48 protein-coding genes and 1 tRNA gene are annotated in these 51,422 nt (G+C 62.7%); 24 read left to right on the top strand and 25 right to left on the bottom strand.

Annotated elements, in window-relative coordinates; translation table 11 throughout:
* From PQQ96_RS29105 to PQQ96_RS29065, 9 genes are all read right to left on the bottom strand, one after another.
* Positions 1-815 (bottom strand): relaxase/mobilization nuclease domain-containing protein (locus PQQ96_RS29105; protein WP_408299036.1); only part of this gene is annotated, 815 nt, incomplete at its 3' end.
* A 275-nt stretch (positions 816-1,090) separates the two neighbouring features.
* Complete coding sequence (locus PQQ96_RS29100) at positions 1,091-2,143, bottom strand: TrbL/VirB6 family protein (RefSeq protein WP_408299034.1); 1,053 nt, start codon at positions 2,141-2,143, stop codon at positions 1,091-1,093.
* A gap of 13 nt (positions 2,144-2,156) precedes the next feature.
* Entirely contained in the window at positions 2,157-2,291 is a 135-nt protein-coding gene (locus PQQ96_RS29095; RefSeq protein WP_408299032.1) for a hypothetical protein, read from the bottom strand.
* On the bottom strand, positions 2,288-2,596 hold the full coding sequence (locus PQQ96_RS29090; RefSeq protein WP_408299030.1) for a hypothetical protein: 309 nt from the start codon (positions 2,594-2,596) through the stop codon (positions 2,288-2,290). The genes PQQ96_RS29095 and PQQ96_RS29090 overlap by 4 nt, the downstream gene beginning before the upstream one ends.
* A 12-nt stretch (positions 2,597-2,608) precedes the next feature.
* Positions 2,609-3,019, bottom strand: coding sequence for a hypothetical protein (locus tag PQQ96_RS29085; RefSeq protein WP_408299028.1), 411 nt, complete (start codon positions 3,017-3,019; stop codon positions 2,609-2,611).
* A 14-nt stretch (positions 3,020-3,033) separates the two neighbouring features.
* Positions 3,034-3,573: a hypothetical protein gene (locus PQQ96_RS29080; protein WP_408299026.1), complete on the bottom strand. Its 540-nt coding sequence runs from the start codon at positions 3,571-3,573 to the stop codon at positions 3,034-3,036.
* A 14-nt stretch (positions 3,574-3,587) separates the two neighbouring features.
* A complete protein-coding gene (locus PQQ96_RS29075; RefSeq protein ID WP_408299024.1) occupies positions 3,588-4,778 on the bottom strand; it encodes a phage/plasmid replication protein, II/X family in 1,191 nt (396 codons plus the stop codon).
* Positions 4,779-5,381: 603 nt separating this feature from the next.
* Positions 5,382-5,570, bottom strand: a complete 189-nt coding sequence (locus PQQ96_RS29070; RefSeq protein WP_211708612.1) for a hypothetical protein — start codon at positions 5,568-5,570, stop codon at positions 5,382-5,384.
* Between the two features lie 3 nt (positions 5,571-5,573).
* On the bottom strand, positions 5,574-5,816 hold the full coding sequence (locus tag PQQ96_RS29065; RefSeq protein WP_211708613.1) for a hypothetical protein: 243 nt from the start codon (positions 5,814-5,816) through the stop codon (positions 5,574-5,576).
* 91 nt (positions 5,817-5,907) lie between these two features.
* Between PQQ96_RS29065 and PQQ96_RS29060 the strand changes: the two genes are divergently transcribed.
* Positions 5,908-6,534 carry a hypothetical protein gene (locus PQQ96_RS29060; RefSeq protein ID WP_408299022.1) on the top strand — a complete coding sequence of 209 codons (627 nt, stop codon included), beginning with the start codon at positions 5,908-5,910 and terminating at the stop codon, positions 6,532-6,534.
* Positions 6,535-6,625: 91 nt separating this feature from the next.
* Positions 6,626-7,642 (top strand): phage integrase, encoded by a 1,017-nt coding sequence (locus PQQ96_RS29055; RefSeq protein WP_172310640.1) that lies wholly within the window; start codon positions 6,626-6,628, stop codon positions 7,640-7,642.
* A gap of 81 nt (positions 7,643-7,723) precedes the next feature.
* Here PQQ96_RS29055 and PQQ96_RS29050 read toward each other — a convergent pair.
* From PQQ96_RS29050 to pepN, 5 genes are all read right to left on the bottom strand, one after another.
* Positions 7,724-7,799: transfer RNA gene (locus tag PQQ96_RS29050), tRNA-Thr, on the bottom strand.
* Positions 7,800-7,854: 55 nt separating this feature from the next.
* A complete protein-coding gene (locus tag PQQ96_RS29045) occupies positions 7,855-8,871 on the bottom strand; it encodes a class 1 fructose-bisphosphatase (RefSeq protein WP_408299018.1) in 1,017 nt (338 codons plus the stop codon).
* Between the two features lie 121 nt (positions 8,872-8,992).
* Positions 8,993-9,448, bottom strand: a complete 456-nt coding sequence (locus PQQ96_RS29040; protein WP_408299016.1) for a HigA family addiction module antitoxin — start codon at positions 9,446-9,448, stop codon at positions 8,993-8,995.
* A gap of 16 nt (positions 9,449-9,464) precedes the next feature.
* On the bottom strand, positions 9,465-9,746 hold the full coding sequence (locus PQQ96_RS29035; protein ID WP_120303252.1) for a type II toxin-antitoxin system RelE/ParE family toxin: 282 nt from the start codon (positions 9,744-9,746) through the stop codon (positions 9,465-9,467).
* Positions 9,747-9,943: 197 nt separating this feature from the next.
* Entirely contained in the window at positions 9,944-12,640 is a 2,697-nt protein-coding gene (gene pepN / locus PQQ96_RS29030) for an aminopeptidase N (protein WP_408299015.1), read from the bottom strand.
* A 216-nt stretch (positions 12,641-12,856) separates the two neighbouring features.
* Between pepN and PQQ96_RS29025 the strand changes: the two genes are divergently transcribed.
* From PQQ96_RS29025 to PQQ96_RS28935, 19 genes are all read left to right on the top strand, one after another.
* Entirely contained in the window at positions 12,857-13,564 is a 708-nt protein-coding gene (locus tag PQQ96_RS29025; RefSeq protein ID WP_408299013.1) for a DUF4136 domain-containing protein, read from the top strand.
* 784 nt (positions 13,565-14,348) lie between these two features.
* On the top strand, positions 14,349-15,092 hold the full coding sequence (locus PQQ96_RS29020) for a beta-ketoacyl synthase chain length factor (protein WP_408299011.1): 744 nt from the start codon (positions 14,349-14,351) through the stop codon (positions 15,090-15,092).
* Positions 15,076-15,870, top strand: coding sequence for a lysophospholipid acyltransferase family protein (locus tag PQQ96_RS29015; RefSeq protein WP_408299009.1), 795 nt, complete (start codon positions 15,076-15,078; stop codon positions 15,868-15,870). Before PQQ96_RS29020 ends, PQQ96_RS29015 begins: the two co-directional genes overlap by 17 nt.
* Entirely contained in the window at positions 15,845-16,144 is a 300-nt protein-coding gene (locus PQQ96_RS29010; RefSeq protein ID WP_408299007.1) for a phosphopantetheine-binding protein, read from the top strand. Before PQQ96_RS29015 ends, PQQ96_RS29010 begins: the two co-directional genes overlap by 26 nt.
* A gap of 3 nt (positions 16,145-16,147) precedes the next feature.
* A complete protein-coding gene (locus PQQ96_RS29005; RefSeq protein ID WP_408299005.1) occupies positions 16,148-16,399 on the top strand; it encodes an acyl carrier protein in 252 nt (83 codons plus the stop codon).
* Complete coding sequence (locus tag PQQ96_RS29000) at positions 16,399-17,061, top strand: COG4648 family protein (protein WP_408299003.1); 663 nt, start codon at positions 16,399-16,401, stop codon at positions 17,059-17,061. Before PQQ96_RS29005 ends, PQQ96_RS29000 begins: the two co-directional genes overlap by 1 nt.
* Positions 17,058-18,782, top strand: a complete 1,725-nt coding sequence (locus tag PQQ96_RS28995; protein ID WP_408299002.1) for an ApeI family dehydratase — start codon at positions 17,058-17,060, stop codon at positions 18,780-18,782. Before PQQ96_RS29000 ends, PQQ96_RS28995 begins: the two co-directional genes overlap by 4 nt.
* Entirely contained in the window at positions 18,782-20,641 is a 1,860-nt protein-coding gene (locus tag PQQ96_RS28990; RefSeq protein ID WP_408299038.1) for a glycosyltransferase family 2 protein, read from the top strand. The genes PQQ96_RS28995 and PQQ96_RS28990 overlap by 1 nt, the downstream gene beginning before the upstream one ends.
* Positions 20,628-22,235, top strand: a complete 1,608-nt coding sequence (locus tag PQQ96_RS28985; protein WP_408299000.1) for an HAL/PAL/TAL family ammonia-lyase — start codon at positions 20,628-20,630, stop codon at positions 22,233-22,235. Before PQQ96_RS28990 ends, PQQ96_RS28985 begins: the two co-directional genes overlap by 14 nt.
* Positions 22,232-22,663: an acyl-CoA thioesterase gene (locus PQQ96_RS28980; RefSeq protein ID WP_408298998.1), complete on the top strand. Its 432-nt coding sequence runs from the start codon at positions 22,232-22,234 to the stop codon at positions 22,661-22,663. Before PQQ96_RS28985 ends, PQQ96_RS28980 begins: the two co-directional genes overlap by 4 nt.
* Positions 22,651-23,361 carry an outer membrane lipoprotein carrier protein LolA gene (locus tag PQQ96_RS28975; protein WP_408298996.1) on the top strand — a complete coding sequence of 237 codons (711 nt, stop codon included), beginning with the start codon at positions 22,651-22,653 and terminating at the stop codon, positions 23,359-23,361. Before PQQ96_RS28980 ends, PQQ96_RS28975 begins: the two co-directional genes overlap by 13 nt.
* On the top strand, positions 23,361-25,772 hold the full coding sequence (locus PQQ96_RS28970; protein WP_408298994.1) for an MMPL family transporter: 2,412 nt from the start codon (positions 23,361-23,363) through the stop codon (positions 25,770-25,772). Before PQQ96_RS28975 ends, PQQ96_RS28970 begins: the two co-directional genes overlap by 1 nt.
* Entirely contained in the window at positions 25,769-26,953 is a 1,185-nt protein-coding gene (locus PQQ96_RS28965) for a beta-ketoacyl-[acyl-carrier-protein] synthase family protein (RefSeq protein WP_408298992.1), read from the top strand. The genes PQQ96_RS28970 and PQQ96_RS28965 overlap by 4 nt, the downstream gene beginning before the upstream one ends.
* An 8-nt stretch (positions 26,954-26,961) precedes the next feature.
* Positions 26,962-27,447 carry a hotdog family protein gene (locus tag PQQ96_RS28960; protein WP_408298991.1) on the top strand — a complete coding sequence of 162 codons (486 nt, stop codon included), beginning with the start codon at positions 26,962-26,964 and terminating at the stop codon, positions 27,445-27,447.
* On the top strand, positions 27,444-28,169 hold the full coding sequence (locus PQQ96_RS28955; protein WP_172310653.1) for a 3-ketoacyl-ACP reductase FabG2: 726 nt from the start codon (positions 27,444-27,446) through the stop codon (positions 28,167-28,169). Before PQQ96_RS28960 ends, PQQ96_RS28955 begins: the two co-directional genes overlap by 4 nt.
* Positions 28,169-29,395 carry a beta-ketoacyl-ACP synthase gene (locus tag PQQ96_RS28950; RefSeq protein ID WP_408298989.1) on the top strand — a complete coding sequence of 409 codons (1,227 nt, stop codon included), beginning with the start codon at positions 28,169-28,171 and terminating at the stop codon, positions 29,393-29,395. The genes PQQ96_RS28955 and PQQ96_RS28950 overlap by 1 nt, the downstream gene beginning before the upstream one ends.
* Positions 29,392-30,633 carry a beta-ketoacyl-[acyl-carrier-protein] synthase family protein gene (locus PQQ96_RS28945; RefSeq protein WP_408298987.1) on the top strand — a complete coding sequence of 414 codons (1,242 nt, stop codon included), beginning with the start codon at positions 29,392-29,394 and terminating at the stop codon, positions 30,631-30,633. The genes PQQ96_RS28950 and PQQ96_RS28945 overlap by 4 nt, the downstream gene beginning before the upstream one ends.
* A gap of 36 nt (positions 30,634-30,669) precedes the next feature.
* Positions 30,670-31,092, top strand: a complete 423-nt coding sequence (locus PQQ96_RS28940; RefSeq protein WP_408298985.1) for a signal peptidase — start codon at positions 30,670-30,672, stop codon at positions 31,090-31,092.
* A gap of 53 nt (positions 31,093-31,145) precedes the next feature.
* Positions 31,146-31,589 carry an excinuclease ABC subunit A gene (locus tag PQQ96_RS28935; protein ID WP_408298983.1) on the top strand — a complete coding sequence of 148 codons (444 nt, stop codon included), beginning with the start codon at positions 31,146-31,148 and terminating at the stop codon, positions 31,587-31,589.
* Positions 31,590-31,664: 75 nt separating this feature from the next.
* Here the strand turns inward: PQQ96_RS28935 and PQQ96_RS28930 are convergent, their stop codons facing one another.
* The gene (locus tag PQQ96_RS28930) at positions 31,665-32,393 is read right to left on the bottom strand and encodes a class I SAM-dependent methyltransferase (RefSeq protein WP_408298981.1); all 729 of its coding nucleotides are present in this window, start codon (positions 32,391-32,393) and stop codon (positions 31,665-31,667) included.
* Between the two features lie 106 nt (positions 32,394-32,499).
* Here PQQ96_RS28930 and PQQ96_RS28925 point away from each other — a divergent pair, with 106 nt between their 5' ends.
* Positions 32,500-33,753 (top strand): NAD(P)/FAD-dependent oxidoreductase, encoded by a 1,254-nt coding sequence (locus tag PQQ96_RS28925; protein WP_408298979.1) that lies wholly within the window; start codon positions 32,500-32,502, stop codon positions 33,751-33,753.
* Between the two features lie 109 nt (positions 33,754-33,862).
* On the opposite strand, the gene guaD is transcribed toward PQQ96_RS28925, so the two are convergent.
* From guaD to PQQ96_RS28875, 10 genes are all read right to left on the bottom strand, one after another.
* Positions 33,863-35,218, bottom strand: coding sequence for a guanine deaminase (gene guaD, locus PQQ96_RS28920; RefSeq protein WP_408298977.1), 1,356 nt, complete (start codon positions 35,216-35,218; stop codon positions 33,863-33,865).
* 106 nt (positions 35,219-35,324) lie between these two features.
* Positions 35,325-36,377, bottom strand: coding sequence for an adenosine deaminase (locus PQQ96_RS28915; protein ID WP_408298975.1), 1,053 nt, complete (start codon positions 36,375-36,377; stop codon positions 35,325-35,327).
* 88 nt (positions 36,378-36,465) lie between these two features.
* Positions 36,466-37,479, bottom strand: a complete 1,014-nt coding sequence (xdhC, locus tag PQQ96_RS28910; RefSeq protein WP_408298973.1) for a xanthine dehydrogenase accessory protein XdhC — start codon at positions 37,477-37,479, stop codon at positions 36,466-36,468.
* A gap of 138 nt (positions 37,480-37,617) precedes the next feature.
* Entirely contained in the window at positions 37,618-40,077 is a 2,460-nt protein-coding gene (xdhB, locus tag PQQ96_RS28905; protein WP_408298971.1) for a xanthine dehydrogenase molybdopterin binding subunit, read from the bottom strand.
* The gene (gene xdhA, locus PQQ96_RS28900) at positions 40,077-41,624 is read right to left on the bottom strand and encodes a xanthine dehydrogenase small subunit (RefSeq protein WP_408298969.1); all 1,548 of its coding nucleotides are present in this window, start codon (positions 41,622-41,624) and stop codon (positions 40,077-40,079) included. The genes xdhB and xdhA overlap by 1 nt, the downstream gene beginning before the upstream one ends.
* Positions 41,625-42,127: 503 nt before the next feature.
* A complete protein-coding gene (locus PQQ96_RS28895) occupies positions 42,128-42,637 on the bottom strand; it encodes a disulfide bond formation protein B (protein ID WP_408298967.1) in 510 nt (169 codons plus the stop codon).
* A gap of 132 nt (positions 42,638-42,769) precedes the next feature.
* Complete coding sequence (locus tag PQQ96_RS28890) at positions 42,770-44,149, bottom strand: amidase (protein ID WP_408298965.1); 1,380 nt, start codon at positions 44,147-44,149, stop codon at positions 42,770-42,772.
* 97 nt (positions 44,150-44,246) lie between these two features.
* A complete protein-coding gene (locus PQQ96_RS28885; protein ID WP_408298964.1) occupies positions 44,247-44,927 on the bottom strand; it encodes a GntR family transcriptional regulator in 681 nt (226 codons plus the stop codon).
* 214 nt (positions 44,928-45,141) lie between these two features.
* Entirely contained in the window at positions 45,142-46,494 is a 1,353-nt protein-coding gene (locus tag PQQ96_RS28880) for an MFS transporter (protein ID WP_408298962.1), read from the bottom strand.
* A 7-nt stretch (positions 46,495-46,501) separates the two neighbouring features.
* On the bottom strand, positions 46,502-47,191 hold the full coding sequence (locus tag PQQ96_RS28875; protein ID WP_408298961.1) for a DUF2848 domain-containing protein: 690 nt from the start codon (positions 47,189-47,191) through the stop codon (positions 46,502-46,504).
* 209 nt (positions 47,192-47,400) lie between these two features.
* Here PQQ96_RS28875 and PQQ96_RS28870 point away from each other — a divergent pair, with 209 nt between their 5' ends.
* Together PQQ96_RS28870 and PQQ96_RS28865 are read left to right on the top strand one after the other, a co-directional pair.
* A complete protein-coding gene (locus tag PQQ96_RS28870; RefSeq protein WP_408298959.1) occupies positions 47,401-49,158 on the top strand; it encodes a cation:proton antiporter in 1,758 nt (585 codons plus the stop codon).
* Between the two features lie 128 nt (positions 49,159-49,286).
* Positions 49,287-50,798, top strand: coding sequence for a gamma-glutamyl-gamma-aminobutyrate hydrolase family protein (locus PQQ96_RS28865; RefSeq protein WP_408298957.1), 1,512 nt, complete (start codon positions 49,287-49,289; stop codon positions 50,796-50,798).
* Positions 50,799-51,422: the final 624 nt, after the last annotated feature.

Genomic DNA, 51,422 nt, shown 5'->3' with positions numbered 1-51,422 from the left:
CACAGAGACTTCTTTGCGCCGGAACGTTGCGCCGCGAGCCTGTCCGGTTGGTTCCGTTGAGATCGGGAATGTTCGAGATGAACGGCAGGCATTTGCTTCACTAATTGCACGATTTCGATGGCCACCTTCCGGTCGCGCACGTCCTCCGACTCGGCCATAGCCTTCGCTATCGCGCCGTATGCGCGCAGGACCTTTTGCTCGGTCCCTGAACGGTCTCCTGCCTGGATGTGCCTTGCATCCGGAGGCGGAGTGGTCTGCTGACGCTCAGGCGCGGTACCGCGTTTCTTCTGCATGTTCATGACAGGTTGCGGTACCGGGACTCGCGTCACCCCACGCGCCTGGCGTCGCGTGGCATTGGCATCGATACCGTGTTCACGCAGGTGGGCAGCGAACGACTCGCGCCAGTCCTGCAGGTCCGCCTTGCGCGGATTGAGCCTCGTACCGTCGTTTGACCTCGCAACGACGCAAAGGTGTACATGGGGATGTGCCTCATCCGTGTGGCACGCGAATACATAGCGAAAGTTCTCCCCGAACTCGTCAGCGGCAAAGCAACGTACGGAATCGTGAACAGCAATCCTGTCGGTACCCGGTGGCATCGATAGAACGATGTTGAACGCTTCGCGGACTGTACTTTCCTCCGGGATGCCGAAGCCGCCTGATTGAAATTCGTTCTTGAGGTCCCGAATATCGTCTCGACCTGTAAGCACATCGCCGTCCTGATTCTCCAAGGCCACGCGACCGTTACGCGATATGTAGTCGAGATGTGCGCGAATAGCCTTCATCCCCTTGCCGCCACCGCTGATCTTGACGACCACCTCCGGCGCTTTCCGGGTCGTCGCCTCAAGCGCCTGTCGAATCCTTACCACCCCTGACGCCCGAGGCTGAGTGCGGGGTGATGGACGCCGGGGTGGAAGCTTCAGGCCCGTTCCCGATTTACGCGGCCTGACGACGCGTACATCGTCGCCATACAGCTCGTCGCCCCAGGTTCGCAGTACTCCGTTGACGTATATTTTCGGTCGGGTCACGCTTCTTCCATCCCGTCGCGCATACCTGTTGATTCGGCGCAGCGCTGCTGCTGCGATTCGGCCAGTTAATATCTGTTGCTCAGCAGTCGCTCAAGGGTCGCGCGCTGATAGGCCGGAACCGAGTTCGGTCCGCCTCCTGAACCCACTCCGCCGCGACCCGTATTTCCATCGCCCGCTGATCCGTCACTGCCGGTAACCGAACCTCCCTTCGGAGGTTCCGGTTTGTTCCGTCCGTTGCCCTTACCTGCGCCACCCAACATCGCCCCGACGATCACGCTTCCGAGGCCTGCGCCGGAAAGGGCGGCACCACCGGCCAGACCCGCTGCAATGCCGGGTAGTTGGAGAATAAGGATGATCAATGCTCCTGATATCGTGACGAAACCCAACGCATCTTCGATCACATTGGTGGTGGCCGCAGTCGCAAGCAACGCGCTTGCAAATGTTTCGTAGATGGACAGGCTGGCGGCGGACACGACGGCAAGAAAGACAGTGAGTGAAACGTAGTTAGCCACCTTCGATATCCATCCGTCCGCGAACTTCTTTGTCGGGCCAAACGCGAGGCATGCGATGTAGAGTGGTCCCATGGCGAGCATGAGCGCCAGCGCAACTTGCGCCACCAACATCAGCCCGCCCATGAATAATTGACTAACAGCAGAGGCTACGCCAATTATTAATGCCGCAATGATGTCTCCGTATCCGCCGGTTGGCATAAGGTTCGTACCGCGTTCGAAGAGCATCTGTGTCAGGGCACCAGTCTTGAAGTCGAGAGCATCGAGTGCTGAAAAGACGTTTGTATTCGACCCTTGCATGATCGTCTCGACCATTCCGGACTCGACGCCGTTCACGAACCCGACGACATTGGTTTGATAGGCGGAGGTACTCAATGCCAAGGTCAGTATCAACGAAATCTTGAACGCCCTGTAGGCAAACTGGCTGACCGGTTCCTGCATTTCGCCGCGAATCGTCGCCCACCCGTACATGATTATCCAGATGGTCACTGCGGCCGTCACCATCGGCACAATCGCACTTGCGATAGAAGATGAGGCCGAGGTGACATAAGTTGACAGGAAATTATTGATGGAGCCCGAAACAAATTGCCAGACGCCGGTTTGTGGCATGGTAATTATCCGCCTATTTTTTCGAGCCGAATTGGCTAGCTGGAACGGGCGCAAGATTGTCCTGCGTGCGTGCCTTGAGGGTGACGTTGTCGTCTTTTTTACATGCGACGAGAATCAGAATCGTGACGCATATGAGGAGAGTTTTCATTGGGTGTCCTCCTGTGCTGCGAGAAGCCCTGCATTGGCGCGACGCCAACCAACGACTAACGTGACAGCAAGAGCCAGAACTACATAGAAGCCGTCGTTGCGGGCAACACCTAGTGCCTGCCGAGTCGCCAGTGCAAGCAACACACAATACGCGGTCATCGACGCTACATCGCCGACAAAGTGCGTTGGCGTATGAACGAAGTAGCTGAGCAGTTGGCGATTTCGGATCAGGAACCCCCAGTCCAGGCAATGGATAAAGAACAGAAAGCTTGTTGCTGCCAAAATCAGAAGCCAAAGTGAAAACATGAGACTTCTCCTTTATCGAGCGCCTAAGGAGCGCAATTGACGAAGGCTCGATTTTGCGAAGCGACCACATTGAAGGATCGCGGGGCGAGGCTCATCGGAGCGAGGTGCCATCAAGTGGCAGTCCCACATACCAAGGTCCAGGAGAACATGCTCGAAATCAAGGTCAACATCCAGATCGAGCAACTCATCGGCACCTTCTTCGATGGACTTGAACCATACTGCCGTGCCTGCGCGCAACACAGGGACCGGGCCAGAAGAGGTCATGACGTACAGGCCGAATCCCCGATAGCGATTTGCTCGAAGCAGGAGCGTCGAGACTGGTTCAACATGACAGTTTGCGACACCAGTCCGTGCGACGGGATGGTTTTTTCGGGGAACAAGCGTCTTGAGATCAGACCACCTGAAATGAAGTTGCGACTGCATACTAACCTCCTAGGCTAACGGGACCAGCGTTGAACATTTGATTGAATTAGTGCGGCTACATCTGCCGTATGCGATTGGATTACGTCCGAGAGCGCGACGATAATTTCAGGTCTGAAATTTTCCGTCTCTGTTGGCCGGGCATTTAGCGCGCGGGTTATCTGGTTGAGGTTTCGCCCGATAGCGAGAAGGCGACTGTTCGACGCCGCAAGCTGCTCAAGCTCAAACTGGCCTAGCTGCGGAGTCTCTGTCAGGCGGGTTCGCAAGAGAGCAACTATCCATGAGTTCACTGAGAAACCACCGCGCTCAGCCGAATCTGAAACAGCGTGATACTCCCACGCCGTCAAGCGAATTTCGATCCGCTTTTTCGGCTCGGAACGTATCGAGGTGTCTTCCTTGATCTGAATTCCCGTTGGCACCTCGCGGCCGATTAGCTTGCGAATTACCTGTTTGGTCGCGTCGCTGGGAGACACGCCATGAGAACGGCAGTAGTTCTGCCATTCATGCTTAAGCGGTCCCAAGTAAACGCTGAGTACGCCGTTGCTCAGTTTTGGCATGTTCGATCTCACCGTCAAGCGGCTAAGCGCAGCTGTTCCCGGCTTACCTGGTATTCCTCACGGGTACGCGCCGGGAGTCTGCACACGCGGGGGTCCGTCCGAACCGGACTGAAATCGTGGGGCAGAATCCCCTCATTGGCGATAACGTGGATGTTCGTGCCACGCCACGACACGCCCGCATCCTCGAGCCGCTTGCGATTACGATAAAACGTCGCCTTGCTGAACTCTTCGCGCGTCACCTCATCGCCGTGCACTGACAAAAACGACCAGAAGCAGTACATATGCTTTCCGGCCCGATCTCCGTAAACCGCCTTGAGCCGGTGCATTACCGACTTGCTGTCGCGAACCGTGTCCATACCCTGTTTCCCCTCACGGAGCAGCTTCTCGATCTCCGAATCGAACAGCCCTTCCAGATAGGCGTCCGACACCTCATCCACTCGCGGATTTTTGCCAAAGTCGTATTGCAACTTATCGCTATGAATTTCCACCTCTGCACGCAGACGCCTGTCCGCCAGACGTTGCAGCGCATTGATCTTGCGTTCCACGCGTGCACGATTGCCCTGATCCTCGCACCCATACAGATGGTTAAAAACCTGCGCGAAAAAGCGGCGCAACCTACTACGCTCGTGCACCTGAAATTCAGTGCCTTTGTGATAAAACTTCACCGTCGTCGTCTTGCCGGCGAAGTAGACGGCCATCGCATACTTCGCCGCTCCTTTCTTGCGTCGCGGGAAATTGATCAACTGCACGCCGTCAAAGAATTCCTTGCACGCCGCCTTCGACAGCCGGTACACGGACGACACATCAACCCGATGGACCGTCCACCAGTCAGCCGGCGGCAGGTCGGTTTGTAGCAGGTCTGACACGAGACACACGAAGTCGCGACAAGCGCGCATAAAATCAGTCGGGCCGCCGTAGACGTTGTGACCGAGAACGATCTTATGCACCGACGCCTCGATCACGATGTATGGCTCGCAGACCACCAGCGACGGACGACCGTTCTTGTCCACCACCCACTCCTCATGCTTCGGCACCACGGAGATCCGCGAATCCCACGACCCAAGCAGATCTCCCGTGAAGAGTTCATAGAGGACTTCACCGCTTGAGCAGTCCAACCCGGAGCGCAGCAGACACTGTCCTTCGATGCGCTCGACCACCGAGCGATCGAGAAAAGGAGAGCGCAACCGCACCGTGTCATACGCCACGTTTAAACACCCTCCCCAGAGTCATGCCGAGTCTCAAACTTGAGACCTTCAGGCGGTGCTACCACGCCCGCCTGAAAAAAAACTGCCTCGCACAGCGAGGCAAAAAAACCATCCGAAAGCATGCCGCGAAGCTCTGCATTGACCTCATCGAGCGAGGTCTGCGACACGGGCTCAATTTCGTTCGTTCGTGTCGTCCGTCCTCGCCCCGCCGCGGGCGAGGCGACGCGACCGCCCGTAGCATCGCGATAAGCGCGCTCAGACGCGACGACGCGAAGCGCCGCCGAGCGCTTGGCACGCAACTGGACAAGCCATGTGGGAAGCGATGTGCCGGCTGACGCGGCAGGAACGGGAAAAGGCCTCGCCTTCTCGGAAGCGTAAGCTGGCATGGATGTCAGCCCCCCTGTGAGCACGCACCGCACTGGCCAGCGCGATCGGCGCCACACCACTCGCAATATTCGTTACGCGTAACGGGAATTAGCCGACGCTTTTCACGGAAGCGGCGCGCACGCTGCGCGCCAGTAAGGGCGTCGGGCTTCGCGGCACGGCCACGACGATTGCCCAACAAATCGCCCGTGTATTTATCCGCAAGCTGTTTCGCCACAGTCAAGCCTCCGTCAGGGCATCACGTAGCGCGATTTCAGCGCATCCGTAGCCGCGGTTTTGGGTGTCCCGACGCGTAACGCCAGTCGGCGTAACGACGCGCCATTCGTACCAACCCATATCTATCTCGCCATACACCTCGATCGTGTCCTCGCCATACGGAACGGGCACGCGGTAAAGGGTCGTCGTCATTGATCAAAGCTCCCAAAGGCTGAGCTTGAGAGACGCGTCGCCACACCGACGCATCAGAAGCGCGACGTTCACGCACGAATAGCGACCGACATCCACCGTGGGCAGATAGCCCTTATTGATCATCCCAACGATCACACCGACAGGAAGGCCGACCACGCTCGCGAAACGTTCGCGAGACATAAAAGGGACCGGAGCCACAAACTGAGCCGGCTCGGTAAGCTGTTGACCAGAAGGGAAATCGCCCATAATTGCTCCATCGACAGACACAATCCAAGAGTACCTATAGAGCGCTACATATGTAGCGCTCTATAGGTACTCTAAGTTAGGCAGTGAAAGCATGTCAACTAATTTTCCAGACATAAAAGCAAGAACTCGCATGCTCATAGAGAGCATGGTCCGCGCCGACCGCCGATATAAGGAACTGGAGGAAATCACGCGGATACCTGCTGCAACGTGGCGAGGTTTTTGGAACCGTGAAACATACCCATCCGGCCCGATGATCGAAGCGCTATCACGCCAATGGCCAACTTATGCGTTTTGGCTCAGCACGGGTATCACCGACGTAGACGCCGGACATACAGCGCCAAGGTCGGCTGAAGAATTCGTTCAGGAAACGCTTGCGGACGTCAACTCAAATGCGAACGACTACTTCCGTTTCCAGCTCGACCAAATCCCACGGCGATACAAGACAACACGTCTCGCCCTTACCGGCCTAGACGAAGCAATGCTGCGCGAGGAAGCGGAAGAATTCGTCGGCGGCATTCCCAATCCACAAACCAAAGAGCGTGGCGGCACGACCGCACACATCGACCTCAGTGTGCTGGACGAACCTGAAGACCCCGAGTACACGGAGAAGCTGGTCAGTGCGAAAGCATTGCTAAACGAACACAAAGAACGTCTCTATCGAGAGCAGATGGCTGACTTGCGAGAAAAGAAACGGAAACACACGCAGAGCAAGCCCTAACACCAATTCGTGCGACAGCGTGGACTTGATCACGTGCGTGCAGCAGACCCAAACGAACAACTTCGGTCAATGGCCGAACATCTGAATCAACATGGCGATAAAAAGAATCGAGAGCGGATGGCAGGTTGACGCACAACCGGGTGGCCGAGGCGGGAAGCGAATTCGGAAATCGTTCAAGACGCAAGCGGAAGCAAAGGCCTATGACAACTGGCTGCGCACGCAGGTGGCTCAAGATCCCGATTGGGAGCCAACACGCAAGGATGCTCGCCCGCTGCGGAAGCTTGTCGAGCTTTGGTATGACCGCCACGGACGCGAGCTTAATTCAGGGGAGGGCACGAAGACCCGTTTGCTAGCGGCGTGCGAGTACATGGGCGAGCCGACCGCCGATACCTTCTCGGCCGATATGTTCGCGAGCTATCGCGCGAAGCGTATCGAAGCCGGGATAAGCGCGTCGAACATGAATCGTGAGCACGCGACGATGCGGGCCGTGTTTAACGAGCTGTCCCGTTTGGAACTGTGGACGCGAGAGAATCCGTTAGGCAAGCTACGTCAGTTCAAGGTGCAGCAACAAGAGCTTTCGTTTCTCGATGATGCGTCCATTCGGACGCTTCTGTTTGAACTGCGGGCGTCGCGTAATTCGGGAGTCGAGCTTATCGCTGTAATTTGCCTATCGACCGGCGCCCGCTGGTCGGAAGCGGAGCGGCTAACACGCAGTCAGGTTCGCAACGGTCAGATTCAGTTCGCGCGTACCAAGAGCGGGAGAACCCGCTCGGTTCCGATTGACGATCTGCTGCTGGCACGTATCTCGGCATATGCGGACAAGCACGGCCGAGGACTGCGGATTTTTTCGTCGGCGTTTTCCGCTTTCCGCGAGGCTGTCGAGCGCGCTGCACTCGATCTGCCTGCCGGCCAGCTCACGCATGTCTTGCGCCATACGTTCGCGAGTCATTTCATGATGAACGGCGGCAACATCCTGACGCTGCAACGGATTCTCGGGCACTCGAATCTGACGATGACCATGCGGTATGCGCATCTGTCGCCAGAGCATCTTCAGGAGGCCAAGCGGTTAAACCCACTGGCAAAGATGAGCGAGGCGGAAGCGGCATGATTTTGCGTTGACACTTCGTTGACAGGGCAGAAACAACAAAGGCTTACCAATTTGGTAAGCCTTTGTTTTTACGATGCTATTTGGTGCCGGAAAGAGGAATCGAACCCCCGACCTTCGCATTACGAATGCGCTGCTCTACCGTCTGAGCTATTCCGGCATCAGGAGAAACGAGATTATAGGGACTTCTTTACGAACTTGGCAAGCCCCTGCGATCACTTTTTTGTTTCGAGATGGTAGCGGGTCACGCGGTCGACTTCGTTCTTCGAGCCGAGGAACACCGCTACACGCTCGTGCAGGCTTTTCGGCTGGATGTCCAGAATACGCTTCTCGCCGTTGGTCGCGGCGCCGCCCGCCTGCTCGACGATGAAGGCCATCGGGTTCGCCTCGTACATCAGGCGCAGCTTGCCCGGCTTGTCCGGCGTGCGCTTGTCGGCCGGGTACATGAAGACGCCGCCGCGGTTCAGGATACGGTGCACGTCGGCTACCATCGACGCGATCCAGCGCATGTTGAAGTCGCTCTGGCGCGGACCTTCCTTGCCGGCCTTCAACTCGCCGATGTATTTCTCGACCGGCGGATACCAGTGGCGTTCGTTCGAAGCGTTGATCGCGTATTCACGCGTTTCGACCGGAATGCGCATATCGCTTTGCGTGAGCACCCACGAACCCAGTTCGCGGTCGAGCGTGAAGCAGTTGACGCCGTTGCCGGTGGTCAGCACCAGCACGGTTTGCGGGCCGTATACCGCATAACCTGCCGCGACCTGCTGCGTGCCGGGTTGCAGGAACGACTGTTCGGTGGGCTGCTGGCCGTCCGGGCAGCGCAGCACCGAGAAGATCGTACCGATCGACACGTTGACGTCGATGTTCGATGAGCCGTCGAGCGGATCGAACACCAGCAGGTATTCGCCCTTCGGGTAGTTGGCCGGGATCGGGAAGAACTGCTCCATTTCCTCGGACGCCATGCCCGCCAGGTTGCCGCCCCATTCATTCGCTTCGAGCAGGATTTCGTTCGACAGGATGTCGAGCTTCTTCTGCACTTCGCCCTGGACATTCTCGCTGCCTGCCGTGCCGAGCGCATCGCCCAGCGCGCCCTTGCTGACGTGGTAGCTGATCGCCTTGCACGCGCGCGCGACGACTTCGATCAAAAGGCGCAGGTCGGCGGGCAGGTTGTTGGTCTCGCGCTGCTGCTCGATCAGATACTTCGTGAGAGTGGTACGACGTTGCAAAGCCATTGCTGTACTCCGGGAAGGCTTGGGGAATGTCTCGATTTTAACCGCTCGCTGTGTCGGTTCCGTGCTTTTGATATAGAAGGGCGTGCGTCCGCGTTGCTGAGCGCTGTAAAGGCCGCGAAATTCAGGCCTTGCGGCGCGCCTTGATGGCCGCGACATGGCCGGCGAGGCTCGTGGCGAGCGCTGCGGCACGGGCGTGTTCGGCTGAGACTTTCGGCATTTTCGGCCGGTTCGCCTTGGGCATCGGTTCGATCTCGCGTTCGATCTGCTCGCCGGCCGCCGCGGTGGCGACGCGCAGGTCATAGGCGATCTGCAGATTCAGCCAGAACTGCGCGCTCGCCCCGAAGTAGCGTTCGAGCCGCAACGCGGTGTCTGCCGAGATGGCGCGCTTGCCGCGCACGACGTCGTTGATGCGCGGCGCCGGTACGCGCAGCGCAAGCGCGAGCGCATTGACGGACATGCCGAGCGGCTCGAGGAACTCGCTGCGCAGAATCTCGCCGGGGTGAATTTCCGGAATGCTTTCGCCGGTGCCGATGTCGGAGAAATCGATGCTGCCCAGATCGGAGCGTTTGATGACCATGCCGGTCTCCCAATAATCAGTGATAGTCGACAATTTCGACATTCAGCGCCTCCCCGTCGACAAAATGAAAACAGATGCGCCACTGCGCATTGATACGAATGCTCCACTGCCCGCTGCGCTGACCTTGCAAGGCTTCGAGCCGGTTGCCCGGCGGCGCATGCAGATTGCGGATGGACTCGGCAGCATCGATCATGAGCAGTTTGCGGCGTGCGAGCGCCTGCATGTAAAGCGGCAGTGAATGCACGAACTTGCCCTGAAAGATTGCCGCCGTAGCCTTGTCGCCGAATGTCGTGATCATGGGATGATATAACGCGTTGCGTTAAACGTAAATCGTTAAATGAATGCGTTTACTTTCACCCCGCCAGGCCGACCCGAACAGTCGCCCAGATGGCTAACGTTGATGTTCAGGCCGCTGCGTCAGCACCCGATTGAGGACGAAAAAAAGCCGGCAACACGTGCCGGCTTTTCAATGCGGGAAGCAGTTTCAGACGATCATCACGCCAACGCTTTTTCCACGATCTCGCGCACGTCGCGCGATTTCACCTGCGAGGCCACTTTCTCCAGCGCCGCGCGCATGCCATCACGCAGCGTCGGCGTAAAGCGGCGCCACAGTTCCAGCGAACGGGCGAGGCGGGCGGCTACTTGCGGATTGATGGCGTCGAGCGCGATCACCTGGTCGGCCCAGAACGCGTAGCCCGAGCCGTCTTCGGCGTGGAACTGCGCGGGGTTCGCCGCACAGAAGCTGAAAATCAGCGAGCGCGCGCGGTTCGGGTTCTTCAGGTTGAACGCCGGGTGCGCCATCAGCTTGCGCACAATCTCGATCACCGGGCGCTGCGCGCTGCCGCGTTGCGTGGCTTGCAGGGCAAACCACTTGTCGATGACGAGCGGCTCCTTTTCAAAGCGCCGGTAGAAGTCGTCCAGTGCCTGCTGAGCCTCAACGCTGCCGCCATTCGCCGCCGCTGCATTGAGCAATGCCGAGAGCGCCGCCGAGCGGTCGGTCATGTTGTTGGCGGCGTCGTATTGCGCGGACGCGAGGCGCACGGCTTCAGCCGGATCGTCCAGTTCCGCGAGATATGAAAGCGCAAGATTCTTCAACGCGCGATGACCGGAGGCCTCCGGCGTCGCTTCATAGGCGCCTGGCGTGCGGTGCTTCTCGTACACGGCGAGCCAGTCCTTCCTGAGCGCATTCGCGAGGCGTTTGCGCACGAATTGCCGCGCGGCGTGCACGGCAGCCGGATTCGATTCGGCCATCTGTTCAGCCAGATACGCTTCAGACGGCAGCATCAACGCCAGCTCGCGGAAAGAAGGCGAGAGCGACTCGTCGGTCAGCACGCGGGCGAACGCGGCGACCACCGAGTCGTCGAGTTGCAGCGGCACGCCTGTGGCGGCGCGCCCGGCGAGGGTCAGCAGCTCGCGCGTAGCGAGCCGTTGGCCGGCCTCCCAGCGGTTGAACGGATCACTGTCATGCGCGAGCAGGAAGGCAAGCTGGTCGGCCGAGTAGTCGTATTCGACGATCACCGGTGCCGAGAAATTGCGCAACAGCGAGGGCAGCGGTTCTTCGGCAACGTTGACGAACGTGAAGGTCTGTTCAGTCTGCGTGAAATCCAGCACGCGCGTGGTGCAGCCCGACGCTTTGGCTTCGCCTTCCAGTTGCAGCGGCAGGTCGGCGCCGTCCTTGCCGATCAGACCGATCGCGAACGGAATCAGCAGCGGGCCCTTTTGCGTTTCACGCGCGGCCGGCGCGCCGTCGCCATAGCCTTGCGTGAGCGTCACGCTGTAGCGCTGTTGCGCGGCGTCATATTTCGTACGCACGGACACGCGCGGCGTGCCGGCCTGGCTGTACCAGCGCTCGAATTGCGCGAGATCGCGGCCGTTCGCGTCGGCCAGCGCATGACGGAAATCGTCGCAGGTCACGGCCTGGCCGTCATGACGCTTGAAGTACAGGTCCATGCCCTTGCGGAAACCGTCGCGGCCGAACTGCGTCTGATACATCCGCACGACTTCCGAGCCTTTTTCGTAGACCGTCATCGTGTAGAAGTTGTTGATCTCGACGTAGCTTTCCGGGCGCACCGGGTGCGCCATCGGGCCCGCGTCTTCGGCGAATTGCATCTGGCGCAGCACGCGCACGTCTTCGATGCGCTTGGTGGCCCGTGCGGCTTCGTCAGTCGCGCCGCCCGCCATGTCGGCCGAGAACTCCTGATCGCGGAACACCGTCAGGCCTTCTTTCAGGCTCAACTGGAACCAGTCGCGGCACGTCACGCGGTTGCCGGTCCAGTTGTGGAAGTACTCGTGGCCGACCACTGCCTCGATGTTCGCGAAGTCGGTGTCCGTTGCCGTTTCGGGGTTCGCCAGCACGTACTTTGTGTTGAAGATGTTGAGCCCCTTGTTCTCCATCGCGCCCATGTTGAAGTCGCTCACCGCGACGATCATGAAGCGGTCCAGATCCAGTTCCAGCCCGAAGCGCGCCTCGTCCCAGCGGATCGAGTTGATAAGCGAGTCCATGGCGTGGCGGGTTTTGTCCAGATCGTGCGGTTCGACCCACACCTGCAGCAGCTTTTCCTTGCCCGAGCCGCTCTTCACGCGTTCTTCGAGTGCGACCAGCTTGCCCGCGACCAGCGCGAACAGATAGCTTGGCTTCCTGAACGGGTCTTCCCAGCGGGCGAAATGCCGGCCGTCCGGCAGATCGCCTTCTTCGAGCAGATTGCCGTTTGACAGCAGCACCGGGTAGTCGGCCTTGCTGGCGCGCAGCGTGACCGTGAAGGTCGCCATCACGTCAGGGCGGTCGAGGAAATACGTGATGCGGCGAAAGCCCTCCGCCTCGCACTGCGTGAAGAAGTTACCGCCCGACACATACAGACCCGACAGCGTGGTGTTTTCCGCCGGATTGCAGATGCTGGTGAGCGTGAGTTCGAAGTCATCCGGCACGTTGTCGAGCGTGAGGCCGTGCTCGTGCGCATGCGCGTTGGCGAACGGGGCGCCGTCGATCACGGCGCTGACGAACTCGAGTTGTTCACCCATCAGTTCGAGATTCGCGGCGTGGGATGCGTCCGGGTTGCGGCGCACCCGCATCGTGTTCCTGACGACGGTGCGTTCGGGGACCAGATCGAACTCCAGGGCGACGGTGTCGATCAGGAAGGCGGGCGGCGCGTAATCGGCGCGGCGGATCACATTGGGCGTTGCGGTATCGGCCATGGCGTTCTGTAGTGATGGGACTCGAGCCGTCACGCGTGCTTATGGCGCGCGAGCCGGGCTTGTCGAGCCATTGTACAAAGGCTCGGCGGATCGTGCGGAACGAACTTTTTACCGAATCGCCTGGTCAGCGTATTATCGGGGCCGCTCGGCGCAGCAAAGCGTGCGCACGAGCTAACCCGTTCAAGAATGGCGAAAACAGGCATCACGAGGTAGACCATGAAATTCGATCGATGGACCCGCCGGGCTGCGCTGCTGCTCGGTGCGCTGACGGTGCTGCTGTCCGGCTGCACGACCTACGTGACCACCCAGGTCACGGCGTTCTCCGACTGGAGCGGCAACGACGCCACCCGTACCTATGCCTTCACACGGGCAGCGGATCAGCAGAACAATCTTGAACTCACCACGTACGAGCGCACGGTCGGCAACGAACTCGCCACGCACGCGTTCCGTCAGGTCGACCCTTCAGCGGCGCGCTATCTGGTCGGGCTGTCGTACGGGATTCGCTCGGACATGGTGACGGTCGCACAGCCGGTGTACTACAACCCCTGGCCGTCGCCGTACTGGGGCCGCCCGTTCGATCCGTGGGGGCCATGGGGCCCGTGGGGTCCGTATCCGGCCGCGTACGTGAATCAGAGCTACCCGATTTTCACGCACCTGCTCGGCGTGCGGATCACCGAGCGGGCTAGCGGCAAGGAGGTCTATAACGTGACGGCGCGCAACTCGGACGGCGAGTCGTCGCTCGTGAGGGCGATGCCGTATCTGGCACGCAGTGCGCTGGCCGATTTCCCTCTCGGCAACGGCATGGTGCATACCGTGAAGATTCCCGTCGACAAGAACGGCGGGGTGTCGAACGAAGTCGCTACGACGGGCGCCGCGCCCGCGGCTGCGCCGGCGTCGGCTTCCGGCGCGAAAGCCGTGCAGTAAGCGTCGAGCGGCGCGCCCAACGGCATCGGCCGAGGCGCAACAAACAGCGGCCCGGCAGGGGAGTCCTGCCGGGCCGCTTTCGTTTGCTAACAGCACGGGTCGCAAGCATTGCTTCGGCGAGCGTGACCGCTCCGGTCGAAATGGGAAAAGCGTGATCCACGGTCCACAATGGGGGCGGAGTATGGCAGGCGTGGCGAAATCGGCCTGGCGCTGCCGCCAGGTCGTCAAAATGGCACTGCGGTAAGCGCCCGTAAGTCACGCGTGCGATTTGGGCGGCATGCAGCGTTTAACTCAGCAGACAGGTCCGGAAGCATTGAAGTGTTCCGAAACGAAACACTTGTTTAGAAAGTTAAATGAAAGAATGTGTGCCTAATTATGGACGTCGGCGGCGCCCAGCCGGGGCGCGAAGCGTGCTGCAGGCGGCTTCGCGGGTCGGTCACAGTCTGTGAAAGGGCCGCCAGGCCTGCATTTTTGGCGCTGTCCAGCCCTGCGTCGCACCAGCGATACGGATACAGATAGATACGTCTTTTGTGGCTGATTTAATCCAGAATGTTCAGTATGATTCCGGCGACCATAGGGAGCCTGAGACAATCCATCAGACTAATTGGCGCAGGCGCCTAAATAATCAGGGCCAAGTGCCGTTAATTCGCTGAACCCTATATAAGAAGATTGGATTGACCCCCGGCTGGAGATTGTCGTTCCGCGCGGCGCGCATACGCCGTGACGGTTGCGTATTCCGTCAGGCGCCCTCAGCCTCTCCTCGCTTCTACGCGCGAACACCGATATGCCCGATCTGCACTGGACCATTCCGGTCGCTCGCTGGTCTAGCTGGCCTGCTGCCGCATCTGCCGCACCCGATATCGGCTTTATCGAGCCGATCGTGCGGCGTCGCCTGAGCACGCTGTCCAAGGTGGCGCTGAAGGTCGCGCACGACTGCGTGTCGCAGGACGAGGTCCGGGTCGTGTTTGCTTCGCGCCACGGCGAATTGCGGCGCACGACGGACATCCTGCGTACCATTAGCGCGGGCGAGCCGGTCTCGCCGACGGCATTCAGCCTGTCAGTGCTGAACGCAATGACCGGTGTGTTTGGCATTGCGCGCGGCGACCGTTCCGCTGCCAGCGCGATCTCGGCGGGTGCCGAGACGCTCGGCTACGCGCTGCTGGAAGCGTACGCGCAGTACGCAACGCAGCCTGGCTCGCCGGTGTTACTGGTGTACGCCGACGAACTCGCCGATCCAGCATACGGCACGATTGAAGACGAAGTGCAGGGCGGCGCGATCGCGATCCTGCTGAACGGCGAAGCGGCGGCGGGGCAGTTGGTCTGCACGTTGTCCGGTGCAGGTGAGCCGGAGGTCGCGGAGGGCGGGCAGGTGGCAAGCCACGCAGGCCAGGAAGGCGCGGCAAGCGCGGACGAAAGCTTCGCGACCCAAAGCCAGGCGCTGCTGCATTGTCTGGAAACGGGCCGGTCTGCCGTCTGGCACGGCGACGGCGCGGCCTGGCATTGGAGGTGGCATGAACGCGCGGCTTGATTACCTTTGGCGGTTCTGCGCGACAGGCATGGCCTTCGTGGTGTTCGGCATCTGCGGTGTGCTGTTTTCGGTGCTGGTGTTCCCGCTTGCGTGGCTGTGGCCGCATCGTGCGTCGCGTCAGCGCGTGGTGACGACTGTGATCCACTGGTTCTTCCGCGCTTTGGTCGCAGCGTTGCGGTGTATCGGTGTGATGGAGCTCGAGGTGTCGGGCGCCGAGGCATTGCGCGCCGACGGCCCCGCGATCGTGGTCGCCAATCACCCGACGTACCTGGACGTGATGGTGCTGTTGTCGCTTACGCCGCGGGCCTGTTGCGTGGTGAAAAACGCGCACTGGGGCAACCCGTGTTTCTGGGGAATCGTGCGCTCGGCGGAATATGTGAGCAATGCCGATCCCTCGGAGCTCGTCGAAGCCGGCGCGCGGCAGCTCGCTGCAGGCTATACGATGATTATTTTTCCCGAAGGCACGCGCAGCCCCGCGCCGAACCGGCTGCACGCGTTTTCACGCGGGTTCGCGCATATGGCGTTGAAGGTCGGCGCACCCATCGTGCCGGTGCTGATGGATTGCGATCCGCCGGCGTTTACCAAGCAGATGCGCTGGTACGACGTACCCGCGCGTGCTTTCCGGATGCGCGTGAACGTGCTCGAGCCGCTTGGCGTCGAGCAATTCGCGGACCTCGACACTTCACCGTCTCTCGCGGCGCGCAGCGTGACCAGCGCCATCGAAGCACACATTACTCAGCACCTGTTCGATTATGGATTCTTTAAAACTGGAAATTAAACAGCTTCTGATCGAAGCCCTCGATCTGGAAGACCTGAGCCCGGCCGATATCGACGACGACGCACCGTTGTTCGATACCGACGGCATCGGCCTCGACTCGATCGACGCGCTCGAGATCGGCATCGTGCTGCGCAAACAATACCAACTGACCATCGCAGCGAACGACGAACGCACCCGCGAACACTTCCGCTCGATCAGCTCGCTGGCCGCGCTGGTCGCGAGTCAACGCGAAGCGGCGCACGCTGTGAACGAAACCGCAAAAAAAGGGGAATAAATCGTGTCCGAGGCAGAGATTCTTGAACGCATCCGCGCCATCTTCAAAGAGAACTTCGCCATTGAGCCGGAGCGCGTGACGCCGGACGCGCATCTCTTCGAAGACCTCGATCTCGACAGCATCGACGCTGTCGACCTCGCGATCAAACTGCAGGAAATGACCGGCCGCCGCATCAAGCCGGACGAGTTCAAGTCGGTGCGCACGGTCGGTGATGTGATCGGTGCGGTCGAATCCCTGCTGGCGGCGCAAGGCTGATGCCATCCGTGCGCTCGCGAATGCAAGCGGCGGCGAGCCAGCCCGCCGGGGCATCGCCCGGCACGGAGCGCCACTGGGCCAAAACGGTGGTGCAGGTCCTGCTGAAACTCGCCTATCCCGCGTTGATTCTGTGTGCCTGGCGCTGGGACACGCCGCGCTATGTCGGTTGCATGCTGTTTGCGATTCTGTGGCTGCAACGCTGGGCCGGCAGCGGTCCGGTTGCGACCTCGCTGCGCCGGCTCTCCACAATCGACTGGACCGTGGTCGGCTTGTTGAGCTGCGCTTCGGCGGCGATCGTATTCACCAATAGCGAGTTGCTGCTGCGTCTCTATCCGTCGCTCGTCAATCTGGGCCTGTTGATCGCGTTCGGCGCGACGCTTGTGCGCGGACCGTCGATGATCGAAAAATTCGCACGGCTGGGTAATCCGAATTTGCCGCCTGGCGCCGTGCGCCATACGCGGCGCGTGACCCAGGTGTGGTGCGGTTTCTTTGCGCTGAACGGCGCGTTCTCCGCTTATACGGCGCTGTACTGGAGCCGTGCAAACTGGTCGCTCTACAACGGCGCGATCGCTTATGGGTTGATCGGTGTGCTACTGGTGGCCGAGGTCATCTGGCGTTATCTGGTGGTGCTGCCGCGAGCGGCGCGTTCGGAGGCGGCATGATCGCGTTGCATGATCTGTTGTCGGCGGCGCACGAGTCCTCAGTCGTGAATTCGCCGGTATGCCGCGACGGCGCTACGGTGCTCGATCGCGCTGCGTTTCGCGCGCGCGTCTCGACGCTGGTCACGCTAATGCAAGCGCAACCCGCGCGACGCTACGCGTTGTGTATCGACGATCCGTTCGATTTCGCCTGCGCGCTGTTTGCGTTGTTCGCGTGCGGCAAGGAGCCGGTGATTCCGGCCAATGCGACGCCGGGCTATCTCGCCGATCTTGCCGACGCGTATGACGCCGTGCTGACCGATGCCGATCTGCCGCATGCTGTGCGAGACGCCGACGCCGACGCCGACGCCGACGCCGACGCCACACACGCGCGAGACACCTCACACACGATCGATCCGCAAGCCCCGTTGACGCTCTACACATCGGGTAGCAGCGGCACACCCAAGCCGATCCGCAAGACCCTCGCGCAATTCAACGCCGAAGTGCACACGCTCGAAAAGCAGTGGGGCGCTCTGGTCGGCGATGCGACGATGCTCGCGAGCGTGCCGCATCATCACATCTACGGTTTGTTGTTTCGCGTGTTGTGGCCGCTTGCCGCGGGCCGCGCGTTCGACCGCGCGATCAGTATCGAACCTTTGCAACTGCAAACGCAGATCGAGCAATGTGGCGCGACGGTCGTCGTTTCGACGCCCGCGCAATTGTCGCGTTGGCCCGCATTGCCGGGCTTCGCCGCACTAACGCCGGCGCCGCGCGCGTTCTTTTCTTCAGGCGGCCCGCTCGCCGTGGAAGCCGCGCAGGAATACGCCGACGCGTATGGCGCTGCGCCGCTCGAAATCTACGGCAGTACGGAAACCGGCGGCATTGCGTGGCGTCGTCAGGACCAGACAGAGGCCTGGCAAGCGGTGACCGGCATCGAAGTACGCCGCGACGAAGACGGCGCGCTGAATGTTCGTTCGCCGCATCTCGATCACACCGGCTGGCATCGTACGGACGACAAAATCGCGTTCGACGCCGATGGCCGCTTCCGCCTGCAAGGCCGCCTCGATCGCGTGCTCAAGCTGGACGGCAAGCGTGTGTCGCTGCCGGAACTCGAAGCGCGTCTCGCGCTGCATCCGTACGTCGCGCAAGCGGCGATTGTGCCGCTGGAAGGCGCCTCACGCGATCGCGTCGGCGCCGTGGTGGCCCTGACCGACGCGGGCAGCGAGGCATTGCGCGCCGAAGGCCGCGTGCTGCTCGCGCAAACCCTGCGCCGGCATCTCGCTGAGTATTTCGACGTGGTGGTGCTGCCGCGTCATTGGCGCTTTCGCCTCACGCTGCCGTTCGATTCGCGCGGCAAACTGCCGGTGGCCGCGGTCGCGGCGGCTTTCGAGCCGCGCTCGGACGGTGTGGAAGTGCTCGCCGAAGCCCGCAGCGCCGACACGTTGCATTACGAACTGCGCGTACCGCCGACGCTGGTGCATTTTGCCGGCCACTTCCCCGGTCTGCCGATTTTGCCGGGCGTGGTTCAGGTGCACTGGGCCATGCGTCTAGCCGCGGAACAACTGCCCGCCGTGCGCGCGCTGGTATCGGTCGACCGTCTCAAGTTCATGGCGCCGGTGTCGCCGGGCGCGGTGCTGAATCTCACGCTTGCCCACGACGCCGCGCGTGGGCGCTTGCAATTCGCGTACCGGCTGAACGGGCGTGAATGCGCATCCGGCGTGATCGTGTATCGGGAGCCTGCATGATGCGTTTCACGCCGTGCATCGTCATTCCGATTTACAACCACAAGGACGCGATCGGCGCGACCGTGGCCCATCTCGCGGTGCACAGCTTGCCGATCTTTGTCGTCGACGACGGCAGCGATGAGGCGACCCAGCAGGTGCTCGCCGCGCTGGCGCAACACTACGCGGGGCAGCTCACGCTGCTTCGCTTGCCGGTCAATGGTGGCAAGGGTGCGGCCGTGATGGCGGGCCTGCGTGCCGCGCGCGCTGCGGGTTACACGCACGCGCTGCAGATCGACGCCGACGGCCAGCACGACGCGACGGACGTGCCGCGTTTCATCGAAGCCGCGCGCGCCCAACCGGGCGCGGTGATCCTCGGCCGCCCGGTCTACGACGAGAGCGTGCCGAAATCGCGCCTCTACGGCCGCTATCTGACGCATGTGTGGGTGTGGATCGAAACGCTCTCGCTGACGATTCGCGATTCGATGTGCGGTTTCCGTCTCTATCCCCTGGCGCTGGCTTGCGAGCTGATCGACAGCGTGCAACTGCCGACGCGCATGGACTTCGACATCGAAATTCTCGTGCGCCTCCACTGGCGGCGCGCGGCGTTTCGTTCGATTCCCACTCGCGTCACCTATGCGACCGATGGCGTTTCGCATTTCGACGTGCTGTGGGACAACGTGCGCATCAGCCGCAGTCATACGCGGCTTGTGTTCGGCATGCTGTGGCGTCTGCCGGTGCTGCTCGCGCACAAGGTGATGCCACGCCGCCCGGCCATCGCAGGTGAGGCGATCAAGCAGGGCGAACAGGACGAAACGGGCAAATCGAGCAACCTGGCCAGGCAAGACGAACAAGCCAAGCATCGCGACGAAGCCAAGCAGCCCGAACAAGGCAGACCGAGCGAATCAGGCAAGCAAGCGATACAACTCGAACAAAGCCCCCAGGACTGGTGGCGGATCGCCGAACGCGGCAGCCATCTGGGCATGTCCCTGCTCGCGCTCAGTTGCAAGCTGTTCGGCCGCCGTTTCACCGCACTCTGGCTGCATCCAATCGTCGCGTATTTTCTGCTGACGGGCCGCGCCGCGCGCGAGGCGTCGAGCAATTACTTCACGCATCTCGGCGAAGCCGCACCGCACGGCGATACGCCGCGTCCAGGTTGGCTGTCGGCCTATCGCCATATGCTGGCGTTTGCACAGTCGGGCTTCGACAAGCTTGCTGCATGGTCCGGGCGCGTCAACAACGCCGACGTCAAATTCGAAGATCCTTCGGCGTTCGAAGCATTGGTGGCAAGTGGTAAAGGTGCGCTCGTGATCGGCGCGCATCTCGGCAATCTGGAGATGACCCGCGCGCTTGCCGCGCAGGGTGCCTACGCGAAAGTTACTGCCGTCGTCTACACCGAGCATGCACGGCGCTTCAATAGCGTGCTGGCGTCGGCCAATAGCCAGTTCGCGCGGCATCTGCTCGAAGTCAGCGACTTCGGTCCCGAGACCGCGATGATGATGCAGGAGCGCGTCGATGCGGGCGAACTGCTGGTGATCGTCGGCGACCGCGTGCCGGCTCACGAAGCGGGGCGCACGACCGAAGCGCAGTTTCTCGGCTCGACCGCGTCGTTCGCGCAAGGCCCCTACGTGCTCGCGCATGCGTTGGGCTGCCCGGTCTATCTGTTCTTCTGCCTGAAAGAACACGACGGTTATCGTCTGTATTTCGAGCCGTTCGCCGAGCGCATCGAGTTGCCGCGCCGTGAACGCGCGCAGCATCTTGCGGCGTGGGCGCAGCGTTACGCGGCGCGCCTCGAACACTATTGCCGCAAGGCACCCTATCAATGGTTCAACTTCTTCGATTTCTGGGCCAGCCCCAAGCGAGGCACACATGGCCGAACATGATCTGATCGAGGCGCCGAACGCCAGCGCAACAGAGAACACCCGCGCAAACGCGCCGGCGGTGACGATCGGCGGACGCAAGCTGACGATCGAAGAGGTCGTCGCGATCGCGTGGCATCGCGCACCGGTTGCGTTGAGCGCCGATCCGGCATGGCGCGCGCGCATCCAGCGCGGCGCGGACTTTCTGCGCCGGCATCTGGCGTCGGGCGCGACCGTGTACGGCGTCAACACCGGCTATGGCGATGCATGCGTGGTCGATGTGCCGATGGAACTCGTCGAAGCCTTGCCGTTGCAACTGACGCGTTACCACGGCTGCGGGATGGGCCAGTATCTCGACGACGCGCAAACGCTCGCGGTGATCGCCGCGCGGCTCAACTCGCTGGCCTACGGTTTTTCCGGCGTGCGCCCCGTGTTGCTCGAACGCCTCGCCGATCTGATCAATCATCGTGTGCTGCCGCGCATTCCGTCGGAAGGCTCGGTCGGTGCCAGCGGCGATCTGACGCCGCTCTCGTATGTGGCCGCCGCGCTGGCTGGCGAGCGCGATGTAATGTTCGAAGGCTCACTGCGTGACGTGCGTGAGGTCTGGACCGAACTCGGTCATGCGCCCTTGACGCTCGCGCCGAAAGAAGGCCTCGCACTGATGAACGGCACCGCCGTGATGACGGGCCTCGCCTGTCTCGCGTTCGCGCGCGCCGATCATCTGACACGCCTCACCGCACGTCTCACCGCGCTCTCTACCGTTGCGCTCGACGGCCGCGCCGCGCACTTTGACGCAACGCTCTTCGAAGTGAAACCGCACGCAGGCCAGGCCGAAGCCGCAGCGTGGATTCGCGAGGATTTGACTGGGCGCGACGATACACCCGGGCATCGTCTGCAAGACCGCTATTCGATTCGCTGCGCGCCGCATGTGATCGGCGTTGCGCGCGATGCCTTGTCGTGGGTGCGCCGCGACGTCGAGAACGAACTGAACAGCGCGAACGACAACCCGTTGATCGATCCTGACAACGAGCGCGTGCTGCACGGCGGCAACTTCTACGGCGGCCATATCGCGTTCGCGATGGACTCGCTGAAAGTCGCGGTCGCCAATCTGGCCGATCTGATGGACCGGCAGCTCGCGCTGCTGGTCGACGTGAATTTCAACAACGGCTTGCCGCGCAATCTGTCGGGTGCGGCGCCCGCGCGCGCCGCGATCAATCACGGGTTCAAGGCGGTGCAGATTTCATCGTCCGCATGGACGGCCGAGGCGTTGAAGAACACGATGCCCGCGAGCGTCTTCTCGCGTTCGACCGAGGCGCACAATCAGGACAAGGTCAGCATGGGCACGATCGCCGCGCGCGACTGTTTGCGCGTGCTGGAGTTGACCGAGCAGGTCGCTGCCGCGCATACGCTCGCGACGGTGCAAGCCGCCCGTTTGCGTTTGAAGATCGATAGCGCCACGCCGGTTCCCGTGCCGCTGCAAACCTTCATCGACAGCGTGACGGCGCAGTCTCCGTTCGTCGACGAAGACCGCGCGCTGGAGAGCGACCTGCGTGCGCTGAGCGCGCGCATCGCCGCATGCGATCTATTGAACGACTATCGTGGAGGATCGCACGCATGACCGGCTGCCCTAAAGTGCTGACAGCCAGCGCGAAAGTCGAAGTGCCGTTTCACGACGTCGACGCGATGAACGTGTGCTGGCATGGCCACTATCTGAAGTACTTCGAGATCGGCCGCGCGGCGCTCTTGCGCACCTTCGATTACGACTACCGCGAGATGCAGGCCTCGGGTTACCTGTGGCCGATCGTCGAGGCGCATCTGAAGTATGTGCGCCCGGCCACCTACGGCCAGGCGATCGAAGTGCGCGCGCAACTGCTCGAACACGAGAACCGCCTGAAAATAGGCTATGAAATTGTCGATTGCGCAACCGGCACACGGCTGACGAAGGGCTATACGATCCAGGTCGCGGTCGATGCCGCGACGCAGGAATTGCAGTTCGTGTCGCCGCCCGTCGTATTTGAAAAGCTGGAGCGCGTATGGGCACGATGAACTTGCGCGGTGTGGCAGCGGGCGGGTTGCTCGCACTAAGCACGCTAGGCACGCAAAGCGCATTGAGCCTGCTGAGCGTATCAAGCGTGGCCGCATGGCCGATCGCGGCATCCGCGGCAGAAGCCGCGCAGTCCGCCGGCAACCCGGCTCTCGTCTCGCAGATCGCCTCGCGCCTCGCACAAGCCAGGGGTGTCCGCGCTCAGTTCACGCAAACGCAAACGCTCGCTGCGATGAAGCAGCCGCTCGTCAGCACGGGTTCGTTGCTGTTCTTCCGCGACCGTGGCGTGATCTGGCAGATCGACACGCCTTACAAAGCCACCTACGTGATCACCGATGCGGGCGTCACAGAAGTCGACGCCAATGGCCAGCGCGTGACGGCTCACAGCGCCCAAGGCACACGCGGCGTCGCGCAGGTCTCGAAGATGATGCGCGCGATGCTCGGCGGCGATCTGTCGGCGCTGTACTCGCAATTCGACGTGCAGGCCGAAGGCAGCGCCGCGCAGTGGCGCATGCAACTCACGCCGAACCAGCCGCAGATCGCGCAATCGATCAAAGGCTTGCAGGTGAATGGCGGCGACTACCTCCAAAGCTTGCGTATCACGCTCGCCAATGGTGACGTAACGAAGCTCGACTTCGCGAAGAGCGCGGCGGTGACCGAACCGACGCCCGCTGAGCGCGGTTTGTTCGGAGCGCCGTAATGCAGGTGCTGCAACAGCGGTCCGCGAAACAGGCATGGGGCGTGCGCGCTGCGTGGCTGCTGCTCGCGCTCGCCGCTGCGCTGTACTGCGGTTGGCGTTTCGCGGGACCATCGCCGCTGCAAACTAATCTGCTGGCGTTACTTCCCGCCACCGAAGCGGATCCGGTCGCCGAAAAGGCGGTCGATACGCTGGCGAGCGCGCTGGGCGATCGCACCGTTTTTCTGGTCACCAGCAACAATGACGCACACGCGAAAGCGGCAGCGAAACAGCTCGGCGCATCATTACAGAAGAGTGGGGCGTTCGGCTCGGTGACGGCGGAATTGCCGCCCTTCGATCTGTCGCAGATCGCGGCGTTGTACATGCCTTATCGCTTCGGTTTGCTGGCGCCAGTTGATCGCGCGGCGCTTGCGCAGGGCAGTGCTTCAAGCCCCACGTTGCGGGCCGCGCTCGCGCAGCGCATTTACAGCCCGCTACGCGGCGGTCTGACCACGCCGCTTGCAGACGATCCGTTTGGCTGGCTCGAACACTGGCTCGGTGGTTTGCCGCTCGCCACATCGAATCTCGAACTCGAAGACAACATGCTGGTGTCGCATCGCGGTACCGCGACTAGCGTGCTGATCGTTGTCACGCTGCCGGGCTCAGCCTACGAGTCGAAGACGCAGCACGCCGTGCTCGCCGCGCTCGCACAAGGCGAAAGCGCATTGAAGCAGACGTTTCCCGACGTGTCGGTGGCGAGGACCGGCGCGGTGTTCTATGCGGAATCGGCACGCAGCGCATCGGAACACGAGGTACACCTGATCGGCGTTGCGTCGCTGTGCGGGATTGCGTTGCTGATGATGTGGGTGTTCCGCTCGCCACGTCTCTTGCTGCTCGGTTTTGTTTCGACGGCGCTTGGCATTGTCTGCGCGCTCGCGGTGACGATGCTGGTGTTCGGCCAGTTGCATCTGTTGACGCTGGTGTTCGGCGCGAGCCTGATTGGTGAAGCGGTCGACTATTCGATCCAGTATTTTGTGGTCTATCTCGGTGCGGGGCGCGATTGGGATTCGCGCCGGGGTGCGCGGTCGGTACGTCCGGCCTTGACGGTTGCGCTCGCCACCAGCCTGCTCGGCTACGCGATCCTCACATGGGTGCCGTTCCCCGCGCTCAAGCAGATTGCATGCTTCGCGATTGCGGGTATTGCGACGGCGTTTGCGTCCGTGCTGTCGTTGTTGCCCGCGCTGCTCACGCGCGCGCCGAAGCGCAGTCCGCAACGCGTGTTCGCTGGGGCGGCGCGTGCGCTGGCGGTCTGGCATCGCACGATCGGCGGCAAGCGCGCATGGTTTGTGGCGGCGCTCTTGCTGGCCGTGGCGATTCCCGGTTGGTTGCGTCTGACGAGCGACGACGATATCCACCTGCTGATCCAGCGCGATCCTTCGCTGGTCGCGCAGGAAGACAAAGTGCGCGAGGCGGTCGGTGTCGATAACAGTGCGCAGTTTTTTGTCGTGCGCGGCGACACGCCGGAAGTCGTTCTGCAACGCGCCGAAGCGTTGGGCACGACACTCGACGGGTTGAACGGCACGGCGAACCAGGTCGGCAGCTATCAGTCGGTGACGCAATTCGTACCCTCCGCGAAACAGCAAAACGAAGACCGTGCTTTGCTCGCGCAGCACGTATTCAACGATCCCGCCGCATTGCGGGCGACGCTTTTGCAGGCGGGATTTAAAGACGAAGTCGCCGATGCCTGGCTCGCCGCCTATGCGAAACCGCAGCCGCTCTTCACGGTCGACACGTGGCTCGCCGCGCCGTGGTCGCAGCCGTACAAACATCTGTGGCTGGGCGTTGTCGATCCGGCAACCAGAGCGTATGCAGCCGTCGTGATTCCACAAGGCGTGACGCCACAGAATGAACCCGCGCTGATCGCCACCGCGCAGGCGCTGCCCGGCGTCGTATTCGTTGACAAGGCGGCGAGCGTCTCGAAGCTATTTGGCGCGTATCGTGTGGATAGCGGCTGGTGGCTCGGCGGCGCGCTGGCGCTTGTGCTCGTCCTGTTGATGCTGCGTTACACCGTGCGCGGCGGCATTGCTGTGACGCTGCCGGTGCTGCTCGCGGTCGGCGTCACGCTCGCGGTGTTCGGCTACGTTCACGTGCCGCTCAATCTTTTCAACTGGCTTGCGCTGATGCTGGTGCTCGGCGTTGGCGCAAACTATGCAGTGTTTCTGCGCGAAGGCTGCTTGCGCGCGGACGCGGATCTCGGCGCGGTGTGGACTGGCGTGCTGCTGTCGGCGGCCACCACGCTGTTGTCGTTCGGCATGCTCGGCATGAGCGCGATGCCCGCGCTGAAGAGTTTCGGCGCCACGCTCGCGCTCGGCATTGCGGTATCGGTGCTGCTCGCGCCGATCGGCATGCCATCGGAATCAAGGAGGGCCGCATGAAGGCGCCATCAGTTTATTTGCACGCGCTCGGCATGATCAATGCGCTCGGCGGCGACCTCGATGCAATCGTCCCGGCGCTTGCCGCCGGTCACGCACCCGGCATGGCGAACGCGCATACGGGCGTTGGCGAAGCGTTTGTCGGCAGCGTGCTCGCGCCGCTGGAACTGGCGCCGCCGGCTGGGCTCGCGCGTTACGACTGCCGCAATAATCGCTTGCTGCTGGCCGCGCTAACGCAGATCGCGCCCGCCGTTGAAGCCGCGCGCGAGCGTTACGGCGCGCATCGAATCGGCGTGGTGCTCGGCACCAGCACGTCGGGTATCGAAGCGGCCGAAGCCGCGTTCGTCTATCAGGCGCAAGCGGGCGACCTGCCTGCCAATTTCAATTACCGGCAGATGGAGATCGGCACCGCCGCGCCGTTTGCCGCCGCCGCCCTCGGTGTGCAGGGCCCGGCGTTCACGATCTCGACCGCTTGCACCTCGAGCGCGAAGGCTTTTGCGTCGGCGCGCCGGCTGCTGCAATTGCGACTGTGCGATGCGGTCGTGGTGGGTGGCGTCGATTCGCTGTGCGAGCTGACGGTGCAGGGTTTCGCATCGCTTGAATCGACCAGTGGCGTGCGCGCCAATCCCATGAGCCGCAATCGCTGCGGGATCAACGTTGGCGAAGGCGCCGCCGTGTTCCTGATGAGCCGCGATGAAGCGGAAGTGCGACTCGCGGGCGTCGGCGAATCGAGCGACGCGTATCACATTTCCTCGCCCGACCCGCTGGGCGCGGGCGGCGAACTCGCGTTGCACGCGGCGCTGGCCGATGCGGGCGTCGCGTCGTCGGCGATCGGCTATGTGAACCTGCACGCCACCGCCACGCGCAAGAACGACGAGATGGAAGCGAAGTTGATGGCGCGGGTGTTCCCCAACGGAGTCGCGACGAGCGGCACCAAGCCGCTGACGGGTCACCAGCTCGGCGCGGCGGGCGCAACCGAACTCGCCTTCGCATGGCTGACGCTGGCGCGCGAGAATGTGCCCCTGCCACGCCATCTGTGGGACGGCGAGGCCGATCCCGCGCTGCCGGTGCTGGATCTGGTCGAAAGCGAACGCTTCCTGCCGCGCGGCGCCGGCGCGCAATACGTGATGAGCAATTCGTTTGCGTTCGGCGGCAGCAATGTCAGCCTGATCCTTGGACGGTGACACGCGCGATGACCCAGACGCCCACCATTCAGGATCTCGTCCTGCAGCCGATCGAAGCGATCATCCCGCATCGCGGCACCATGCTGCTGATCGATGCCGTGAACACTTTCAGCGAAGACGCTTTGAGCGCGCGTGCGACCGTACGCGCCGACGCCTGGTATGCCGACGCCGACGGCGCGATGCCCGCATGGATCGGCATCGAATTGATGGCGCAGACCATCGCGGCGCACGTCGCGTTGCTCGCCATGCGCGGCGGCGGCAGAGCACGCCCTGGCGTGTTGCTGGGCTCGCGCAGCTACAAAGCGTTGCAACCGTCGTTTGCGAGCGGCGCCCAGTTGCTGATCCAGGCAACCGAATTACTGCGCAGCGAAGCGGGCCACGGCGCCTACGAATGCACGATCCACCACGGCGACGTGTGTTGCGCCGAGGCCGTGATCAAGGTCTTTCAACCGCCCGATTTCCAGTCATTCATCGAAGGGAGTTTCAGTTCATGAGCCGGCGTGTTCTCGTTACCGGCGCAAGCCGCGGCATTGGCCGTGCGATTGCGTACAAGTTGGCCGCCGACGGCTTCGCGGTGTCCGTGCATTGCCGCACGGGCCGCACCGAAGCCGAAGCCGTGGCAACGGGCATCGCCGCGCAGGGCGGCACAGCGCGCGTGCTGCAGTTCGACGTGCGTGAGCGCGCCGTGTGCCGTGAGGTGCTCGAAGCGGATGTCGCGGCGCACGGCCCATACTACGGCATCGTGTGCAGCGCGGGCGTGACACGCGACGCCGCGTTTCCCGCGCTCACCGAAGAAGACTGGGACATAGTGATCGAAACCGGTCTCGACTCGTTCTACAACGTCGTCCATCCGTTGACCATGCCGATGGTGCGGGCGCGGAAGGGCGGGCGCATCGTCACCATCGCGTCGGTCTCCGGCGTGATGGGCAATCGCGGCCAGGTCAACTACAGCGCGGCGAAGGCCGGCCTGATCGGCGCGACCAAGGCGCTCGCCGTTGAACTGGCGACGCGCAACATCACCGTCAATTGCGTCGCGCCGGGCTTGATCGAAACCGGCATGCTCGATCAGATGCCGCTCGAGCAGGCATTGAAGACGGTGCCGATGAATCGCGTCGGCCAGCCTGCCGAAGTGGCCTCCGTGGTCGGCTTCCTGATGTCGGATGCGGCTTCGTATGTCACGCGTCAGGTGATCGGCGTCAATGGTGGGATGGTGTGATGAAACGCGTCGTCATTACCGGCATGGGGGGCGTCACGGCGTTCGGCGATAGCTGGGACGTCATCGAAGCGCGCCTGAAGAGCGGCGTGAACGCGGTGCGCCGGATGCCCGAGTGGGATTACTTCGAGTCGCTGCATACGCGGCTCGCGTGTCCGTTGCCGGGCTTTACCGCGCCTGCGCATTATCCGCGCAAGAAAACCCGTTCGATGGGCCCGGTGTCGATGTATTCGGTGCGCGCCAGCGAACTGGCGCTCGCTGACGCGGGCCTCGCCGATGACGTGCTTATCAAGGACGGCCGCATGGGCGTCGCCTACGGCTCGTCCTCGGGCTCGGTGCAACCGATTCGCGCATTCGGCACGATGCTCGAAACCGGCTCGATGAGCGATGTCACGTCGAACAGCTACGTGCAGATGATGCCGCACACCACAGCGGTCAACGTCAGCCTGTTCTGGGATCTGAAAGGGCGCATCATCCCGACCTCGTGCGCGTGCGCGTCGGGCAGTCAGGCGATCGGCTACGCGTATGAAGCGATCCAGACCGGCAAACAGACGCTGATGCTGGCGGGCGGCGCGGAAGAGATGTCGGGTCCGGCGGTCGCCGTGTTCGACACGCTGTACGCGACCAGCACGCGCAACGACGAGCCGCATCTCACGCCACGTCCGTTCGATGCCGCGCGTGACGGCCTCGTGGTCGGCGAAGGCGCGGCGACGCTGGTGCTCGAAGAATACGAACACGCGGTGGCGCGCGGCGCGCGGATTCACGCGGAGATTGTCGGCTTCGGCTGCAATTCGGATGGCGCGCATATGACCCAGCCGACTGCCGAAACCATGGCGCTTGCCATGCAGCTCGCTTTGAAAGACGCGCAACTGCCGCCTGAGGCGATCGCGTATGTGAACGCGCACGGCACCTCAACGGACCGTGGCGACATCGCCGAAAGCCATGCGACCGCGCAGACCTTCGGTGCGCGCATGCCCATCAGTTCGCTCAAGAGCTATGTCGGCCATACGCTCGGCGCGTGTGGCGCGCTCGAAGCGTGGTGGACCATCGAGATGATGAAGCGCAACTGGTATGCGCCGACCTTGAATCTGGAGAACGTCGATCCGGCTTGTGCGCCGCTCGATTACATTGTCGGCACCGGTCGTGAGATCGACGCGGAACATGTGATGAGCAACAACTTTGCATTCGGCGGGATCAACACGTCGCTGATTTTCAGGCGCGTTCGATGAGCATGGCGCTGCAACGTGTGGTTGTCACCGGCATGGGGATCGTGTCGTGCCTCGGCAATTCGCTCGACGAAGTATCCGGTGCGCTGCGCGCCGGCCGCTCGCGCATCGAGCGGATCGACGCGTGGCGTGAGCGCGGTTTCGGTTCGCAGGTGGCCGGCGTCGCATCGGTTGCGCAGGAGCAGCCGTTCGAGCGCAAGCTCGAACGCTTCATGGGCGACACCGCGCGCTTTGCGTGCCATGCCGCACGCAAAGCGATCGACGACGCCGGACTTGACCCCGCTGCATTGCGTTCGCCGCGCGCGGGCACGGTGATCGGCTCGGGCGTCGGCACGATGTCGAGCTACGACGTCGCCATGGCAATCGCGAATGCCCGTGGCGTCGACAAAGTGCCGCCGTACACGGTCCCGCACGCGATGAGCAGCACCGCGTCGGCCAACGTCGCGCAGGTGTTCGGACTCGAAGGCGTGAGCTATTCGCCGTCGTCGGCATGTACGACCTCGGCGCTCGCCATCGGGCAGGCGATGCAGCTAATTCAGACAGGCCGCCAGCAGATTGTGCTGGCAGGCGGTAGCGAGTCGCTGCACGACAACATGACGCTGATGTTCGACTCAATGGGCGCGCTGTCGCGCGGATTCAACAACACGCCCCAGCAGGCCTCGCGTCCCTACGATACGGCGCGCGATGGCTTCGTGATCGCTTCGGGCGGTGGCGTGCTGGTGCTCGAATCGCTCGATCACGCGTTGGCGCGCGGCGCTCGTATTTACGCTGAAGTGACCGGCTTCGGCGACTGCACGGATGCCGCCGGTATGGTCGCGCCGCGTGCAGCCGGCATCGCACGGGCGATGCGCGGCGCGCTGGGCGAAGCGGGCAAACGCCCGGACTACATCAACACACATGCACCGTCGACACCGCTTGGCGATGTCGAGGAATTGCGCGCATTGAGGGATGCATTCGGCAACGGATTCGGCGGCGACGTCCCCGCGTTTTCGTCGACTAAAGGCATGACCGGACACCCGCTCGGCGCGTGCGGCGCGCACGAGGCGATCTACACCTTGCTGATGATGCGCGACGGCTTCATCGCGGGGACGGCAGGTATCGAGACACCGGAGCCGGGCGTCGACGGCATGCCGCTCGTGCGCACGACGCGTGACGCGCGCATCCATACGGCGATGTCGATTTCATTCGGGTTCGGCGGCAGTTGCGCAAGCCTGATGTTTGAAGGGTGGCAGGGCGGTTGAAACGGCCACGATTTTGAAAAAACGAGGGCAATAAAAATGAAAAAACGTTTTGTACTGGGTGCGCTGGCAGTGGTGGTGTTGACGCAGGCGGGATGTGCCACGGACGTGAAGTCGCTGCCGCTCGCGGCGGCCGGCGGCCAGTCGCGTGGCGGCGTGCCGATCTATTTCGGCCAGCAGAGCCACCCGGCAGTGACGGCCAAGTTGGGCGACGTGTCCTACTCGGTGCGGATCGCGCGCAAGGTGTCGAGCCCGGAAGATGCATGCCATGAAGCGCTTGCCGAAGCCGTACAAAAGCTGCGCGCGGAAGCTCTCGCACGCAACGCCAACGCCGTGATCGACGTATCGACGCGCTTTCATAGTACCGAGACCAACTCGTCGACTGACTTCACGTGCGGCGTGAGTCCTAGCGCCGCGGCGATCGCGGTGAAGGGCCAGTTGGTCGTGCTGGAAGCGAACTAAGCGGGATCGCAAATAGAACTCACTAAAGCAACAACAACCACCAAGGAGTCTCAATGAAACGCAATGTGCTGTTTGCCGCGCTGTTCGCTTCGCTCGCCACGTTGAGCGCGACTCAGGCTTTTGCCCGCGACACGGTCGACAACTATCCGGTCGCACCGGCGCTGCAAAGCGAACCGGGCAAGGTCAGTGACGACGTGGCGCTGTATTTCGCGGGCCAGCCGCATCCGGCCGTGGTGAAAACGATGGGCGAATTCGCGACCAACAAGAAGACCAACGCCTTCGGCAAGAGCGATCTGGAAGCGTGCCAGCACGTGTTCCTTTCGGCTGTGATCGAACTGCAGGAGCGCGCACGCAAGGAAGGCGGCAACGCCGTGATCAACATCAAGAGCAACTACAAGAACGAAGTGCGTGAGAGCGCGACGGAGTTTACGTGTGGTGCGGGTGCGGTGATCGCCGGTGTGGCGTTGAAGGGTGATGTGGTGACGCTGCGCAAATAAGCACGCGAGTAGAGAGGCAAATAAGCGGGCTGTGATGCTTGCTGGGGCGATGGTTTGCCACCGCCCCGGCGAGATTCAATCTGCCTTGATCGCTGCGACGTTGACCAGCGTTTCACGACGCTTGCCAGGTTGCGGATGGGTCAGTCCGAGGCGTTCCAGCAGGCCGAAGTCTTTCGCGCGGCTCCACCAGAGATACGGCAGCGAGATGTTGCGCTGCTCGAAGCGGAAGCCGCCGCGGCGGATCATGTCGAGGTAGCCGTCGGCGCTTTTCTGCACGTGCATGGGATGACGGAACAGCAGTCGGATGACCCACGATTTGATGTACGCGTCGGTGGATTCGGCAAACAGCAGGATGCCGCCCGGTTTGAGCACGCGGCGGAATTCGGCGAGCGCGCGGTCCTGCTCGACGAGATGGTGAAAGGTTTGATGGCAGAACACGATGTCGGCGCTGGCGTCGGGCAACTGCAAGTGCGCGCAGTCGCCGTGCAGCAGTTCGATATCGGCGAGCTTGTCGCGGCACGCGCTGGCTGCATTGGCGGCAAGCGTTAGCGACGGTTCGTGAAAATCGACACCGACAATGCGGCGCGGCTTGAACGCCTCGGCGAGCAGGCGAAACGAAATACCTTGCCCGCAGCCGACGTCGACGATGACCGGCGCCGCAGGCAAGGGCGCATCGATCAGACGTTTGAGGTCGTTGATCGCGACCCGCAAAACATGATGTTCCCATGTGTAGGTACGCAGGAACCAGATCCCGAAGGCCGTTTCCGGCACGAAAGGCACACTGGATGTTTCGGATGGCGACACGCTGGACTCCCCGACGAAATAGTGTTCTTGCTGTGACGCGTAATTGTAACGAGAAGTAAGGATGCAGCGTAACGCTGTTCCGAGCAAGCAAACGATTGAGGCAACCTTGAGTACACATTCGTCAAAGCGCATCACCGTCGACGTGGCGATCATCGGCGCAGGTCCGGCAGGCGCGGTCGCGGCTGCACTTTTGCGTAAAGCAGGCCGCTCGGTGCTGGTGCTGGAGCGCCAGCATTTTCCACGCTTCTCGATCGGCGAAAGTCTGCTGCCGCAAAGCATGGCCTACCTCGAAGAGGCCGGCATGCTGCAGGCGGTGGTCGAAGCCGGTTTCCAGTACAAGAACGGCGCGCATTTCGTTCACCGCGGCCAGTCGTCGGCCTTCGACTTCCGCAACAAGCATTCGCCGGGTTGGGGCACCACGTACCAGGTCGAGCGCGCGGTGTTCGACGATATTCTGATTCGCTGCGCGGCGGAGCAGGGCGCTGACGTGCGCTTCGGTCACACGGTCCGCGCGATGCAAACCGGCGAGCGCGGCAACAAGCCGGTGCTCGATGTGATCGACGAAGCGGACAACGCCTATGAAGTCGAAGCGCATTTCGTGTTCGACGCAAGCGGCTTTGGCCGTGTGCTGCCGCGCTTGCTGAATCTCGAAGCGCCCACGCGCATGCCGACACGTGCCGCAATCTTCTCGCATGTGCAGGACGGTATTCCGGCCGGCGCGACGGATCGCAACAAGATCTGCGTGGCGACGCACCCGGAGCGCCGCGACGTGTGGTTCTGGATGATCCCGCTGGCGGGTGGCCGTTCGTCGGTGGGGTGCGTCGCCGAGGCCAGTTTTCTCGATGTACCGGAAGCCGAACGCGACGCGAAACTGCGCGCGTTGATCCAGCAGGAGCCGACACTCGGCCCATTGATCGGCAATGCGCCGTTCCTGATGCCGGTACGTCACATCGGCGGCTACGCGGCGAATGTCGAGCGTTTGCATGGACCGGGCTATGCGTTGCTCGGCAATGCGGGTGAATTTCTCGATCCGGTGTTCTCGTCCGGCGTGACGATTGCGTTGCGTTCCGCGCATCTCGCGGTGCAGACGTTGAACCGGCAACTGAACGGTGAGCAGGTCGACTGGTCGGCCGCTTACGACGTGCCGTTGCGCAAGGGGATCGATACGTTCCGTGCCTTTGTCGAGCGCTGGTACACGGGCGAGTTGCAGGACATCATTTTCTATCCGCACCAGACGCCGCCGATCCGTCGCATGATCAGCGCGGTGCTGGCGGGTTACGCGTGGGATGAATCGAATCCGTATGTCGCCGATCCGGTGCGCCGTCTGAATGCGTTGCACGATGTGTGTACTCACCATTGATCGGGCTGTACGTGCACCGCACGGGCAAACAAAAACGGCGCTTCCCAAAGGAAGCGCCGTTTTTTATTCGACCGTCTGAATCAGATCAGGCGTCAGCTCGGGAATCCACTCAAGCCGCGATCTTCGCCGTACGCTGTGCGGGCTGACGCACGTCGTCGCGACGATGCACGCGCTTGCCCGCGGCATACGTTTCGTAGATCGCGCGGTCGTCACCGAGCAGCGCGAACGCGAACAGCAGTTCTTCGAGCGATTCGGTGCGTGCGGTACGGCGCGCGAGCAGCGGCGTGGCTTGCGGATCGAGCACGACGAAGTCGGCTTCCGACTTCGGCTTCAACGTGCCGACCTTGTCGGCCAGATCGAGTGCTTCGGCCGCGCCCGCGGTGGCGAGATAGAACATCCGCGTGGCCGTCAGATGATGGCCCGTCAGACGCGCGACCTTGTGCGCTTCGTTCATCGTTTGCAGCATCGAGAACGAGGTGCCGCCGCCGACGTCCGTCGCCAGCGCGATCGGCATGCCGGCTTCGTCGGCCTTGTCGAAGTCGAACAGACCGCTGCCGAGGAACAGGTTCGAGGTCGGGCAGTGCGAGGCGACCGTGCCGGTTTGCGCCATGCGCTTGCGGTCTTCCTCGTCGAGGTAGATGCAATGGCCGTACACCGCGCGGCGGCGCAGCAGGCCGTAGTGATCGTAAATGTCCAGATAGCTGCGGTGGCCCGGGAACAGATCGGCGACCCATTTCACTTCGTCGGTATTCTCGGCGACATGGCTCTGGATGAAGATGTCCGGATGCTTGCCGGCCAGTACGCCGCACGCTTCGAGTTGCGCTTCGGTCGAGGTCGGCGCGAAACGCGGCGTGAGCGCGTACATCTGGCGGCCACGGTTGTGCCAGCGTCCGATCAGCTCGGCGCTGTCGTCATAACCCGATTGCGCGGTGTCGCGCAGAAACTCGGGGCAGTTGCGGTCCATCAGCACCTTGCCGGCCACCATGCGCAGATTGCGCGCCTCGCTCTCGGTAAAGAGGGCGTCGGCCGATTCCTTGTGGACCGTGCAATACACGAGCGCGGTGGTCGTGCCGCACGCCAGCAACTCTTCGACGAAGAAGCTCGCCGTATCGCGCGCATAGGCCGGATCGGTGAAGCGGCGCTCGGTCGGGAACGTGTACGTGTCGAGCCACGGCAGCAGACCCGGCGCCGGCGAGGCGATCATGTCGGTCTGCGGGTAGTGAATGTGCGTATCGATGAAACCCGGCACGATCAGCTTGTCGCGCATCTCCTGCACCTGGGTGCCCGGCGCGAGTTGCGACGCGAGCGCGGCATACGGGCCCGCCGCGACGACATGGCCATCTTCGACGATCAGCAAGCCGTCCTCGTTGAAGACTGCCGCGTTGGGCGATTGCGCAGGGTCGCCGTTGAAGGTCAGCAGTTGTGCGCGGAATGCTGATTGGGTCGCTTGTGCCGATTGAGTCATGGAAAAACCGTCTCCGTATTTGTGAGGAGCTAAACAGCGCAGACGGCGGCTTGATGCTGGGTCTGAAACGAACCCGTGCCGCCGCCGGCTGCTATTCATTGGCCCGTCAATGCGGGCCGCCTGGGTGCCAGTGCGCGTCGAGCTTCGCGATCAGTTCGCTGCGTTGCTCGGGCGTGACGAACGACGCTTCGAAGCTGTTGCGGATGATCGTGTAGACCTCGGCATCGTTGAGCTTCAACGCGTCGATGGTGGCGAAATAGTTGGCGTTCACGTAACCGCCGAAATAAGCCGGATCGTCGGAATTCACCGTGACGGCGACGCCGCGATCGAGCAGGTCCTTCAGCGTGTGCTTGGTCATGTCGTCGAACACGCAGAGCTTGAGGTTCGATAGCGGGCACACGGTCAGCGCGACGCGCGTATCGGCGAGGCGCGTGACGAGCGCCGGATCTTCGATGCTGCGCACACCGTGGTCGACACGGTCTACTTTCAGCAGATCGAGCGCTTCGTAGATATACGACGGCGGGCCTTCTTCGCCCGCGTGCGCGACCAGCTTCAAGCCAAGCGCGCGTGCCTGGGCGAAGACGCGTTCGAACTTCGAAGGCGGATGACCGCGCTCGGACGAATCGAGACCCACGCCGATCAGGCGATGCTTGTACTGCTCGAACAGCGGCCGCGCTTCTTCAAACGTGGCGAGCGCGTCTTCTTCAGACAGATGGCGCAGGAAACACAGAATCAGTTTGCTCGACATGCCGCGCTTTTCCGCATCGGCGAGCGCGCGATCAATGCCCGCGACGACGGTTGCGATCGGCACGCCACGTTCCGTATGCGTCTGCGGGTCGAAGAAGATTTCGCTGTGGATCACGTTATCGGCGAGGCAGCGTTCGACATAAGCCGTCGTCATGTCGTAGAAATCCTGCTCGTGCAGCAGCACGCTCGCGCCGGCGTAGTAAATGTCGAGGAACGATTGCAGATCGGTGAACGCGTACGCCGAGCGCAGCGCTTCAATCGAGTCGTACGCAAGCTTCACGCCGTTGCGTTCGGCAAGCGCGAAGATCAGCTCGGGTTCGAGTGAGCCTTCAATATGGATGTGCAACTCGGCCTTCGGTGCCCGAGCGGTTTTCTCGATGAGTGGCGTAGGGGTAGCGGTCGTTGTATTCATGGTCGGTCAACAGTTCGTTGGAGTCGGTTCGCGCCGGATGCAGGACAGGATGCAATCGCTTTGGGCAGCAGGTCGATTGTGCGGCAAATCAGACCGTCTGCGCTGCATGCGCGCCCGCATTCGCCTCCACTGCCTGCAACACCTGGGCGGCCGCCGAGATCGCGATGATCTCCGGCGACTTGTCGACGATACCGTCGACGCCGAGCGGGCACTTCATCCGCGCAATCTGCGACGGATCGATACCGCGCGCGGCCAGCCGATGTTCGAACTGCTTGCGCTTGCTGTGCGAGCCGATCATGCCGAAGAACGCGAAATCGCCACGCCGCAGAATGCGCTCGGCCAACTCGAGATCGAGCGCATGGTTGTGCGTCATCACGATGAAGTACGTGTGCGGCGCGGCCTGGTCGATGGCTTCGTCGGGTGCGTCGTTCGGATCGATCTTGACGTTCGGTGCATGCAGCGTTTCCGCAGGTGGAAACTGCGCATCGCGCTCGTCGACCCAGCGCACGACGCAGGGCAGCGTGGCGAGCACGCGAACCAGCGCGGCACCCACGTGGCCGGCGCCGAACAGCACGACCTGGAAGTCGCCTGGCGCGATGGTCTCGGTGAGCAGCGCGCCGCTGTCGTCGAAGCCGGCGCCGTCCCACAGCAGGCAGTCGGTGGCATCGACACCCGGTTCGGGGTCGGACAGCATCACCGCATCCGGTGCGGGGCCGAATGATACGCTACGCACCGTCGATTGGCCTGCGATCACGCGCTTCGCGAGCGAGGTGATCCAGCCGAGGTCGCCGATGTCGAGGCGCTCAAAGGCGAGAATCACGGCGCCGCCGCAGCATTGGCCGAGACTGGGGCCAAGCGCGAAGCGTTCGAGGCGGCGCATATGCGGTGAGCGCATGCCGTCGCGCAGCACCTGGCGTGCGGTCTCGATGGCTTTCCATTCGAGGTGTCCGCCGCCAATCGTGTGCTTGGCCGAATCACGCGTGACGATCATCTTGGTGCCGGCTTCGCGGGGCGCCGAACCTTCGACGCGCGCGACTGTCACCAGCACGGCGGCGTCGCCGTGTGCGAGCAGTTGTTGCAGGTCAGGTAGCCAGGCTTGCATCCGGCGGTTCTCCATACGTGGCCGCGCGGGGTGTCCGTGCGGCCGGTTGACTGTGGCGGGACGCGTTCGTGTCGTGTCGCGCCGTTGTTTAAAGTTGCTTGTTGAGTTGCTTGATGTTGTTCAACGTTTCGTCAATTGCTAAACCGGCGTGGTGGCGGTTGTCGCTGTGACTGCCGCTTCCCTTGCTTGTTGCGCCGGTTGTCCTGTCGCGGGTTGCGTCGTCGTCCCAGGCGATTGCAACGCGTCCAGCGCATCGAGAATCGCTTCGGGCGTCGCCGGCGCGCGCAACGCTGGCGCATTGTCCGCGTCCGGCACCGCAGCCGCGATCGCGTCGCGAATCGCGAGGAACACCGAAAACGGCAGCAGCAGAGGCGGTTCGCCAACGGCCTTCGAATGGAACACGGTCGGCTCGGCGTTCTGATTCTGATAAAGCTGCACGTGGAACGCCGCGGGGGTATCGCTGACGGCGGGAATCTTGTACGTCGATGGCGCATGCGTCATCAGGCGGCCATCGCGGTTCCACCACAATTCTTCCGTGGTGAGCCAGCCCATGCCCTGGATGAAGCCGCCTTCCACCTGGCCGATATCGATCGCCGGATTGATCGACTGGCCGGCGTCGTGCAGGACATCCGCGCGCACCAGTTTCCATTCGCCGGTCAGCGTGTCGATCACCACTTCCGACACCGCCGCGCCGTACGCAAAGTAATAAAACGGGTGACCGGTCAGCGTTTTCGCATCCCAGTGAACCTTCGGCGTTGTATAGAACCCGTCCGACCACAGCTGCACGCGCGCCAGATAGGCTGCGGCGACTAGTTGCTCGAACGGCATCGCACCGCCGTTCACCGACACTTCACTGTTGGCGAATTCCACCGCGTCGGCGGTGCCGCCGAGTTGCTTCGCCGCGAGTTTGGCGAGCCGGTCACGGATGGTCCGGGCAGCGGCTTCGGCGGCTTTGCCGTTCAGATCGCTGCCGGTGGAAGCGGCGGTCGCCGAGGTGTTGGCGATCTTCGACGTATCGGTCGCCGTCACGCGCACGCGCGAAAGCGGCAGGCCGAGCTGGTTCGCGACGACTTGCGCGACCTTCGTGTTGAGCCCCTGGCCCATTTCGGTGCCGCCGTGATTGACGAGTACCGAACCGTCTTTGTACACGTGCACCAGCGCGCCGGCCTGATTCAGAAACGGCACGTTGAACGAGATGCCGAACTTGACCGGCGAGAACGCGAGGCCGCGTTTGAGCACCGGACTTTTGGCATTGAAGGCGGCGATCGCGTCGCGGCGCGCGCGGTAATCGCTGGTTTCCAGCAGCTCGTCGGTCAGCGGCGCGATGACGTTGTCTTCGACGCGTTGTCCGTAGGGCGTCGTGTCGCGTTCGCCGATGCCGTAGTAGTTGGCGAGCCGCACGTCGAGCGGATCGCACTTCAACTGACGCGCGATGCTGTCGAGCATCACTTCCATCACCAGTGCGCCTTGCGGGCCGCCGAAGCCGCGAAACGCGGTGTTCGACTGCGTGTTGGTCTTGCAGCACAGCGCGACGATGTCGACGTCGGACAGGTAGTACGCGTTATCGAAGTGACAGACCGCACGCGTGGCGACCGCACCGGACAAGTCAGCGGAATAGCCGGCTCTCAAAGCGATTTCGACGCGTGCGCCGAGAATGCGGCCGCTATCGTCAAAGCCCGCTTCGTACTCGTAGACCGCGTCGTGGCGCTTGCCGGTGATCATGAAATCGTCGTCACGATCGGCGCGCAGTTTGACGGGGCGGCGCAGCAGCTTCGCCGCTAACGACGCCACGCACGCGAACACCGCCGATTGCGATTCCTTGCCGCCGAAGCCGCCACCCATTCGCCGGCATTCGCACACGACGTTGTGCGCGGGCCAGCCGAGCATATGCGCGACGACCTGCTGCATTTCGCTCGGATGCTGCGTCGAACTGTAGACGAGCATGCCGTCCATTTCCTTCGGCACGGCGTAGGCGATCTGGCCTTCGAGATAAAACTGTTCCTGGCCGCCGACTTCAAAGGTGCCGCGGATTTTATGCGGTGCGGCGGCGATTTTCGCGTCGGGGTCACCGCGCTTCAGGTGCAGCGGCGGCAGGACGAACTGCTTGTTGGCTTTCGCTTCGGCAGGTGTGAGGACGACGTCGAGCGGTTCGTATCGCACGACGTCATCGCTTTTGGCCAGCGCTGCGGCGCGGCGCGCGAGCTCATGGCTTTCGGCGATCACCGCGAACACCGGTTGGCCGAGATACAGCACTTCGTCTACAGCGAGAATCGGATCGTCGTGCAGCACCGGGCCGCAATTGTTCTCTCCGGGGATGTCTTCAGCGGTCAGCACCGCGATCACGCCGGGGGCTTTTCTTACGGCCTCCAGATCGAGCGAGACGATTCGCGCATGCGCGTGCCGCGACAACCCAAGCGCGGCGTGCAGCGTGCCTTGCACTTCAGGGACGTCGTCGGTGTAGGTCGCTTCGCCGCTCACATGCAGCGTGGCGGATTCGTGCGGCAACGACACGCCGATCGCCGTCTCATTGTCCTGAACCAAGGCGTGCTTTGCAGCCGGGCGCGCAGCATGTTCGACGAAAGCATCAGTCCGGTTCATCACGACGACTCCTTCGCAATGGCCGCGTCCGGCACGCCATTTTCGTACGCGAACGCATTCACGTCGAAGAGGGCGAGCGGCGCGTCATCGCGCGTTTCGAGGTGGAAGCGCCACAGCAGGTTGCGCGCCACCTTCAGTCGATAGGCGCTCGAAGCGCGCATGTCGGTGAGCGGCTGGTAATCGGCGACGAGTGCGTTCATCGCTTGCCGCGCGGTGCTTTCGTTCCATATTGCGCCGTTCAGGGCGGCCTCGGTTTGCGCGGCGCGTTTGGGCGTTGCAGCCATGCCGCCGAACGCGATGCGGGCTTCCCTGATCGCTCCGTTTTCGCCGATGTGCAGCGCGAACGCGGCGCACACCGCGGAGATGTCCTGATCGTAGCGCTTCGACACTTTGTACGTGCGAAAGCGCAGATCGCGCGCCGGACGCGGCACGCGCAGCCCCGCCACAAACTCGCCAGGCGCGAGCGCGGTCTTCTGGTAGCCGAGGTAGAAAGCGTCGAGCTTCAGCGTGCGGGGTTTGGCGCCGTGGCGCAGCACGACTTCGGCGCCGAGCGCGAGCAGCGCCGGCATCGAATCGCCGATCGGCGAGCCGTTCGCGACGTTGCCGCCGAGCGTGCCGGCATTGCGGATCGGCAGCGACGCGAAACGCGTCCACAACTCGGCCAGTTCGGGGTAATCGACGGCGAGCGCCGCGTAGGCGTCTTCGAGCGTGACGGCGGCGCCGATCGTGAGCATCTGCGCATCGCGCTCGATCGTCTTCAATTCGGCGACGTTGCCGATGTACAGGATGTCGCCGAGATCGCGGAACTGCTTGGTGACCCACAGGCCGACGTCGGTGCTGCCGGCCAGCAGGCGCGCTTGCGGATGCTCCGCGCGCAGTTTGGCGAACGCGTCGAGTGTGACCGGTGCATGGAAGGTGGGCGAGCCGAACCCGGTGCCGCGTGTATCGGGCGCGCTGTATTCGAAGGTGTCGCGGCGCTGGATCTCGCGCAGCTTATCGGCGACCGCTTTGCGGTCCAGCGTCACGCGTGGGTATTGCGGGTAGTCGAACATCTTCTGCGAGGCGTCGACGATTGGCCGGTAGCCGGTGCAGCGGCATAGATTGCCGGATAGCGCGGCGTTGATTTCATCGCGGGTGGGCAGGCCGGCGGCGGCCGGCTGGTTTTCGTACAACGCCCACATCGACATCACGAAACCGGGGGTGCAGAAACCGCACTGCGAGCCGTGGCAATCGACCATGGCCTGTTGGACCGGGTGCAGGGCGCCGTCGGCGGTGCGCAGGTCTTCGACGGTGAAGAGGGCTTTGCCGTCCAGCGTCGGCAGGAACTGAATACAGGCGTTGACCGCTTTCAGCGCGACGCCGCCTTGCGCATCCAGTTCGCCGATGACGACGGTGCAGGCGCCGCAGTCGCCTTCCGCGCAGCCTTCCTTGGTGCCCGTGCAATGCAAATCCTCGCGCAGGTGCTGAAGCACGGTGCGCGACGCCGGGACGCCCGTGACCTCACGGACGGACCCCTGGTGATAAAAGCGGATGGTTTGCGATGTCATGGCGAATCCGAAAGACAGTGCGGACCGGGCGCGCGTTACGCATGGGGTCGCGCCAAAGCCGGCCTCGCGCACGTAGATCGCCATCCAGGTTCGAAGATAGCACTACCTTGTCCCGAAAAGATTTCCCAACCCGCATGAAGCTTATTCGCAAGCGGTCATGAGATAAGTACGATTCGTGCGAAGGCGGGAAGTTGCGTGGGGCGGAGCGAGTGGCGCAAAGCCTTGAGGGACGGGGAGGAGCAGCGAGAAACCGAGGCGGAGCCCGGCTGGCCGTGCGCGCGCGTCGCCGGGAAGGTTTGGCGGGGCCCGGGGGCTCGGTGTTTACGCTCGCAAGAAGCGTCTTTTATCGCAAAAAACGCCGCAAAGTACGGGCGGATGGGCAATTCGGCTTGCCTTACCGGGTTCGCGAGGCCTGCGCTGACGTGAAAACGCCGGCCTTCAACCGCCATGGAAAACGGTGCAAAGGCCGGCGCGAAGCCGGTTACCTGAATGGAACAGCCCGATCAGGCGATCCGGCGGCGATTCCGGGACAGGCTCAGCGCCAGCGGCACGAAAGCCACCACGAAGGCGACCAGCGACCACATCGGCAGCGACAGGCCCAGAATGGGCGGATAGGCCGTCTCACAAAGGCCGGCGACCTTGAAGACGCCCGGCAGCCAGTGTGCGGGCGGCAAGCTGTCGACCACCGGTTGCAGCGCGTCGAAACCGCAACTGAAACCCGGATTCGCCTGAACATACACGTGCCGCGCGGCGGTGACGATGCCGCCCAACGCTGACAGGGCCGCCAGCACTTCCAGCAGCCGCACACCGCGCCAGTTGTTGAAGCGCGCGCCAAGGAACGCAAAAATCGCGATCAGCAGGAAGAAATAGCGCTGGATGATACAGAGCGGGCAGGGGTCTTCATGCAAGCCATATTGCAGATACAGCGCGCCGGCAACGAGGCCGACGCAGATCAGGCCAAGCAGAACCAGCAGGGAGCGCTCGCGGCGCAGCATCGCATTGTCGTTATTCATGGGTCGTGTGGCTGTCTGTAAACGGAAAGGGCGGGTGCCCGCGATTCTAGCGCGAACCCCCGCCCCAACGCTTATCGCGCTTTTAAGGTGCAATCCCGCCCAGCGCCCGCCTGGTTTCCGGTCAGTCCCCGATTAGCGAATCGCTTTGAGCACGGCTTCGGCGCCACGGCCGATTGCCAGCAGGGCGTCGTCGGCGTGCGGCGCGGCCGCCAACATCAGGCCGACCGGCGCGTCGCCGCGCAAATGGCAGGGCAGCGACAGCGCACAGGTGTCGAGGAAGTTGAACACGCTCGGGTTGCGCAGGATCAGTGCGTTGGTGCGGCCAAATGCGTCGTCGTCGTGGATCAGATCGGCTACGCGCGGCGGCAATACCGGCACCGTCGGCGAAACGACCGCGTCGAAACGCTGCCACAGCGTGCGTGCGGCTTCGTCGAGCATGGCCTGGCGTTCGGCGAGCAGGTCCAGATAGTCGACGGCGCTGGCCGGCTGGCCTTTCAGGATGCGCACCAGTACGCGCGGATCATATTGATCGCGGTGCTTTTCCAGCAACGGACGGTGCCATGCATACGCTTCAATCGGCGAAAAGCCGAAGCGGTTGATTTCGGGCAGGCGGTCGAGCGGCGCGAAGCGCACTTCACTGACAATCGCGCCGGCCGCTTCCAGATGCTTGAGCGCCGTGTCGATCGCGGCGGCGACCGCCGGTTCGACGCCGTCCGTCACGAAGTTGGTCAATACGCCGAGGCGCACGCCTTCGAGCGGCCGGGCTGTCGGGATGCGCGGCTCCAGCCCGGCCAGCATCCGGTCGACCAGCGCGCAGCACGCGACGGAGACGCCGATCGGACCGAACGAGTCGAGCGTCGACGAGAGTGGCACGCCGCCCTGTTTCGGGATGCGGTCAGCCGTCGGCTTGAAGCCGGTCAGGCCGCACAGCGCCGCCGGGATGCGGATCGAGCCGCCGGTGTCGGTGCCGAGGGCGATGGCCGCCATGCCGTCCGCGACGGATGCCGCCGCACCCGACGACGAACCGCCTGAAATCCGCTCATCGCCCTTCACGCCGCGCTGATACGGAGACAGGGGATTCCCATAGTGCGGATTCAAGCCGAGTCCGGAAAACGCGAACTCGCTCATATTGGTGCGCCCGACGATCACCGCGCCCGCCCGTTTCAGGCGCGCGACCGCGACGGCGTCCGCCTTGGCGGCGGGCGCGTCGGCCAGCACCACGGACCCGGCGCGCGTCGGCTGGCCTTCGATATCGAACAGGTCTTTGACTGACACCGGAATCCCGGCGAGCGGCGAGAGGACGGTGCCGGCGGCGCGCAGCCGGTCGTGTGCGTCAGCTGCGGCGCGCGCGCTGTCGGCATCGACGTGCATGAAGGCGACCGCGCCTTGGCCGGTCGGATCGGCGATCCGTTCGAGCGCGGTTTCGACGAGCGCGCGGCTCGTGGTGCGGCCGGCGGCGAGGTCGGCGGCAAGCTGGGCTAGCGGCGGGAAGGGCGTGAATTCAGTGGCCATGGTGTCGGGAAGACTCCGGTTGAACCGGGTGAAGCCGGTTGGTGTCGAGGTTGATGCCGATTAATACGTTCGATCAGCGGCATCCGGTCAGCTTCGCTCAGATGCGGTTGAAGAGCGTCGCGCGGAACGCTTCGATATGCTTTTGCACCGATTGCCGGGCGCCTTCGCCATCGCGTTCGCGCAGCAGCCGAAACAGTTCCAGATGTTCTTCATGGACGTCTTCGAGATGATGCGGCTCGGACAGCGAAATGAACCAGAAGCGCAGCGAGCGTTCATGCAGCCCACGCAGAATGTCGGCCAGCACCGGGTTACGCGACGCCGCCGAAATCGCCAGATGAAACTCGCGGTCGATATCCATCATGCCCTCGATATCATGCGCGGCGACGCAAATCGCCGAACGGTCGAGCAAGGCCTGCATCGCGTCGAAATCGTGTTGCTGCGCGTGGCGCGCGGCCAGCTCGACGCAGTAGCTCTCGTTGACGAGTCGCACGTCGATGATCGCCAGCACATCGTCGAGGGAAACCGGGCGCACCATGATGCCCTTTCTCGGCATGATGGTGAGCATGCCCTCGTGGACCAGCCGGTGCAGCGCCTGATGAACCGGCGTTCTGCCGATGCCGGTCAGCGCCATCAATTCCGCTTCGTTGAGCACTTCGCTCGGCCGCAGACGCATCGTGATGATCTCGCGCTTGACGAAGGCATAGGCCTGTTCGGCGAGGCTTGCCGTGGCGGTCTCGCGAGGGGCACTGGAACGGCGGGCAGTCTGCAAAAGCGTCATGTGAAGAAGGGAGCGGGCGATGTCGTCCGCATTGTAGAGCAAGGTTTTGCGCGGACGGCGCCTGGTGGGCGGTTGCTCACCGGCGCCGGCCGCGCGTGACGCGCCGTCTGCGCGCCACCGCAATAACAGCAAGCGCCGGGATTGCCGGAATCACAGCAATCGCCTGAATCTTCGCAATTTCGGCAAGCACAGCAATCGTCGCAATTACAGCCAATCAGGCGCTGCGCGGCGTCACCGCCGCGGCGTGCTCCACCTTGACGCGCGGCATCATCAACGTGACCAACCCGCCGACGATCAACGCCCCCGCGATCAGCACCAGCCCGAAAGTCACACTATGCGTCGCATCCTTGACGATGCCGAGCACATACGGGCTCACATAGCCGGCCAGGTTCGCAATCGAGTTGATCACGGCGATCCCGGCAACGGCAGCGGTGCCTTGCAGGAAGGTCGTGGACATCGACCAGAAGATGCCGAAGCCCGCCAGAATGCCGACATACGCGATCGACAAACCAGTGACGGCGAGCGGAATCGAATTCGTCACCGAGGCGCTGCCGAGCAAACCCGCCGCGCCGATGAAGCAGCACACCGCATAGTGCCAGCGGCGTTCGCCGGTGATATCCGATGAGCGGCCGATCAGGATCATGCCGATGCCCGCAGCCAGGTAGGGAATCGCCGTGACGAAGCCGTTCCTGACGAGGTTGGTGACGCCGAGGTCCTTGACGATCTGCGGCAGCCAGAACGAGAAACCCGCATTGCCGGTGACAAGGCAGAAATAGATCAGCGTCAGCAGCCAGAAGCGGCTCGAGCGCAAGGCGACCTTCAAACTATGCTCGGCGCCGGCTGCCGCAGCGGCCGTGTTTTCGCGCGAGAGGCGGGCGAGGATCACGCGTTTTTCGTCGTCGGTGAGCCAGGCGGCTTCGGCGGGCGTGTTGCGCAGTACGGCGAGTGCCCAGAAGCCGGCGAGGATCGACGGAATGCCTTCAATCAGGAACATCCACTGCCACCCGCGCAAGCCGTGCGCCTCATGCAGCGCCGACATCAAAAAACCCGACAACGGCGCGCCGATGATGCCCGCGACCGGAATCGCCGCCATGAACACGGCAACCATCCGCGCACGCCGGTCGGACGGAAACCAGAAGGTCAGATACAGCACCACGCCCGGCACCAGACCGGCCTCGGCGACGCCGAGGAAAAAGCGCAGGACATAGAACATCGTTTCCGAGTGCACGAACATCATCAGACACGACAGCAACCCCCACAGCATCGTGATGCGGGCGATGGTCGCGCGGGCGCCGAACTTCTTGAGCAGCAGATTGCTCGGCACTTCGAACACGAAATAGCCGAAGAAAAAGATTCCCGCACCGAGTCCGTACGCCGCGTTCGACAGGCCGAGGTCGCCGGTGAACTGCAGTTTCGCGTAACCGATGTTGACGCGATCCAGGTACGACAACACGTAGACGAGAAACAGGAAAGGCATGATGCGCCACGTGATCTTGCGCAGGGCGGCGGCTTCGAGCCACGCGTCGGAAGACGCGTCGGCGTTAGCGGATAGCGGTGGGGAGCTCATGGGTGCCTCATTCGACGATAGGTAGCGCATGCACGCGGTAAGCGTGGCGCAGCGTGCGGTTCAGGATCGGGTCGTGCAACTCAAGCTCGAGCGCGTCGCCGTCGGCCATCCCGACGATGCCGCCCTGTACCGCCAGCGTGCCGCAGAACATCGCTGCACCCTCTGCGACGGGCGCGCGTTCCAGCAGATCGGCGGCCGGCAGCAGCGAGGCGACGGTGCCCTGCTGGTAGACACGCCGCTCACCGTTGTTTGTCACGGCGAAAGCACGCAGTTCTAGCTGGTCCCAGTGGCCGGACACATCGTCGAAACGCCAGGCGTCGCGTGCGACCGGTTTCGGGCAGACCTGTTTGGAGACGGTGACGCCATACGCTTCGACTTCGCGGTCGGTATGGTCGGAGCCGACGGTGACGAGCAGCCCCGTTTTCGAGTGCACCAGCACGCACTCGGCTTCGCCGCTGGACTTCACGCCGACCACGTCGATCTGCCCGGCCTGCGACAGCAACTCGGCGCCGAGGCGGTAGAAGCAGGGCGTGGTGGACGGCCGCTTCACGCCAAGTCCGGCCAGTTCAGCGATGTGATGCTCGATCGCCGCCTGATCGCGCCCGGCCCAGCCGGCGATCGTCAGACGATTCACTTCGACGATATCGGCGCGACTGTCGCCGGAACGATCTACAACATTGAAGGACAGCTGCTGCATCACTCGACTCCCAGGAAGATATGCGGCAAATATTATTGTGATATTTCACAGATGTCCAGCGCGTCAAAAAAGTTTCGAGTCGACGGTTCCGTCGTGAGGCGCGTGGTCCCGCCAATCCCACGTCCTTTCGGCGTTTGCGCGATTCGGCGCGACGCACGCGTGCGTTACACTGCGTTTTTGGGATATTACTTTTTGTAAGGTACGCATCTATGCACCATGGCATCGGCTTCATTCAGGATCTGGCGGTCGTGATGGCGCTCGCCGGCGTCGTCACCGTGCTGTTCCATCGCCTGAAACAGCCGGTGGTGCTGGGTTACATCGCCGCGGGCGTGATCATCGGGCCGTACACGCCGCCGTTTCAACTGATCCACGACGAGCAGACCATCCAGACGCTCGGCGAGTTAGGCGTGGTGTTCCTGATGTTTTCGCTCGGGCTCGAATTCAGCCTGCGCAAGCTCTTCAAGGTCGGCGCGACGGCGATCGTTGCGGCGCTTTCCGAGATCGTGCTGATGCTGTGGATCGGTTATGAGATCGGCAGCGCGTTCGGCTGGAGCCCGATGGACTCACTGTTCCTCGGCGCGATCCTCGCGATCTCGTCGACCACCATCATCGTCAAGGCGCTGTCCGAGTTGGGTCTGAAGCGCGAGAGTTTCGCGCAGCTCGTTTTCGGGATTCTGATCGTCGAGGACATTCTCGCCATCGCGATGCTGGTGCTGCTCTCCGGCACTGCGCAGACCGGGCAGTTGAGCGCGGGTGTCGCCGTTGTGACGCTCGGCAAGCTGCTGCTCTTCATGACGGTGTCGTTAGTGGTAGGCATTCTGGTCGTGCCGCGTGCGTTGAACTATGTGGCGCGCGCGAAGAGCGACGAAATGCTGCTGGTGTCGGTGCTCGGCTTCTGCTTCGGCTTCTGCCTGCTGGTGGTGAAGCTCGATTACAGCATTGCGCTCGGCGCGTTCCTGATCGGCGCGATCATGGCCGAGTCGCGCCATCTGCATCGGATCGAGCACCTGATCGCGCCGCTGCGCGACGCCTTCTCCGCGATCTTCTTCGTGACCATCGGCCTGATGCTGAATCCGGCCGTACTGGTCGACTACGCATGGCCGATTGCGGTGATTACGGTGGCGGTGATCGTCGGCAAGATCGTGTCGTGCGGGCTCGGCACTTTTCTCGCCGGCAAGGATGGGCGCACGGCGATGCGGGTCGGCATGACCGTTTCGCAGATCGGCGAGTTCTCGTTCATCATCGCGTCGCTCGGGCTGACCTTGAAGGTGACGAGCGCGTTTCTCTACCCGATCGCGGTGGCCGTCTCCGCGTTGACCACGCTGTTCACGCCTTACCTGATTCGCGCCGCCGATCCGCTGACGCAGCGCCTCGGTCAGGCCATGCCACGTACGCTCGCCAATGTGTTCGGCATGTACGGGCAGTGGCTGCGCAGTTTGAGCACCGGAACCGGCGAGCCGACGCTGTTCAGCATGACGCGGCGGATCATTTTGCAGATCGCCGTTAATCTCGCGCTGGTCGCGGCGATCTTCCTGATCGTGTCGTATAGTGCGCCTTACACCAGCACCTGGCTCGCGCACTGGATGGCTTCTGAGCCGATGCAGCGCGTGGTGCTGTGGAGCATCGCGCTGGTGCTGTCGATGCCGTTCCTGGTGGCGGTCTATCGCAAGACCAAGTCGCTCGCGCTGTTGCTCGCCGAGGTGAGCGTCCAGCCGGCGACAGCGGGGCGTTTCACCAGCGCGATCCGTTACGCGATCTCCGACCTGGTGCCGGTGGTCTCGATGGTTGGCGTGTTTTTGCTGCTCGCGGCGCTCTCCGGCAGCATCTTGCCGCCGACGGGTCTCCTGACCGTGGTGCTCGTGTGTGCCGCGCTGCTGCTGGCGCTGGTCTGGCGTTGGTGCGTGAAAATCCACGCGGCGATGCAGATCGCCCTGCGCGAAACTTTCGAAGAACAGCCGGATCCCTGAGTCAGGCATTCCTGCGGTTTGATTCGCAACAATGTGAGTAATTGTGTGCGGGTTTGCGGGGCTTGCCGCGCTGGCGGATAATCAGGGCATATTCATTCGTTCGCGTGGAAGGGGCCCGTCTGACTGTCATGAGCGAAAACAAACCTGAAAACGCCGGCAAGACCGGCAGCCCATCGTCGCCTTCGGCGACGCCAGCGTCCTCAACGCCGTCCGGCGCAACGCCTGGTGCGTCGAAAACCGACATCACGCCGCCTGAACCCGCGGCCTCGCTACCGCTCTCCCACGAAGATTCCATTCAGTCCCCGATCAAGGACGTGGTGACGCCGTCTGCTGCTTCGACTGCATCGCCGGCTGCCGGGGAGGCCGCCGTGAGGTCGTCGACCGACGACCCTGAGAGCGCGTCCACTGTCACCCCGACCGATCCGCAAACGGCGCAGCAACGCGACGCGGCCGAAGCGCGCAGTTCGGCGGCCGCGTCGACCGCGCAGCAGGAGGCCGCGGTCCATGAGCGCGCGGCAGCCAAGGCCGGACATGCCGCGACAAGTTCAGCTTCGCGTCCGCCGGCTTCACATCCCGCTACGCTCGAGAGCAGCGAAGCGCTCGCCGGCGAATCGAGCGAACCGGCTGACGACGCTGCGCTAACAGAAACAGCGGAGAAAGCTGCCGCCCGACCGGCCGGCTCGCCGCCGCCGGGTTTCGGTGCCGCGCCTGATTTCACGGCAACGAATCCGCCGCCGCCGAACGCGTTGCCACCTTCGCCGCCGCGCTATCTGAAGCAGAACGATTCGGCATGGACCGTGTTCGGCCGCATCATCGCAGCGCGGGCACGTCAGCTCTTCGATCGCGCTGGCCAACGGATCACGCAGCGCACGCTGCGCATCGGCGTGTCGGCGCGCATCTTCCACCCGGAGCCGGGCGCGAAGGGGCTGCGGGGCAAGACGCTGCAATATCTCGAGGAATCGATTGCGCACTGGGTCATGTCGCGCGACGTCCTGGTGTTCATGATTCCGACGGTCGGCCATCAGGGCATGCTGCATCCGAGCAATATCCGCTTGCGCGACTACGCGAAGCATCTCGACGGTCTGCTGCTGCAAGGCGGCGCGGATGTCTCGCCGCAGTCGTACGCGGAGCAGGCAACGAGCCCCGAGTGGCCGGGCGACCGTGTGCGCGATATGTACGAACTTGAACTGCTGCATGAGTTCATTGAGTCGGGCAAACCGGTGCTTGGCGTGTGCCGCGGTTGCCAGTTGATCAACGTGGCGTTCGGTGGCACCTTGTACCAGGACATTGCCACCGACGTGCCGACTGCCGGCGCCCACGTCAACGAGCACTACGATCAGCACCGGCACGGTATTCACTTCCCGGACGGCTCGACGCTGGCGAATATGTTTCCGGGCCGGCGCGACGCGATCGTCAACTCGATTCACCACCAGGCGGTCAAGACGATCGGCCGCGATCTGAATATCGAGGCGGTGTCGGCGTCGGACGGCATCATTGAGGCTGTGCGCTATCGGCGTGCGCCGTTCGTGATGGGCGTGCAGTGGCACCCGGAGTTTCACCGCGCGGGCGGTCCGGAGTTGCTCGATTGCACGCCGTTGCTCGACACCTTCCTGCGAGTGGCGCGCGAAACGCGGTTTTGAGGCTACGCGTTTAAGCCGCGCGTTCGAGGTTAGCCATCAAGCCTGTGTTATGCGAGGCGCTGCCGCCAAGTTCGGCGGCGCGCCTTGTGCGGCTGTTTGTCCTGCTCCGGATTCCGCTTCGTTTTCTTCTGTCTATCAAGGCGGTAATTGACGATTTGCCGGTCATTGGCGGCACGTTATCAAGATAGTCAGGATGGCGAGTGATCATCGGCCGGGTCGCGCAAGTCGTCCGAGAATTCGCCTGACGATATCTCCGTCATATCTGACGCAGTCCCTACTTCATCGAGCTTGTGCGAAAGGGTTCGTGCGCAGGTCGAGCGATCTATCCATCTGGCTATTTCCATATTGTCGCTCTGCTCGATGTTGGATTCGCGCGAACGCCATGCAGATTGGGAAACGTCCGCATGCGTCATACATGAGTCAGATTGTGGCGTTTTTGTCTTATATGAAATCTTTTATTTCGCGACTGGCGCGTCTATCCGGCCAAATCATTCGTTCTCGATTTATCTCGATTTAAAGTCTGTCAGCGCGACACTTGAATGCTTCGCTTAGCGGTTAATCCGCGCGATAATCTACGGCTGTTTTGGATTTGCATGGAGCATGCACGTATGAAGTACCCCTTAA

The organism is Paraburkholderia sediminicola (assembly GCF_046027825.1).
Lineage (GTDB): Bacteria > Pseudomonadota > Gammaproteobacteria > Burkholderiales > Burkholderiaceae > Paraburkholderia > Paraburkholderia sediminicola_D.
Note: the sequence above shows the minus strand (reverse complement) of the source record. Positions and strands in the feature narration are given on the sequence as shown.

Bases quoted from the DNA above. Each gene is read 5' to 3' on its own strand.
- PQQ96_RS28995 (WP_408299002.1), top strand. From the start codon at position 17,058: ATGATCGCGTTGCATGATCTGTTGTCGGCGGCGCACGAGTCCTCAGTC.
- PQQ96_RS29035 (WP_120303252.1), bottom strand. From the start codon at position 9,746: ATGATCACGACATTCGGCGACAAGGCTACGGCGGCAATCTTTCAGGGC.
- PQQ96_RS29010 (WP_408299007.1), top strand. From the start codon at position 15,845: ATGGATTCTTTAAAACTGGAAATTAAACAGCTTCTGATCGAAGCCCTC.
- PQQ96_RS28875 (WP_408298961.1), bottom strand. From the start codon at position 47,191: ATGCAGCAGCTGTCCTTCAATGTTGTAGATCGTTCCGGCGACAGTCGC.
- PQQ96_RS29025 (WP_408299013.1), top strand. From the start codon at position 12,857: ATGAAATTCGATCGATGGACCCGCCGGGCTGCGCTGCTGCTCGGTGCG.
- PQQ96_RS29055 (WP_172310640.1), top strand. From the start codon at position 6,626: ATGGCGATAAAAAGAATCGAGAGCGGATGGCAGGTTGACGCACAACCG.
- PQQ96_RS29015 (WP_408299009.1), top strand. From the start codon at position 15,076: ATGAACGCGCGGCTTGATTACCTTTGGCGGTTCTGCGCGACAGGCATG.
- PQQ96_RS28975 (WP_408298996.1), top strand. From the start codon at position 22,651: ATGGGCACGATGAACTTGCGCGGTGTGGCAGCGGGCGGGTTGCTCGCA.
- PQQ96_RS29070 (WP_211708612.1), bottom strand. From the start codon at position 5,570: ATGACGACGACCCTTTACCGCGTGCCCGTTCCGTATGGCGAGGACACG.
- PQQ96_RS28980 (WP_408298998.1), top strand. From the start codon at position 22,232: ATGACCGGCTGCCCTAAAGTGCTGACAGCCAGCGCGAAAGTCGAAGTG.
- PQQ96_RS29020 (WP_408299011.1), top strand. From the start codon at position 14,349: ATGCCCGATCTGCACTGGACCATTCCGGTCGCTCGCTGGTCTAGCTGG.
- PQQ96_RS28915 (WP_408298975.1), bottom strand. From the start codon at position 36,377: ATGAATACAACGACCGCTACCCCTACGCCACTCATCGAGAAAACCGCT.
- PQQ96_RS29045 (WP_408299018.1), bottom strand. From the start codon at position 8,871: ATGGCTTTGCAACGTCGTACCACTCTCACGAAGTATCTGATCGAGCAG.
- PQQ96_RS28970 (WP_408298994.1), top strand. From the start codon at position 23,361: ATGCAGGTGCTGCAACAGCGGTCCGCGAAACAGGCATGGGGCGTGCGC.
- PQQ96_RS28950 (WP_408298989.1), top strand. From the start codon at position 28,169: ATGAAACGCGTCGTCATTACCGGCATGGGGGGCGTCACGGCGTTCGGC.
- xdhC (WP_408298973.1), bottom strand. From the start codon at position 37,479: ATGCAAGCCTGGCTACCTGACCTGCAACAACTGCTCGCACACGGCGAC.
- PQQ96_RS28885 (WP_408298964.1), bottom strand. From the start codon at position 44,927: ATGACGCTTTTGCAGACTGCCCGCCGTTCCAGTGCCCCTCGCGAGACC.
- PQQ96_RS28945 (WP_408298987.1), top strand. From the start codon at position 29,392: ATGAGCATGGCGCTGCAACGTGTGGTTGTCACCGGCATGGGGATCGTG.
- PQQ96_RS29095 (WP_408299032.1), bottom strand. From the start codon at position 2,291: ATGAAAACTCTCCTCATATGCGTCACGATTCTGATTCTCGTCGCATGT.
- PQQ96_RS28940 (WP_408298985.1), top strand. From the start codon at position 30,670: ATGAAAAAACGTTTTGTACTGGGTGCGCTGGCAGTGGTGGTGTTGACG.
- PQQ96_RS28960 (WP_408298991.1), top strand. From the start codon at position 26,962: ATGACCCAGACGCCCACCATTCAGGATCTCGTCCTGCAGCCGATCGAA.
- PQQ96_RS28935 (WP_408298983.1), top strand. From the start codon at position 31,146: ATGAAACGCAATGTGCTGTTTGCCGCGCTGTTCGCTTCGCTCGCCACG.
- xdhB (WP_408298971.1), bottom strand. From the start codon at position 40,077: ATGAACCGGACTGATGCTTTCGTCGAACATGCTGCGCGCCCGGCTGCA.
- PQQ96_RS28865 (WP_408298957.1), top strand. From the start codon at position 49,287: ATGAGCGAAAACAAACCTGAAAACGCCGGCAAGACCGGCAGCCCATCG.
- PQQ96_RS29040 (WP_408299016.1), bottom strand. From the start codon at position 9,448: ATGGTCATCAAACGCTCCGATCTGGGCAGCATCGATTTCTCCGACATC.
- PQQ96_RS28880 (WP_408298962.1), bottom strand. From the start codon at position 46,494: ATGAGCTCCCCACCGCTATCCGCTAACGCCGACGCGTCTTCCGACGCG.
- PQQ96_RS29060 (WP_408299022.1), top strand. From the start codon at position 5,908: ATGTCAACTAATTTTCCAGACATAAAAGCAAGAACTCGCATGCTCATA.
- pepN (WP_408299015.1), bottom strand. From the start codon at position 12,640: ATGGCCGATACCGCAACGCCCAATGTGATCCGCCGCGCCGATTACGCG.
- PQQ96_RS28965 (WP_408298992.1), top strand. From the start codon at position 25,769: ATGAAGGCGCCATCAGTTTATTTGCACGCGCTCGGCATGATCAATGCG.
- PQQ96_RS28895 (WP_408298967.1), bottom strand. From the start codon at position 42,637: ATGAATAACGACAATGCGATGCTGCGCCGCGAGCGCTCCCTGCTGGTT.
- PQQ96_RS28870 (WP_408298959.1), top strand. From the start codon at position 47,401: ATGCACCATGGCATCGGCTTCATTCAGGATCTGGCGGTCGTGATGGCG.
- xdhA (WP_408298969.1), bottom strand. From the start codon at position 41,624: ATGACATCGCAAACCATCCGCTTTTATCACCAGGGGTCCGTCCGTGAG.
- PQQ96_RS28985 (WP_408299000.1), top strand. From the start codon at position 20,628: ATGGCCGAACATGATCTGATCGAGGCGCCGAACGCCAGCGCAACAGAG.
- PQQ96_RS29090 (WP_408299030.1), bottom strand. From the start codon at position 2,596: ATGTTTTCACTTTGGCTTCTGATTTTGGCAGCAACAAGCTTTCTGTTC.
- PQQ96_RS28890 (WP_408298965.1), bottom strand. From the start codon at position 44,149: ATGGCCACTGAATTCACGCCCTTCCCGCCGCTAGCCCAGCTTGCCGCC.
- PQQ96_RS28955 (WP_172310653.1), top strand. From the start codon at position 27,444: ATGAGCCGGCGTGTTCTCGTTACCGGCGCAAGCCGCGGCATTGGCCGT.
- PQQ96_RS29000 (WP_408299003.1), top strand. From the start codon at position 16,399: ATGCCATCCGTGCGCTCGCGAATGCAAGCGGCGGCGAGCCAGCCCGCC.
- PQQ96_RS29080 (WP_408299026.1), bottom strand. From the start codon at position 3,573: ATGCCAAAACTGAGCAACGGCGTACTCAGCGTTTACTTGGGACCGCTT.
- PQQ96_RS28990 (WP_408299038.1), top strand. From the start codon at position 18,782: ATGCGTTTCACGCCGTGCATCGTCATTCCGATTTACAACCACAAGGAC.
- guaD (WP_408298977.1), bottom strand. From the start codon at position 35,218: ATGACTCAATCGGCACAAGCGACCCAATCAGCATTCCGCGCACAACTG.
- PQQ96_RS29100 (WP_408299034.1), bottom strand. From the start codon at position 2,143: ATGCCACAAACCGGCGTCTGGCAATTTGTTTCGGGCTCCATCAATAAT.
- PQQ96_RS29085 (WP_408299028.1), bottom strand. From the start codon at position 3,019: ATGCAGTCGCAACTTCATTTCAGGTGGTCTGATCTCAAGACGCTTGTT.
- PQQ96_RS29065 (WP_211708613.1), bottom strand. From the start codon at position 5,816: ATGGGCGATTTCCCTTCTGGTCAACAGCTTACCGAGCCGGCTCAGTTT.